Source organism: Nocardia sp. CNS-044, assembly GCF_059570515.1.
Genome location: NZ_JCANSX010000006.1, coordinates 1,281,807 through 1,336,509, shown reverse-complemented (window position 1 = coordinate 1,336,509; position 54,703 = coordinate 1,281,807). Strand labels below are relative to the sequence as shown.

Annotated in this window: 67 protein-coding genes (1 of these 67 running past the window's edge); 27 read left to right on the top strand and 40 right to left on the bottom strand. The window is 66.9% G+C overall.

What is annotated here, in order from left to right; all coding sequences use genetic code 11:
• The 3 genes in view from T333_RS14730 to T333_RS14720 are tightly spaced (at most 33 nt apart) and all read left to right on the top strand, a layout consistent with a single transcriptional unit that may run on beyond the window.
• A protein-coding gene (locus tag T333_RS14730) for a carboxylesterase/lipase family protein (protein WP_496424738.1) crosses the window boundary here: on the top strand, positions 1 to 1,053 show its 3' portion. Its footprint begins 273 nt before the window's first position; 1,053 of the gene's 1,326 nt are visible here — the last part of the coding sequence; the start codon falls outside the window, past its left edge; its stop codon occupies positions 1,051 to 1,053.
• A gap of 23 nt (positions 1,054 to 1,076) precedes the next feature.
• Positions 1,077 to 2,210: an FAD-dependent oxidoreductase gene (locus T333_RS14725; RefSeq protein ID WP_496424737.1), complete on the top strand. Its 1,134-nt coding sequence runs from the start codon at positions 1,077 to 1,079 to the stop codon at positions 2,208 to 2,210.
• A 33-nt stretch (positions 2,211 to 2,243) separates the two neighbouring features.
• Entirely contained in the window at positions 2,244 to 3,089 is an 846-nt protein-coding gene (locus tag T333_RS14720; RefSeq protein WP_496424736.1) for an alpha/beta fold hydrolase, read from the top strand.
• On the opposite strand, the gene T333_RS14715 is transcribed toward T333_RS14720, so the two are convergent.
• From T333_RS14715 to T333_RS14705, 3 genes are all read right to left on the bottom strand, one after another.
• Positions 3,060 to 3,503 carry a PIN domain-containing protein gene (locus T333_RS14715; RefSeq protein ID WP_354998810.1) on the bottom strand — a complete coding sequence of 148 codons (444 nt, stop codon included), beginning with the start codon at positions 3,501 to 3,503 and terminating at the stop codon, positions 3,060 to 3,062. The two genes, T333_RS14720 and T333_RS14715, sit on opposite strands and share 30 nt — an antisense overlap.
• Positions 3,500 to 3,730 carry a ribbon-helix-helix domain-containing protein gene (locus T333_RS14710; RefSeq protein ID WP_496424735.1) on the bottom strand — a complete coding sequence of 77 codons (231 nt, stop codon included), beginning with the start codon at positions 3,728 to 3,730 and terminating at the stop codon, positions 3,500 to 3,502. Before T333_RS14710 ends, T333_RS14715 begins: the two co-directional genes overlap by 4 nt.
• 99 nt (positions 3,731 to 3,829) lie before the next feature.
• Positions 3,830 to 4,609: a class I SAM-dependent methyltransferase gene (locus T333_RS14705; RefSeq protein ID WP_496424734.1), complete on the bottom strand. Its 780-nt coding sequence runs from the start codon at positions 4,607 to 4,609 to the stop codon at positions 3,830 to 3,832.
• A gap of 67 nt (positions 4,610 to 4,676) precedes the next feature.
• Between T333_RS14705 and lexA the strand changes: the two genes are divergently transcribed.
• Entirely contained in the window at positions 4,677 to 5,324 is a 648-nt protein-coding gene (lexA, locus tag T333_RS14700; RefSeq protein WP_357254289.1) for a transcriptional repressor LexA, read from the top strand.
• A gap of 73 nt (positions 5,325 to 5,397) precedes the next feature.
• On the opposite strand, the gene T333_RS14695 is transcribed toward lexA, so the two are convergent.
• From T333_RS14695 to T333_RS14670, 6 genes are all read right to left on the bottom strand, one after another.
• Positions 5,398 to 5,589 carry a hypothetical protein gene (locus T333_RS14695; protein WP_354998814.1) on the bottom strand — a complete coding sequence of 64 codons (192 nt, stop codon included), beginning with the start codon at positions 5,587 to 5,589 and terminating at the stop codon, positions 5,398 to 5,400.
• A gap of 37 nt (positions 5,590 to 5,626) precedes the next feature.
• Entirely contained in the window at positions 5,627 to 5,830 is a 204-nt protein-coding gene (locus T333_RS14690; RefSeq protein ID WP_496424733.1) for a hypothetical protein, read from the bottom strand.
• A 395-nt stretch (positions 5,831 to 6,225) separates the two neighbouring features.
• Positions 6,226 to 7,071, bottom strand: a complete 846-nt coding sequence (locus T333_RS14685) for a polyphosphate kinase 2 family protein (protein WP_496424732.1) — start codon at positions 7,069 to 7,071, stop codon at positions 6,226 to 6,228.
• 46 nt (positions 7,072 to 7,117) lie between these two features.
• Positions 7,118 to 7,846, bottom strand: coding sequence for an ESX secretion-associated protein EspG (locus T333_RS14680; protein WP_354998817.1), 729 nt, complete (start codon positions 7,844 to 7,846; stop codon positions 7,118 to 7,120).
• Positions 7,843 to 8,499, bottom strand: a complete 657-nt coding sequence (locus tag T333_RS14675) for a hypothetical protein (RefSeq protein WP_496424731.1) — start codon at positions 8,497 to 8,499, stop codon at positions 7,843 to 7,845. Before T333_RS14675 ends, T333_RS14680 begins: the two co-directional genes overlap by 4 nt.
• 25 nt (positions 8,500 to 8,524) lie before the next feature.
• Complete coding sequence (locus tag T333_RS14670; protein WP_354998819.1) at positions 8,525 to 8,914, bottom strand: hypothetical protein; 390 nt, start codon at positions 8,912 to 8,914, stop codon at positions 8,525 to 8,527.
• 311 nt (positions 8,915 to 9,225) lie between these two features.
• Between T333_RS14670 and T333_RS14665 the strand changes: the two genes are divergently transcribed.
• Entirely contained in the window at positions 9,226 to 9,972 is a 747-nt protein-coding gene (locus T333_RS14665; RefSeq protein WP_354998820.1) for a GntR family transcriptional regulator, read from the top strand.
• Positions 9,973 to 10,075: 103 nt separating this feature from the next.
• Positions 10,076 to 10,282, top strand: coding sequence for a hypothetical protein (locus tag T333_RS14660; protein WP_354998821.1), 207 nt, complete (start codon positions 10,076 to 10,078; stop codon positions 10,280 to 10,282).
• Positions 10,283 to 10,439: 157 nt separating this feature from the next.
• Here T333_RS14660 and T333_RS14655 read toward each other — a convergent pair whose 3' ends face one another.
• From T333_RS14655 to T333_RS14640, 4 genes are all read right to left on the bottom strand, one after another.
• Positions 10,440 to 11,090: a class I SAM-dependent methyltransferase gene (locus T333_RS14655; RefSeq protein WP_354998822.1), complete on the bottom strand. Its 651-nt coding sequence runs from the start codon at positions 11,088 to 11,090 to the stop codon at positions 10,440 to 10,442.
• A 52-nt stretch (positions 11,091 to 11,142) separates the two neighbouring features.
• Positions 11,143 to 12,393: a saccharopine dehydrogenase family protein gene (locus T333_RS14650; protein ID WP_496424730.1), complete on the bottom strand. Its 1,251-nt coding sequence runs from the start codon at positions 12,391 to 12,393 to the stop codon at positions 11,143 to 11,145.
• Positions 12,394 to 12,436: 43 nt separating this feature from the next.
• Positions 12,437 to 13,924: an ABC1 kinase family protein gene (locus tag T333_RS14645; RefSeq protein WP_354998824.1), complete on the bottom strand. Its 1,488-nt coding sequence runs from the start codon at positions 13,922 to 13,924 to the stop codon at positions 12,437 to 12,439.
• Between the two features lie 177 nt (positions 13,925 to 14,101).
• A complete protein-coding gene (locus T333_RS14640; protein ID WP_354998825.1) occupies positions 14,102 to 14,782 on the bottom strand; it encodes a TetR/AcrR family transcriptional regulator in 681 nt (226 codons plus the stop codon).
• A gap of 298 nt (positions 14,783 to 15,080) precedes the next feature.
• On the opposite strand from T333_RS14640, the gene T333_RS14635 reads away from it, so the two are divergent.
• From T333_RS14635 to T333_RS14615, 5 genes are all read left to right on the top strand, one after another.
• Complete coding sequence (locus tag T333_RS14635) at positions 15,081 to 16,373, top strand: DUF445 domain-containing protein (protein ID WP_496424803.1); 1,293 nt, start codon at positions 15,081 to 15,083, stop codon at positions 16,371 to 16,373.
• A 105-nt stretch (positions 16,374 to 16,478) separates the two neighbouring features.
• Complete coding sequence (locus T333_RS14630) at positions 16,479 to 16,982, top strand: helix-turn-helix domain-containing protein (protein ID WP_141808543.1); 504 nt, start codon at positions 16,479 to 16,481, stop codon at positions 16,980 to 16,982.
• A complete protein-coding gene (locus tag T333_RS14625) occupies positions 16,979 to 17,644 on the top strand; it encodes a heparin-binding hemagglutinin (RefSeq protein WP_496424729.1) in 666 nt (221 codons plus the stop codon). Before T333_RS14630 ends, T333_RS14625 begins: the two co-directional genes overlap by 4 nt.
• Before the next feature lie 95 nt (positions 17,645 to 17,739).
• On the top strand, positions 17,740 to 18,045 hold the full coding sequence (locus T333_RS14620; protein ID WP_354998827.1) for a DUF2516 family protein: 306 nt from the start codon (positions 17,740 to 17,742) through the stop codon (positions 18,043 to 18,045).
• A 203-nt stretch (positions 18,046 to 18,248) separates the two neighbouring features.
• On the top strand, positions 18,249 to 19,292 hold the full coding sequence (locus T333_RS14615; protein ID WP_496424728.1) for an alpha/beta fold hydrolase: 1,044 nt from the start codon (positions 18,249 to 18,251) through the stop codon (positions 19,290 to 19,292).
• 75 nt (positions 19,293 to 19,367) lie between these two features.
• Here T333_RS14615 and purU read toward each other — a convergent pair whose 3' ends face one another.
• Positions 19,368 to 20,258, bottom strand: coding sequence for a formyltetrahydrofolate deformylase (gene purU / locus T333_RS14610; RefSeq protein WP_354998829.1), 891 nt, complete (start codon positions 20,256 to 20,258; stop codon positions 19,368 to 19,370).
• Positions 20,259 to 20,554: 296 nt separating this feature from the next.
• Positions 20,555 to 21,106, bottom strand: coding sequence for a GNAT family N-acetyltransferase (locus tag T333_RS14605; RefSeq protein WP_496424727.1), 552 nt, complete (start codon positions 21,104 to 21,106; stop codon positions 20,555 to 20,557).
• 158 nt (positions 21,107 to 21,264) lie between these two features.
• On the opposite strand from T333_RS14605, the gene deoC reads away from it, so the two are divergent.
• Positions 21,265 to 21,933, top strand: a complete 669-nt coding sequence (gene deoC / locus T333_RS14600) for a deoxyribose-phosphate aldolase (RefSeq protein ID WP_354998831.1) — start codon at positions 21,265 to 21,267, stop codon at positions 21,931 to 21,933.
• Between the two features lie 61 nt (positions 21,934 to 21,994).
• Here deoC and T333_RS14595 read toward each other — a convergent pair whose 3' ends face one another.
• The gene (locus T333_RS14595) at positions 21,995 to 22,723 is read right to left on the bottom strand and encodes an LmeA family phospholipid-binding protein (RefSeq protein WP_496424726.1); all 729 of its coding nucleotides are present in this window, start codon (positions 22,721 to 22,723) and stop codon (positions 21,995 to 21,997) included.
• 99 nt (positions 22,724 to 22,822) lie between these two features.
• Between T333_RS14595 and T333_RS14590 the strand changes: the two genes are divergently transcribed.
• From T333_RS14590 to T333_RS14570, 5 genes are all read left to right on the top strand, one after another.
• On the top strand, positions 22,823 to 23,431 hold the full coding sequence (locus tag T333_RS14590) for a hypothetical protein (protein ID WP_357254267.1): 609 nt from the start codon (positions 22,823 to 22,825) through the stop codon (positions 23,429 to 23,431).
• Positions 23,432 to 23,511: 80 nt separating this feature from the next.
• Positions 23,512 to 24,993 (top strand): hypothetical protein, encoded by a 1,482-nt coding sequence (locus T333_RS14585; protein ID WP_496424725.1) that lies wholly within the window; start codon positions 23,512 to 23,514, stop codon positions 24,991 to 24,993.
• 279 nt (positions 24,994 to 25,272) lie between these two features.
• A complete protein-coding gene (locus tag T333_RS14580) occupies positions 25,273 to 26,043 on the top strand; it encodes an Rpn family recombination-promoting nuclease/putative transposase (protein ID WP_496424724.1) in 771 nt (256 codons plus the stop codon).
• Positions 26,040 to 26,273: a hypothetical protein gene (locus T333_RS14575; RefSeq protein WP_496424723.1), complete on the top strand. Its 234-nt coding sequence runs from the start codon at positions 26,040 to 26,042 to the stop codon at positions 26,271 to 26,273. The genes T333_RS14580 and T333_RS14575 overlap by 4 nt, the downstream gene beginning before the upstream one ends.
• 37 nt (positions 26,274 to 26,310) lie before the next feature.
• Positions 26,311 to 26,520 carry a hypothetical protein gene (locus T333_RS14570; protein ID WP_496424722.1) on the top strand — a complete coding sequence of 70 codons (210 nt, stop codon included), beginning with the start codon at positions 26,311 to 26,313 and terminating at the stop codon, positions 26,518 to 26,520.
• A 153-nt stretch (positions 26,521 to 26,673) separates the two neighbouring features.
• Here T333_RS14570 and T333_RS14565 read toward each other — a convergent pair whose 3' ends face one another.
• Both T333_RS14565 and T333_RS14560 read right to left on the bottom strand, forming a co-directional pair.
• Positions 26,674 to 26,886 carry a DUF397 domain-containing protein gene (locus T333_RS14565; protein WP_496424721.1) on the bottom strand — a complete coding sequence of 71 codons (213 nt, stop codon included), beginning with the start codon at positions 26,884 to 26,886 and terminating at the stop codon, positions 26,674 to 26,676.
• Positions 26,876 to 27,796, bottom strand: a complete 921-nt coding sequence (locus tag T333_RS14560; protein ID WP_496424720.1) for a helix-turn-helix domain-containing protein — start codon at positions 27,794 to 27,796, stop codon at positions 26,876 to 26,878. The genes T333_RS14565 and T333_RS14560 overlap by 11 nt, the downstream gene beginning before the upstream one ends.
• Positions 27,797 to 28,152: 356 nt before the next feature.
• On the opposite strand from T333_RS14560, the gene T333_RS14555 reads away from it, so the two are divergent.
• Positions 28,153 to 28,458 carry a hypothetical protein gene (locus tag T333_RS14555; protein WP_496424719.1) on the top strand — a complete coding sequence of 102 codons (306 nt, stop codon included), beginning with the start codon at positions 28,153 to 28,155 and terminating at the stop codon, positions 28,456 to 28,458.
• A 310-nt stretch (positions 28,459 to 28,768) separates the two neighbouring features.
• Here the strand turns inward: T333_RS14555 and T333_RS14550 are convergent, their stop codons facing one another.
• The 21 genes from T333_RS14550 to T333_RS14450 form a co-directional block, all read right to left on the bottom strand.
• A complete protein-coding gene (locus tag T333_RS14550) occupies positions 28,769 to 29,332 on the bottom strand; it encodes a hypothetical protein (protein ID WP_496424718.1) in 564 nt (187 codons plus the stop codon).
• A gap of 15 nt (positions 29,333 to 29,347) precedes the next feature.
• Positions 29,348 to 29,773, bottom strand: a complete 426-nt coding sequence (locus tag T333_RS14545) for a hypothetical protein (RefSeq protein WP_496424717.1) — start codon at positions 29,771 to 29,773, stop codon at positions 29,348 to 29,350.
• Positions 29,774 to 29,922: 149 nt separating this feature from the next.
• Entirely contained in the window at positions 29,923 to 30,573 is a 651-nt protein-coding gene (locus T333_RS14540) for a hypothetical protein (protein WP_496424716.1), read from the bottom strand.
• 4 nt (positions 30,574 to 30,577) lie between these two features.
• Positions 30,578 to 31,852, bottom strand: a complete 1,275-nt coding sequence (locus tag T333_RS14535; protein ID WP_496424715.1) for a hypothetical protein — start codon at positions 31,850 to 31,852, stop codon at positions 30,578 to 30,580.
• The gene (locus T333_RS14530) at positions 31,849 to 32,187 is read right to left on the bottom strand and encodes a hypothetical protein (protein WP_496424714.1); all 339 of its coding nucleotides are present in this window, start codon (positions 32,185 to 32,187) and stop codon (positions 31,849 to 31,851) included. The genes T333_RS14535 and T333_RS14530 overlap by 4 nt, the downstream gene beginning before the upstream one ends.
• 33 nt (positions 32,188 to 32,220) lie before the next feature.
• Positions 32,221 to 32,841, bottom strand: coding sequence for a DUF3558 domain-containing protein (locus tag T333_RS14525; protein ID WP_496424713.1), 621 nt, complete (start codon positions 32,839 to 32,841; stop codon positions 32,221 to 32,223).
• Positions 32,838 to 33,233, bottom strand: coding sequence for a hypothetical protein (locus T333_RS14520; RefSeq protein ID WP_496424712.1), 396 nt, complete (start codon positions 33,231 to 33,233; stop codon positions 32,838 to 32,840). Before T333_RS14520 ends, T333_RS14525 begins: the two co-directional genes overlap by 4 nt.
• On the bottom strand, positions 33,230 to 34,006 hold the full coding sequence (locus T333_RS14515) for an ESX secretion-associated protein EspG (protein ID WP_496424711.1): 777 nt from the start codon (positions 34,004 to 34,006) through the stop codon (positions 33,230 to 33,232). Before T333_RS14515 ends, T333_RS14520 begins: the two co-directional genes overlap by 4 nt.
• 5 nt (positions 34,007 to 34,011) lie before the next feature.
• Positions 34,012 to 35,658, bottom strand: a complete 1,647-nt coding sequence (locus T333_RS14510; protein WP_496424710.1) for a hypothetical protein — start codon at positions 35,656 to 35,658, stop codon at positions 34,012 to 34,014.
• 147 nt (positions 35,659 to 35,805) lie between these two features.
• Positions 35,806 to 37,104, bottom strand: a complete 1,299-nt coding sequence (locus T333_RS14505; protein ID WP_496424709.1) for a caspase, EACC1-associated type — start codon at positions 37,102 to 37,104, stop codon at positions 35,806 to 35,808.
• Positions 37,101 to 37,469: an effector-associated constant component EACC1 gene (locus T333_RS14500; protein WP_496424708.1), complete on the bottom strand. Its 369-nt coding sequence runs from the start codon at positions 37,467 to 37,469 to the stop codon at positions 37,101 to 37,103. The genes T333_RS14505 and T333_RS14500 overlap by 4 nt, the downstream gene beginning before the upstream one ends.
• Before the next feature lie 28 nt (positions 37,470 to 37,497).
• Positions 37,498 to 38,928, bottom strand: coding sequence for an SNIPE associated domain-containing protein (locus T333_RS14495; RefSeq protein ID WP_496424707.1), 1,431 nt, complete (start codon positions 38,926 to 38,928; stop codon positions 37,498 to 37,500).
• A gap of 41 nt (positions 38,929 to 38,969) precedes the next feature.
• Positions 38,970 to 39,809 carry a M48 family metalloprotease gene (locus T333_RS14490; protein ID WP_496424706.1) on the bottom strand — a complete coding sequence of 280 codons (840 nt, stop codon included), beginning with the start codon at positions 39,807 to 39,809 and terminating at the stop codon, positions 38,970 to 38,972.
• Between the two features lie 440 nt (positions 39,810 to 40,249).
• Positions 40,250 to 40,669, bottom strand: coding sequence for a hypothetical protein (locus T333_RS14485; RefSeq protein ID WP_496424802.1), 420 nt, complete (start codon positions 40,667 to 40,669; stop codon positions 40,250 to 40,252).
• The gene (locus tag T333_RS14480; protein WP_496424705.1) at positions 40,669 to 41,982 is read right to left on the bottom strand and encodes a hypothetical protein; all 1,314 of its coding nucleotides are present in this window, start codon (positions 41,980 to 41,982) and stop codon (positions 40,669 to 40,671) included. Before T333_RS14480 ends, T333_RS14485 begins: the two co-directional genes overlap by 1 nt.
• Positions 41,979 to 42,290 (bottom strand): WXG100 family type VII secretion target, encoded by a 312-nt coding sequence (locus T333_RS14475; RefSeq protein ID WP_496424704.1) that lies wholly within the window; start codon positions 42,288 to 42,290, stop codon positions 41,979 to 41,981. The genes T333_RS14480 and T333_RS14475 overlap by 4 nt, the downstream gene beginning before the upstream one ends.
• Positions 42,291 to 42,314: 24 nt before the next feature.
• Positions 42,315 to 42,638, bottom strand: coding sequence for a WXG100 family type VII secretion target (locus tag T333_RS14470; protein WP_496424703.1), 324 nt, complete (start codon positions 42,636 to 42,638; stop codon positions 42,315 to 42,317).
• Between the two features lie 29 nt (positions 42,639 to 42,667).
• Positions 42,668 to 42,853, bottom strand: a complete 186-nt coding sequence (locus T333_RS14465; protein ID WP_496424702.1) for a hypothetical protein — start codon at positions 42,851 to 42,853, stop codon at positions 42,668 to 42,670.
• A gap of 376 nt (positions 42,854 to 43,229) precedes the next feature.
• On the bottom strand, positions 43,230 to 44,030 hold the full coding sequence (locus T333_RS14460; protein ID WP_496424701.1) for a class I SAM-dependent methyltransferase: 801 nt from the start codon (positions 44,028 to 44,030) through the stop codon (positions 43,230 to 43,232).
• On the bottom strand, positions 44,000 to 44,521 hold the full coding sequence (locus tag T333_RS14455) for a DUF2505 domain-containing protein (protein WP_354998840.1): 522 nt from the start codon (positions 44,519 to 44,521) through the stop codon (positions 44,000 to 44,002). The genes T333_RS14460 and T333_RS14455 overlap by 31 nt, the downstream gene beginning before the upstream one ends.
• A gap of 38 nt (positions 44,522 to 44,559) precedes the next feature.
• Positions 44,560 to 45,045 carry a DUF2505 domain-containing protein gene (locus T333_RS14450; RefSeq protein WP_357254256.1) on the bottom strand — a complete coding sequence of 162 codons (486 nt, stop codon included), beginning with the start codon at positions 45,043 to 45,045 and terminating at the stop codon, positions 44,560 to 44,562.
• A 91-nt stretch (positions 45,046 to 45,136) separates the two neighbouring features.
• On the opposite strand from T333_RS14450, the gene T333_RS14445 reads away from it, so the two are divergent.
• Positions 45,137 to 46,177: a UDP-N-acetylmuramate dehydrogenase gene (locus tag T333_RS14445; RefSeq protein ID WP_496424801.1), complete on the top strand. Its 1,041-nt coding sequence runs from the start codon at positions 45,137 to 45,139 to the stop codon at positions 46,175 to 46,177.
• A 115-nt stretch (positions 46,178 to 46,292) separates the two neighbouring features.
• Positions 46,293 to 47,519: a L,D-transpeptidase gene (locus T333_RS14440; RefSeq protein ID WP_496424700.1), complete on the top strand. Its 1,227-nt coding sequence runs from the start codon at positions 46,293 to 46,295 to the stop codon at positions 47,517 to 47,519.
• Positions 47,520 to 47,544: 25 nt separating this feature from the next.
• On the opposite strand, the gene T333_RS14435 is transcribed toward T333_RS14440, so the two are convergent.
• Positions 47,545 to 48,366: an alpha/beta fold hydrolase gene (locus T333_RS14435; protein ID WP_496424699.1), complete on the bottom strand. Its 822-nt coding sequence runs from the start codon at positions 48,364 to 48,366 to the stop codon at positions 47,545 to 47,547.
• A 164-nt stretch (positions 48,367 to 48,530) separates the two neighbouring features.
• Here T333_RS14435 and T333_RS14430 point away from each other — a divergent pair, with 164 nt between their 5' ends.
• From T333_RS14430 to T333_RS14400, 7 genes are all read left to right on the top strand, one after another.
• A complete protein-coding gene (locus T333_RS14430; RefSeq protein ID WP_354998844.1) occupies positions 48,531 to 49,265 on the top strand; it encodes an SDR family NAD(P)-dependent oxidoreductase in 735 nt (244 codons plus the stop codon).
• Between the two features lie 227 nt (positions 49,266 to 49,492).
• A complete protein-coding gene (gene mscL / locus T333_RS14425) occupies positions 49,493 to 49,954 on the top strand; it encodes a large conductance mechanosensitive channel protein MscL (protein WP_354998845.1) in 462 nt (153 codons plus the stop codon).
• A gap of 218 nt (positions 49,955 to 50,172) precedes the next feature.
• On the top strand, positions 50,173 to 51,570 hold the full coding sequence (gene mshA, locus T333_RS14420) for a D-inositol-3-phosphate glycosyltransferase (RefSeq protein WP_496424698.1): 1,398 nt from the start codon (positions 50,173 to 50,175) through the stop codon (positions 51,568 to 51,570).
• Complete coding sequence (locus T333_RS14415) at positions 51,567 to 52,070, top strand: type III secretion system chaperone family protein (RefSeq protein ID WP_354998847.1); 504 nt, start codon at positions 51,567 to 51,569, stop codon at positions 52,068 to 52,070. Before mshA ends, T333_RS14415 begins: the two co-directional genes overlap by 4 nt.
• Positions 52,071 to 52,394: 324 nt before the next feature.
• Positions 52,395 to 52,751 (top strand): hypothetical protein, encoded by a 357-nt coding sequence (locus T333_RS14410; RefSeq protein ID WP_496424697.1) that lies wholly within the window; start codon positions 52,395 to 52,397, stop codon positions 52,749 to 52,751.
• Positions 52,748 to 53,641, top strand: a complete 894-nt coding sequence (locus T333_RS14405; protein WP_496424696.1) for an ROK family protein — start codon at positions 52,748 to 52,750, stop codon at positions 53,639 to 53,641. Before T333_RS14410 ends, T333_RS14405 begins: the two co-directional genes overlap by 4 nt.
• Positions 53,642 to 53,684: 43 nt before the next feature.
• Complete coding sequence (locus T333_RS14400) at positions 53,685 to 54,422, top strand: phosphoglyceromutase (protein ID WP_496424695.1); 738 nt, start codon at positions 53,685 to 53,687, stop codon at positions 54,420 to 54,422.
• Positions 54,423 to 54,703 lie beyond the last annotated feature (281 nt).

The following is a 54,703-nucleotide window of genomic DNA, read 5'->3' as shown; positions in this document are numbered from 1 at the left end:
TGTGCCGTGCTGGTCTGGTTGCACGGCGGTGCGTACCTGACCGGTGGCGGCGAATGGAATCTCTACGACGCGGACCGGCTGGTGCGCGAGACCGGAATCGTGGTCGTCTCCGTGTCCTATCGGCTCGGCGTGCTGGGTTACCTTCGCGCACCGGGGGTTTCGCCGGGCAACCTGGGCCTGCTGGATCAGCTGACGGCGCTCGAATGGGTCCGCGACAACATTCGCGCCTTCGGCGGTGATCCCGCGCGGGTGACCGTCGCCGGTCAGTCGGCGGGCGCGCAGTCGGTCGTCGCGCTGTTGGGCATCGGCCGGGCCGAGGGGTTGTTCGGGCGGGCGATCGTGCAGAGCGCGCCGTTCGGCGTCGGCTTCCATCGGCCCGCTGACGCCGAGCGGGTCGGTGCGGTGTTTCTCAGCGAGCTCGGCGGCGATCCACGGTCTGCGGCCGTTGCGGAAATTATTGCCGCACAGGGACGGACAGCGATGCGTCTGGCGGGACTGGGCGGCCTGAACTCGGCGCCGCCCTTCCTTCCGGTGTGCGAGACCGAGGTGCTGCCCGGTGACGAGGACTGGCGTCGGCTGGTCCGCGAGCGCGCGGCGCGGACGCCGGTGCTGGTCGGCAGTACGGCGGCGGAGATGCGCGCGTTCTACGGCGGGCCGCACCCGGTGTTCGGCAGGGTGCGGCGCATGCCGGTCGTCGGGGCGCGCCTGACGGCCGCTGCCGAGCGGATCGTCGGCCGAAAAATCTTCGAGGAAGGCGTATTACAGTTCGCGGACCTGCTGACCGAATCCGGTGGCACGGTCTTCTGCTACCGGTTCGGCGCGCTGCATCCGGACGGCCCGTTCGGTGCGTGTCACTGCGTCGAACTGCCGCTGCTGTTCGGCGCGGCCGACGACTGGCGCGCGGCGCCCATGGTGCGCCCGCTGGACCCGGCTCGTCTCGACGAGCTCGGCGCCCGAACCCGCCGCTACTGGGGCGAATTCGTGCGAACCGGAAGTCTCGGCGACCAGCCCCGTCATCGGCCCGGTTCGCCTGCCGTTCTGGAGCTCCCGTGAAAGGACGCGAGCGGAACCGGTCGGTGGGACGACATGCGGAAGTGATCGGCGGAGGCATCGGCGGGCTCACCGCGGCCACCGCGCTGGCCATGGACGGATGGACGGTGCGGCTGCACGAGCGGCAGTCCGCGATCCGCGCCGTCGGAGCCGGAATCTACGTGTGGGACAACGGTTTGTCCGCGCTGGAGGCGATCGGCGCCTATCGCGAAGCCACGTTCGGCGCGCACATCGGACCGGCCGTGCAGGCGCGCTCGCGGATCGGCCGCACGCTCTACCGGATCGGCATCAACGGGCCGGGTCAGCCACGGTGCTACACGCTGCTCCGGGACCGGCTGATCGAGGCTCTGGTGCACGCGGCCGAGCGTGCGGGCGTGGAACTGGTCACCGATTCCCGCGCGGTGTCGGCGGACCCGGACGGTACCGTCGCGTTCGACGACGGACGCACGGAGACAGCGGACCTCGTCATCGCCGCCGACGGTGTGCACTCCCGGCTGCGCGACCGGCTGGATATGGCGACCCGGCGGGTGCGGATGCGCCAAGGAGCGGCGCGGCTCATGGTGCCCGCGTCGGCGGACTACTTTCCCGCCGAGGACCTGCTCCAGCACCTCGAGTACTTCCAGGGGCGGCGCCGATTGCTCTACACGCCGTGCACCCCCGAACACGTCTATCTAGCACTGGTTTCCGATGTGGACGACCCGTCGACGCGCGGCTCGAGCATCGACTTCGAGTCCTGGGTGCGTAGCTTTCCCGGCCTGGAGAACCTGCTGCGGCGGGCCGAGGGCATTCCGATTCGCTGGGACACCTTCGAATACATTCGCCTCCGCTCGTGGTCGTGCGGCCGGGTCGCATTTCTCGGCGACGCCGCGCACGCCCAGCCGCCGTACCTCGGGCAGGGCGGCGGCACCGCGATGACCAACGCGGTCTCGCTGGCCGCGACGGTGAGCAGGTCGGGACTTGCCCTGGGTGACGCGCTGGCCGCCTGGGAGCGCGAGCAGCGACCGGATGTCGAACGCACACAGCGGACTTCGTACCGGATGCGACTGCTCAACACCGTGCCCGACGCGGTGCGCGACCCGTTGCTGAGCCTGGTCGGGCGCACCTCCGGGTTCACCGACAGTCAGCTGGCCGCGACCAAGCTGCGCCCGACCGCTTCGTGAGAACGCTCGCCGAACAAGAAACAGGAGAAGAGAATGCTCAACACCTATCGGATCAACGGCGTCGAGATCGGTTTCGACGACCAGGGTTACGCGCCGGGGCGGCCCGCGATCGTGCTGCTGCCCGGCTGGGGCCACGACCATCGCGCCTTCGACCGGCTGCTGCCGTACCTGCGCCCGCACCACCGGGTGGTGCGGGTGTGCTGGCGCGGCCACGGCGTCGACCGCACGCTCGTCGGTGATTTCGGCGTGGCCGAACAGGTTTCCGACACCATCGGCCTGCTCGACGCGCTGGAGGTGGAGTCCTTCATCCCCCTCTCGCACGCGCACGGCGGTTGGGCGGCGATGGACATCGCCGAAAAGCTCGGTGCCGAACGGGTTCCCGCGCTACTGCTGCTCGACCTCATCATGTCCCCGCCGCCACCGGAGTTCGCCGCCGGACTCCAGGCGCTCCAGCGCAAGGAGACCTGGCGGGCCGCCCAGCAGGCGCTGGTGGACAGCTGGCTGGCGGGCAGCGTCGACCAGTCGGTGCTGGATCACGTGCGCTACGAGGCGGGCGGCCACGGTTTCGACATGTGGGCGCGCTCGGGGCGCGTCATCGAAAACGCCTACGCCACATGGGGTTCGCCGATGGGGCGCCTCGACAAGCTCACCGAGCCGCGCCCGGTGCGCCACGTCTTCTCGCACCCGAAGTCCCTGGACTACGACGCCGTGCACGAGGAATTCCGCCGCACCCACCCGTGGTTCGGCTATACCCGCCTCGACGGTCACACCCACTTCCCGGGCATCGAACTCCCGGACCGCGTGGCGGCGGAACTCTTCGACTTGATCGGCACCGAGCGCGCGGCAGACTCAGCTGTCCTGGAGGAGCAATCGAAATGAGACGTGGGCAGGCGTGAGGGGCCTGATGGCACGAAAATCCTTCTCGTCCAACGTCAGGATGTCGTTGGTGAGATAGCGCTCGGCGAGCACGACGTTGACCGCGTCGGCGAGATCGAGTCGCAGTCCGCGGTACTGCTCGATGAGTTTTTGCGACACGCGGAGATCGTCGCGGTCGATCGCCGGGATCAGTACCGCGCCTTCCTCAGCGGAGGCGAGGAGGTCGTCGAGGACGAGATCGGCGACGCGACGGTCTTTGCCGAATCGGGCGATCAACAGGTGATCGATCTCATCGAGCACCAGCGGCGAGACAACGGCCACCGAGGTGGCAAGGAAGTCGCGGGCACGCTCTCGCATTTCGGCGGCGCGGTCGTAGGCCGCGAGGATCGCCGAGGTGTCGGCGATGAAGAAGCTCACAGCCCGTAGGCCTCGCCGAGCGATTCCTCACTATCGGCGGCGAAACTCGGATCGCCGGAGTCGAACGACGGCCACGGTCGAGTTCGGCGGACCTTCTGTGTGCGGAGCAGTACGAGGTCGATCCCTTCTCGGATGAGATCGGCTTCCGATCGGCCCGATTCCTCCGCGACCTGCTTGAGACGGGCCGCCTGCTGGGATTCGAGGTACACGCTCGTCTTGGTCTTCATGCAATGTAGGGTACTACGTAGGGCATCAACTCGCCACGGCTCGCTCGCTACGGTTCCGCTCTGTCCGGTCGACTGTCGTGCGGACGAACTCGGCGGACCTCAGGCCGGTCCCGAGCGGTGTGCGGTGAGCACCGGCTGGAAGAAGCCGGTTTCCTCGGGGGTGTGCCAGGTCGGCTCGACGAAGCCCGCCTCCGTGACGAACTCCGTGAGTTGTGCCCTGGTCAGCGCCCAATAGCGCGCGCCGCCGACCCGGACGGCCCAGCCGTCGCCGCCCTCGGTGAGCCGGAACATCTCGAAGTCGTACCGCTCGCCGTCCTCGTGCCAGCTCCAGAGCTGGAAGGTGACGGTGCGTCCCGCGCTGGAATGGATCGACTTCGGCGGCATCCCAGCGGGTTTCGCGGCGCGCAGCGCGTCGTAGTCGCGGGTCGTCAGCACCAGCAGACCGCCTGGTCGCAGCACCCGCCACATTTCCCCGAGCGCGGTGCCCACCTCGACGGCGGTGAGCAGATGCGGCAGCGCGTTGTCGGCGCACACCACCGCGTCGGCCCACCCGCCCGCGAAGGGCAGCGCCCGCATATCGCCCGCCACGGTCGGCAAGCGCAAACCCCTGGTCCGCGCCTCCTCGGCCGCCCGCGCCGCCGCCACCGGACTCAGATCCATCCCCACCACGGTGTGTCCGCACGCCGCCAACCCGATCGCCTGCGTGCCGATCCCGCACGCCGCGTCGAGCACCGTCGACGGACCCGCCCCCAACCGCCCCCGCAATACCCGATCCAACGCCCGCCCCTGCCCCGCGACCGCCGCGGGCCAGTCTTGATAGAGCAGGTGATACTCGCCGGCCAAGTGGTCGTAGAAGTCCCGCGCCGCATCTCCGGACATAGTCCAACCGTAGAGGGCGACCGAGTCGCGAGCCGAATTGTCCGAGCGCGCCTCTAGCATTCCCGAGGTGACCGGATACGACTTCGAGCATCTCGATACTTCGACGCTGCCGCCGCGCCAGCAGCGGATCCTGGCCGTGATTCGGGACTGGGTGGTCGAGTACGGGTATCCGCCGAACGGCAGGCAGATCGGTGACGCGGTCGGGCTGTCGGCGTCGACGGTCTCCAAGCACATGAAGAGCCTCGAGGAGCGGGGATTCCTGCGGCGCGGCTCCGGGATGGCGCGTCCGATCGACGTGCGGTTGTTCCTCCAGGGCACGTCGCGGGCGGAGACCTCCGATGCCTCGGTGACCGTGCCGGTGGTCGGCGACATCGCGGCGGGCACGCCCATCCTCGCCGACCAGCACGCCGACGACACCTTGACGCTGCCGCGCGAGTTGGTCGGTCGAGGAACGGTTTTCGCGCTCCGCGTGCGCGGCGATTCGATGGTCGACGCCGCCATCTGCGACGGCGACACGGTGGTGGTGCGCCAGCAGAACGAGGCGCACTCCGGCGACATCGTCGCCGCCATGATCGGTGATGAGGCGACCGTGAAGGTGTACCGCCGCCGCAACGGTCACGTCTACCTCGAACCGCGCAACCCGGCTTACGACGTCATCGACGGCGACGAGGCCGTGATCCTCGGCAAAGTCGTCTCGGTGATGCGCCGGATCTGACGCGCGCGGGTCCCCGCGCGGGGATCGACCCGCGCAGAGGTCGTTCCCGCGCGCAGCCGTGCTGCGGGTACGACTACGCCGACTGGCTGATCAAGCACCACAGCCCGATAGCGGGGTGGGCGTCACAAAGCCCGCCCGCGACGGACTCGGTCGCCGCCGGAGTGAACGGTTCGAGCGGAAGCGGTTCGGCCGTAGCGGCGCCGCTGCCGACAAGTGTCGCGGCACCGATCAGCGCGCCGACGAAGATTCCACGCAGTGCGGACATTCGAAACTCCTGAAATGTTGGGGGGGGGGTGATTCCGTCAGAACGAGCAGTCGGCGGGACGACCCGCCCAGCCGCCCTTCAGGAACTTCAGAACGGCGCAGAACACATCCGCCGACGAGGAACCCACCGGAGACGCGGCCGACGTCGTAGCGGCAGGCGCGGCAACGGATTCCGCGGCGGCCGAACCCGCGGGCGCTACGAGCCCTGCGAGCACGGCGGCGACAATTACGAACTTCTTCATCAGGTGTCCTGTTCTGTGGTTGTGCATGGCGGCCCGAAGTGTTCCATATTTGACCGATCGGTCGCAATAGCTCCGCTGTTACGAAAAAGTGCGCACACCAAAGAATCTCGACAGGCGCCGTCGACGCGCGAGTCGCGGCGGACCTGGACCGGCGCTGCCCGCGATCAGCGGACCGCCCGACCGATTCGTGAACGCCTCGACCCGCACCCACACAGAGGCGACCCCCGCCGGGAGGGGACCGACGGGGGCCGCGTTGGGCACCGAGGTGAAGCGTTACGGGCGGCCCGATTCGACCTCGGCTGCTCTGTTATCTCCGCGGACGCCGATTTCGCAGCAGTGTGCTCGAATCGGCGACCCGCAAGCTCCCGCTGCGCGAGCGGGATCGGGTCCGAACTTCAGGACTCGTCCAACCGGCGAAGTTGTTCGGCTACATCGAAATTCGCCGGTGGCCAGTCCAGATTCAACTTCTCCAGCGCGTCGATGAGCAGCTCGGTGACCGCGAGCCGGGCGTACCACTTGTGGTCGGCGGGCAGGACGTACCAGGGCGCGTCGGCGGTCGACGTGCGGTCGAGCATCGCCTGATACGCGTCCAGATAGGCGGGCCAGTAGGCGCGCTCATCGATGTCGGACGGGTTGAACTTCCAGTACTTGTCCTGCCGCTCCAGCCGCTGGCGCAGCCGCTTCTTCTGCTCGTCCAGCGAGACGAACATGGCGACCTTCACCAGCGTGATGTCCTCGCGCATCAGCTCGCGCTCGAACTCGTTGATCTCGTCGTAGCGCGGCTCCCACTCGGCGCGCGGCACGAGTTCGTGCACCCGCACCACGAGCACGTCCTCGTAGTGCGAGCGGTCGAACACGCCGAGCTGCCCGCCGCGCGGCAGCTCCTTGCGGATGCGCCACAGGTAGTGGTGGCGCCGCTCCTCCTCGGTGGGGACGCCGAACGCGGCGTGGTCGACGCCCTGCGGGTCCACCGACCCGATGACGTGCCGGACGATGCCGCCCTTGCCCGCGGTGTCCATGCCCTGCAACACCAGCAGCACGCTGCGCTTGTCGCCGGAGCGTCCGTTGGCGTAGAGCTTCTCCTGGAGCACGGACAGCGCCCTGCCGCGCTGGATCAGCAACTCCTGAGCGAGCTGCTTGTCCCCGGTGAATCCGGGCGTCGACGAGGTCGCCAGCTCCGCGATCCGCAGACCGTCCGCTTTCAGGGCCTCGGTGACCGGGACGGACCAGTGCTTCGCCATCGACCAGACTTACCACGTCCGCGGGCGCACGGAAGGTAGTTCGGCGTCACCGGATCTGCGCGAGCCGCAGCAACTGCACGGCGAAGTCGTCGTCGGAGACCGGCGTGAGGATCAGGTCGTGCGAGGTGGTCAGCAGGTAGCGGCCGTCGCCGGTGAAATCGAGCCAGGTGCGGTGGCGCGTCGGCGGTGACATCGGATTGTCCGGGTCCACGGTCACGGTGATGAATCCGCGGCAGTCCACCGGTTTGCGCAACGTCTGCCGGAAGCGGGCGGCGCCGCGCTGGCCGTTGGCCGAGGGCGTATCGGCCGTCTCCATGGTGAGCACCGCGTCCTGCGGCTCGCGCATCGCGCCGAGCCGTCCCGGCTGCGCCGAGCCGATCACCTGCACAAGGCGCTGGCCGAGGTTGCGCGCGTGGCACATCTGCACGGTCACCTTGTCCGGCGTCGCGACGAGCACGCCCGCGTGATTGTGCACCACCGCGGCGAACGCCAGGACGCGGTCACCTTCGGGGGAGCTGCCGTTGCGCCCGGGCGTGCTGCGCTCACCCGAGATGGTGATGGTGGTGGCGTCGGTGCGCGCGCACAGCATCAGCGCCGCGGCCAGGTCCGGGTCGGCCTGTCTGGCGAAGCGCTGCGGCAAACGCAGTGCGGCGTACTCGGTTTCGGTGCGCACGGTGGACGACGGCATCATGTTGATCGGATACGGTCGCCTGTCCAGGTTCGTTTCGCTTTCCCAGACATGCGTGAATTCGTCCGGGGTGAGTACCCATCTCACCGTGCGCTGCCCCCGCTGTCGGAGGGTGCGCGCGGTGGTGTGAATCGGGGCACGCTGTCGCCCGAGGCGGGCATGGTCGGTGTGTAGACGTAGGTCATGGTGTCCTGGACGTCGGCTTGCGCCGCCGCGGCGGCCAAGTCGTGTTCCATCCTGCGGCGCCCGCCGTAAACGGCTTCCGCCGCAGGGTCGTCCAGCGGCACGTAGCGCTGCGGCTCCGGAATCGCGGCGCGAATGGTCTGCGCCGCATCGCGATTGAGCTCCATGAGGCGCTGCACCGCGCGGCACACGTCGTGCGCCTCGGCGCCGGCCCGGATGAACTCCCGCGTCGCCCGCTGCGCCGCCTCGCCGGATCGGCCTGACCAGCGGGCGAATTCGCGATTGGCGGCATCGGCGAAGTGCTGGAAGGCGTCGGCGACCGCGTCGGCATTGGCCTGCCACGCCGCGGCCGTCTCGCCGAGCGCGCCGGGATCGAGCGCCTCGTGCACCCGGTCCCAGATCTCCACGTGGGTATACGCGCCGAACCGCTCCCGCTCCGGTGCGTAGGCCGGATCCGTTCCACCGCTGGATGTTCCGGCCGAGGCGGCGAGCGCGCGCTGTTGCACCCTGATCTCGTCGGCGGCGGCGCGCGCCGCGGCGTCCACCACGGTCACCACCTCCGCATCTCGGATACGCGCGCGGTCATCGCGGATCCAGATACTCGGTGACCAGTTCGAGCGCGGCCCGATTCGCGGCCTCCGCGTCCGCGAGTTTACGGCCCGCCGCGAGGTAGGCCGCTTTGAAGAGCAGCGCGGTCTCCTGGAACGCGGCGACGGTATCGAGGAACTGCCTGCCCTTGTCGCCGAACCCCGCGGCGAGGCCGTGGCCGGAAGGCAACTCCGGAAATCCGCTCACCTCGGTCACCAAATGTCCTGTGGCCATGGCCTTTCGCAGGTCGTCGACCAATCGGTCGCACGCCGCGGCGAGATTCTCGGCCACATCCTCGGCCAGCTCGAAACGTTCACCCTCCGCGCCGACGGCCGCCGCGTACAACCCCCTGGCCAGCCCCTGTCCGGTATCCGGCACCGCCATCCGGTCGCCCCTTCTGTTCGGTCCACACCCACCGCCCGAAGTCCGTCCACAACCCGCGCGTGGCCGCGGCGGCGGCGGAGGTACGCGGAACAGGCACTGCCGGACGCAGTCCGTCCCTGGACCGCGCATGACCGGAGCGGATGCGGAGGTACGCGTACTGGTCGGCACTCTACCGCCCGGTAACCACCGCCGTTGCCCGCTTGACCTCGCCCGCGTGCTGTGATGTGGCGCACGGTCGGCGGCGGGGCGGAGTTCGCGGGCTGGTTACACTGGCCCGAAGTATTGGCAGATCCCGGAGCGGAAGGCGTTCGGTGCCCGACATCGAAGAAGTACTCCCGAAATATCAGCAGATTTCGGGGTACATCCGCGACCAGATCGAGCGCGGCGAACTCGCACCGGGCGCCGAGGTGCCCTCCGAGCGCGAGCTCGCCGCGGCGTGGAAGGTCGCGCGGCCGACGGCGGCCAAGGCGCTGAACACGTTGCGCCAGCAAGGATTGGTGGAATCCCGACGCGGTTCGGGCACCTTCGTGCGCGGGCCGGACGCGGTACCGCTGGTGCGCGAATCCGCCGGGCGGGCACGGCAGTACGGCGGGATGTACGCCGAGCGCGAGCCGATGGACATCTTGGCCGCGGAACTCGTCGACGGTCCGGAGTACGTGACCTCCGCGCTCGGCCTGGAGCTCGGTAGCGAGGTGATCGCTCGCAGACGCTTGCTCATCGGCGAGAACGGCGATGCCGAACTCTCGACGTCCTGGTTCGCCGGCGACCTCGCCGATGTCGCGGATCGCCTGCTGAATACCCAGCGGCTGCCCGGCGGTACCGCCACCTACCTCGAGGCGGTGACCGGTCGCCGGGTGGCGTCGGTGTCCGATCAGGTCAGCGCGCGCATGGCGACAACGGAGGAGCGCAAGCGGCTGCGGTTGGCTCGCACGTCGGCGGTGCTGGTGTACCAGCTCACCGCGATCGACGCCGATGGCGCGGTGCTCCAGTTCGACGAGGGCGTCTATCCGCCCGAATCGTGGTTATTCCGCCAGGAATATTCCGTTCCAGGCGTGTGACACGCGCTCGATGACGCGCCGCGAATCCGTTGACAAGGCGGCATCGCGCCTGGAATAGTCCGGCGCGCGAGGGAATGGCCTAGTCCGCAGGGTGGGAGGTGCGATGCTCGACCAGTTGACCATCGGTGGCTGGGTAGTCGTCGGAGAGCACTGCTCGGTCCGGCGTGCCGCATTGCGCTGCGACGACTACCTGACCTACGTCTTCGAAAACGGCGGCACCGAACTCGATTTCGCGATCGCGCCCGCAGTGCTGCGCCGGATGGTCGAGCTGAGCGAAGCTCGGCCGTCCGGCGACGAGTCGTCCGACTGATCGGGTCCGGTTCCGAGCACCGCTCAGAACGCGCGCCGGGCGCTGCGGTGTGCCGGGCGGGGTGCGTTTCAGCGGACTCGGCTCGGCTGAAACGACCTTTCCCTCAGTGAGAACCGTCGCAGAGGAGCCGAAAACCGCAGGCCGCCCGCCCTTTCGCTCACGCCGGGCGGGTGGCGCTGACGTACTGCAAAAGCCGGTGCACCCGCTGATCGATCTCCACGAGCCCGAGTTCGCGGAACAGGTCGGGGAACGTCGAATCGTCGAACACCCGCAGACCGCTCAGGCCGCCCACGAATCGGCTCGCGCGCCCGAACGGCGTATCGGCGCGGTGACTCGTGGTGATGGCGATGCGGCCGCCGGGAGCGAGCACCCGCACCATCTCCCTGGTGGCGGTCAGCGGATCCGGGATCAGATAGAGCGCGCCGAAACAGCACACCGCGTCGAAGGCTCCGTCGGCGAACGGCAGCGTTCGGGCGTCCCCGCGCAGGTAGCCGACCCGCGGTCCGGCGTTGTCGGCCACCGCGCGGGCCAGCATCGGCTCGGAATAGTCCACGCCGACCGCGTAGCCGCCCTCGGACAGCGATTCGCTCAGGTACTTGGTGAAATTGCCCGGGCCGCAAGCGATGTCGAGCACCTTCTGATCTCCGCCGAGCCGCAGCGCGGTGACCGCGTCGCGGCGATCGGACGCGGTGCTGCGGCCGCTGGCGAGGTAGAACAGCGTCGGCCGCCACGCGCGTTCGTAGACGGCGGCCAGCGCGGGGTGATTCATGGTGCGGCGCGCCAGGTTCAACGCGCCGCCCTCACGCACTCGTGCAACAGCAAAGCTCCTAGACGTGGAAATCGTGGTGCGGCAGCCCGATTCAGGACCGTTCGACCTCGATCGTCATGCCCGCGGCGCGCAGCCGATCGGTCAGCGCGTCACCCATGGCCGCGGCCGGGGTGAGGATGCCCGCCAGTTCGGGCTGCTTGTCGGTGTCGAAGGCGAGGCACAGCCCGGCCTCGCCGAGCATGACCGCCGTGGCCTGGTACCCGGGATCGCCCTGACCGGCGAACGTCGCGACGTACTTCGCGCCGGAAGTGGTGCGCGCGTAGGTCTTCATGGTGAACCAGCCGCTGCGCCGGGCCTCTTCGCTCGGTCCCGTGCCGGGCTTGGGCAGCACCCGGTCGAGCAGCTTGCGTCCCGCCGAGACCCGCGACAGCAGCGCGCCGGTGGCCATGGTGGCCACGATGCCGCCCGCCATGCCCGCCGCGACCAGCGGCGCCGCCGCCGACTTACCCGCGTTCATCACCTCGCGGTAGCGGAAGTTCTTGCCGTACACCCAGCCGAGCAGGCCGTTGCTGCGGCGCACGATCTTGGTGTTGTGCGCGGCCATCACGAAGGTGGCCACCCAGCCGTCCAGGCTCGGGTCGATGCTGCTCGCCCGCTGCAGAGCCTGATCGCTCTGGCGGCCGACGTCGGGATCCATCGACTTGTCGGGGCTGAGCGAGTACGGGTGCGAGAGCACCGAGGCCTTGCTGGAATCGGCGGCGATGGCCTCCATCATGGCTCGGCCCGAATCGATGGTGCCGCCGCTGACGCCGCCCTTGAGCGAGGCGATCAGCGTGGTGTCGCTCAGCTCGCCGGTGTTGTCCGCGACCGTGCTGCGGTACAGCTGGTACACGCTCAGATCGGACGGAATCGAGTCGTAGCCACAGGAATTGACGATCTTCGCGCCGGTGCGCGCGGCCTCGTCGTGGTAGGTGTCGATGGCCTCGCGGATGAACAGCGGCTCACCGGTGAGGTCGGCGTAGTGGGTGCCCGCCTTGGCGCAGGCGGCGACCAGCGGCAGGCCGTAGCGCAAGTACGGGCCGACCGTGGTGACCACGACCTTGGTGCGCGCGGCCAGCGCGTCGAGTGCGGACTGGTCGGTCGAGTCGGCCACCACCAGATCCCACGCCGCGGCCTTCGGGCCCAGCTCGGCGCGCACCTTGGTCAGCTTGTCCAGCGAGCGGCCCGCCAGCGCGATGCGGGCGTCCGAGGGCGCCGCGTCGAGCAGGTACTCCGCGGTGAGTTTGCCTACGAAACCCGTCGCGCCGAACAGGGCGATGTCGAATTCGCGGTTGTCTGCCATGTGTCTGTTCACTCCTGATAGATGCCGTGGCGTGCGGTGCGGCTCAGGCTTTGCGCCCGGCCCTCGGCTGCCGCGCCTTCTTCGCCGCGGTCTTCTTGGGTGTGGTCGTTGTCGCGGATGCGGCCGAGCGCGGCCGCGCGGTCTTGGTCGGCGCGGGCGGCGGGTTCTCCGCCAGCCATTGCTGGTGCGCCTTGCCCAGTTCGGTGACCGGTGGTTCGTCGTAGAGCCACTCGCGGGAGATCCGATGCCAGTTCGCGGTGGCGTTGAGCTGGCCGAGCATGCCGAAGGTGAGGAAATCGGCGCGACGGGAGAACAGGTGTTCCGGCGGCAGGTTCTGCTGCTTCATGCCCGCGAACTCGCTGGCCCTCGGGTCCACCGCGAGCAGGAACGCGCCGCTGGCCAGCTCGGGTGTGATGGTCAGTTCCTCGTCGACCAGACACCATTCCGAGGCCGCCAGCACGTATTCCAAGCATTCCTCGGCGCCGATCTCCTCCGGCGAGTCGATTACGCCGCGCTGAATCATCAACTCGCGCAGGTCCTCCGCGCGGTCCTCGGCGGCCGCGCGCAGGCAGATGGTCTCGAACCGCACGTGCTCGGGATCCATCCGGTTGAACAGTCCGAAGTCGAGGAAGCCCACGCGGCCGTCGTCGACGAGCAGCACGTTGCCGGGGTGCGGGTCGCCGCAGAACTCGTTGAAGGTGAACAGCGAACCGACGTAGAACCGGTAGATGATCTCGCCGATCCGGTTGCGCTCGTCCTCGGGGAACTGGCGTAGCTCCTCGAAACCCTTGCCGGGCAGGTATTCGCTCACCAGCACCCGAGTCGTGCTGAGTTCGGGCAGCGAGCGCGGCACCGCGATGAACGGGTGTCCCGCGTAGAGTTCCGCGATCTGCAGCTGGGTGACGGCCTCGGTCTGGTAGTCGAGCTCGCCCTCCATGTTCAGTCGCAGCTCGTCGAGGACAGCGGGGGTGACCCACGGCATGGCGGAGGTGAGCACCTTGCGGAACATGTTGAGGTTCTTCAGATCCGCGCGCACCGCGGCGTCGATACCCGGGTACTGCACCTTCACCGCGACGACCCGGCCGTCGCGCAGCTCGGCCCGGTACACCTGGCCGATCGAGGCGGCCGCGATCGGCTCCGGGTCGAACTCCGCGAAGATCGCCGTGAGCGGCTGCCCGAAATCCTCCTCGACGACCTGCCGCATGGCGTCGAAGGAGACGGTCGGCGCGGCGTTGCGCAGCACGGCGAGCCGCTTCTGGAAGCGTTCGCGATGATCCTCGGGCACCAGGTCCAGATCGAGCACCGACATCATCTGTCCCAGTTTCATGGCCACACCCTTCATGGTGCCCAGCACCATGACCACCTGCTCGGTGGTGCGGATCATGGATTCCTCGGCCATCTTGGCGCGCACGGCCTCGGATCTACCCCGCATGGAAAGCCTCGTGCGCTGCGTCCGCAAGACCGAACTGGCGGCTACGGCACCCAGCTTGGTGCCACGAGCAAGCCGGGAAGTCGGTACTTGCTTCGCCATCGAGGTACCTCCATTGGTGCCGCGGTCGTAGCCGACGTGACGCGCAGGCGCGGGCTCGCGTGACCACGTTGGGGGCGGTGACCAACCCCGCTGTGGCACCGCTCGCGTTCAGAGTAACCAACCGCGCGGCATTGTCGAACCGACCGTCACAGACAGGCGTACGGTCGGCGGAGGTTCTTACTTGGAGGCGTCGGCGTCCCGGGTGGGCAGCACGTGCGGCTGCTCGTTGAACTTCTCCCTGGAGCCGCCCGCCTTCGCCATGCCCTCGATGGCACTCCAGGCCATCATCGTCAGGTAGTCGATGACCTCTTCGCGCGACATCGTCTTGTCGGTGGTCCACCAGTGGGTTGCCAGCTGGATGCCGCCGACCAGGACGTAGGACCACAGCATCGCGCCCGTGGTGTCGAGGCCGAGCGCGTCCGCCTTGTCCGCGATGACGGCGGACACCACCTCGGCGAACAGCTTCTCGAACTCGGCGAGCGAGGACGCGTCCGAGCCGCTGCCCATGATGAAGCGGTACACCTCGGGGTCCTCGTCGACCGTGCCGACGTAGGCGGCCAGCGCGGTGCGCACCAGCTCGAACTCGTCGGCGTCGAGGCTGATCGCGCCGTACACGCGGGGCATCAGCGTGGTCTCGATGAACCGCTGCATGGTCGCGTGGACCAGGTCGTTCTTGTCGGAGAAGTACCGGTAGAGCACGGTCTTGGAGACGCCGATCTCCGCGGCGATCTCGTCCATGCCCGCGTTGCTGCCGCGGGTGCGGACAGCGGCAAGGGTGCCGTCGACGAGCTCCTCGCGGCGGTCGATCTTGTGCTGCCGCCATCGGCGCTTGCGGCCGTCCATCCGGCCGGTGCGCACCGCAGCCGGTCGCTCGGCGCGCTCACCGATGTCGACAAGGTCTTCGGTGGACAGCGTGGGCTCCCTCGTTCGTAATGGTCGTGGACTTTCAGCTTAGGTGCAGGCCACCCAGCGTAGGTCCGTTTGGGTGCCGGATGCGGCAGGAACCACACATCGGTGCCCCCCGCCCGCGGCACAGCAGAATGGAGACATGGAGAAAGCTCCCGGCAACACAGCGGCGCGAGCGACGGGCCCGGAGGCGGCAGCGGAGCGTGACCGCACAGGGACCCGCGAACTCCGCCGGTCCGACACGGCGGTCATGGCCCCGCCGACCCCGTCGGGGCCGACCGGGTTCTTCGTCGACGAGGCCGCCAAACGACGCGACCTGTGGAAGATGAAAGCCGTCGCCACCGGCTTCCTCGCCTTCGCGACGGTGGTCTACCTGTTCTGTCGCTGGCTGGAATCGCGCGGCGGGGGCGGCGACTGGGTCGGGTACGTGCGCGCCGCGTCGGAGGCGGGCATGGTCGGCGCGCTCGCCGACTGGTTCGCGGTGACGGCGCTGTTCCGGCATCCGCTCGGCCTGCCGATTCCGCACACCGCGATCATCCGCAAGAAGAAGGATCAGCTCGGCGCCAGCCTCGGCAGCTTCGTCAGCACGAACTTCCTCGCGCCGGAGGTGGTCTCGGCCAAGGTGAACTCGGCCCAGATCTCGCTGCGCGTCGGGCGCTGGATGGCCGACCCGCAACATGCCGCGCGGGTGGCCCAGGAGAGTTCGACGATTCTGCGCGCGGTGGTCGGGGTGTTGCGCGACAAGGACGTCGAGCAGGTCATCGACAACACGATCGTCAAGCGGATCGCCGAACCGCTGTGGGGTCCGCCGATCGGCCGGGTGCTCGCCGAGCTGCTCGCCGACAACCGGCAGCTGCCCCTGCTGGACATGCTCGCCGAGCGCGCGCACCAGTGGGCACTCGGTAGCCAGGAGACCATCGACCGGATTGTTTTGCGCGACGCGCCGCAATGGGCTCCGAAATTCGTGAACATTCTTCTTTCAGAAAAGATCTACCGCGAGCTCGTCGAGTTCACCTGGAAGGTGCGGTCGAATCCCGAGCACGAGGTGCGCTTGGCCGCGAATCGCTTCCTCGAGGATTTCGCGCACGACCTGCAGTACGACGACGCGATGATCAAGAAGGCCGAGCGGATCAAATCGCAGATCATGGGTCGCGAGGAAATCACCGGTATGGCCGAGGCGACCTGGCGCGCGGCCAAGCGGCTCATCCTGGAATCCGCGGACGATCCGAACAGTACGTTGCGCCGCAAAGTGGGGGAGAATGTGCAGCAACTCGGTGAGCGGCTGCGTGACGACGCCGAGATGCGAGCGAAGGTGGACGGCTGGATCGATCGAGGGTCGCGCTACCTCGTGTCGAACTACGCGAGCGAGATCACCACGCTGGTCACCGACACGGTTGCCAGGTGGGACGCCGAAGAGGCGAGCAAGAAGATCGAATTGCAGGTCGGGCGCGATCTGCAATTCATCAGGATCAACGGAACGGTCGTCGGATCGCTGGCCGGGCTGGCGATCTACACGGTTTCGCACCTGTTGTTCCAAGGTTGAGAAAACGGCACGCCGGCGGTTTGCCGGAGGCGTGCTAACAGCGTGCTTGCAAGAGTTAGCACCCTGCCCTAGAATTGAATCCGTACAACCGCCAGAAGGTGAGTGATGGCAGACCATCCCGAGGTTTCCGCCGAGTACACCGACGGTCCGTCCGAGCAATCGGCGGGCGTCGGCGAACGAGGGGGTCGCGTCGCGAACGCGGCGCACGACATCGGAGGTTTCATCAGGGCGCAGCGCGAGGCGGCGCAAGTCTCCCTGCGTCAGCTCGCCGCACTGGCGGGGGTGAGCAATCCGTACCTCAGTCAGATCGAGCGCGGGTTGCGCAATCCCTCCGCCGAGGTACTCGCGCAGATCGCGAAGGCGCTGCGAGTGTCCTCGGAGGTGCTGTACGTACGGGCTGGCTATCTCGAGCAGCGGCCGCACAGTCCGGTCCGGGATGCCCTGCTTGCCGACACGGAGATCAGTGAACGGCAGAAGCAGGTGCTCCTGGAGATCTATGAATCGTTTCGCCGGGAAAACGGAGGGAACGAGCCAGGGGGGGAATGGGACAGCGACGTTCCGCGCACGACAACCGATACTCCGCCACGCCAGGAGAACGAGAAAATATGACCGAGAAGACCGCAACAGTCAGCAACAAGCCTCTGTTCGCCGCCGTCGGCGCCGGGGATGCCGTCTACACCGCCGCCGTGGATGTCGTCACCCAGGTGCGTGAGCGCGCGGCCTCCGCCGACGTGCCGGGCCGGGTGGAAGAGGCCCGCGAGCGCTTCGCGAACGTGCCCGCCGACGTGCAGGCCCAGTTCGAGACGCTGCGCGAGCGGCTGTCCGGCCTCCCCGCCGAGCTGCCGGACGACCTCGCCGAGCTGCGTGAGAAGTTCACCTCCGAGGAACTGCGCAGGCTGGCCGAGGAGTACTACAACAAGGTGCTCGATCTGTACGCCGACCTGGCCGTCCGCGGCGAGGAGACCGTCGAGCGGCTGCGCGCCAACCAGCTGGTCGAGGACCAGATCGACCGCGTCGAGACCCTGTACAAGGACGCGGCCGGCCGCGCCGAAGAGGTTCTGGAGCGCGTCAACGGCCTGATCGGCCGCGGCGGCAAGGCCGAAGAGGAGCCCGTCGCCGAGCCGGTCGTCGAGGCCGAGGTCGTCGCGGTGACCACCGAGACCACGCCGCCTGTCGCCGAGAACGGCGCGCCGAAGAAGGCTCCGGCCAAGAAGGCTCCCGCCGCGAAGAAGGCCCCGGCCGCGAAGAAGGTCGCGCCGAAGAAGGTCTAGTGGGGTGATGGCCGGACGTAGTCCGTGGACACGCGCCGGTCGGACACGCCTCGACGCCCCCGCACAGCCTGCTGTGTGGGGGCGTCGCTCGTATCATGGGTCAGGTGAATACCGTGCACGGGTTGACCGGACTGATTTTGCTGGTGTTGTGGCTCGTTGCGCTGGGCGCGACGATCTTCGCCCTGATTCACGCCATCCGCCAGCGGCCGGACGCCTTCACCGCGGTGGACAAGCAGACCAAGCCGATCTGGCTGGCGATCCTGGGGGTGTCGCTGCTGCTTCTGCTGCTCTCGCCCGCGGGGCTGGGTCTGCTGGCTTTCGTGGCCATCATCGCCACGGGTATCTATCTGGCCGATGTGCGGCCCAAGGTGGACGAGGTCCAGCGCGGTCCGCGTTGGTGAGCCGCTGATCGCGAGCCCGTCTACGGGCTGCCGTAGCGAAATTTCCAGTGCTTGCCACAGCAAGCGGACTTGGCGTTCGCGCTGGTAGTGCCATCTGTGCGCCGCTGCCCCGTACCGGGCAGCGGCGCCTTTTTTGTGCTTGCACTAGCTAGCAGACGGTACTTCGGGTTACTGTAATTATCAGTAACACAAAGGAGTGTCCGATGCGTGCACAGTTGCAGACCGCGTTGGGCGAGCTGCCGGGAAAGGCTCGGGGCCTGCTCGACGTACATCGCGCCAATCTCCGGGCGCGTACCTACTCGACCCCTGCGCTGAACCCGCCCACCGTTCCACCCGACGTCATCCCGGTGACCGCGCCCGACGGCACGAAGCTGCGGGTGCACGCGTACGGTCCGGCCGACGCTCCCGCCATGGTGCTCGTACACGGCTGGACCTGCGCCATCGAGTATTGGAATGCCCAGATCAACGCCTTCGCGGGCGAATACCGGGTGATCGCGTACGACGTGCGCGGACACGGTGAGAGCGAGCGCGGCTCCTCGAAGCTGACCATGGAACTGCTGGCCGACGACCTCGCCGCGGTGCTGAAAGCGGCGCTGCCCGCGGGCCGCAAGGCCGTGCTCGTCGGGCACAGCCTCGGCGGCATGACGCTGCAAGCATGGGCCGGGCGCTACCCCGAGGAGGTCACCCGGCGCGCGGAGGCCGTCCTGCTGACCAACACCGCGCCGCACGGCCTCGTCGCCACGACCACCGTGGTGCCGTTCTTCAACCGGCCGCTGCCGTGGAAGCGCACCGGCGTCTCGCTGCCGCACGTCGTCGGCAAGCTCGGTCTCGGCACGCCGATCGTGTTTCCGCCGATCAAGCTCGTCAAATGGGTGTTCGCCCGCCAGATCATGAGCCTGGAATCCACCGGCGACCTGGTCGACTACAGCATGGCCGTGGTGCGCTCCTGCCCCGCGGTGGTGCGCGCCGAATTCGGCAAGCTGCTCGCGATCATGGACCTCGGCGAGTCCGCGAAGAACCTGGTGGTGCCGACCACCATCCTGGCCGGCTCCGCCGACGACATGACGCCGCCGCTGCACTCCGAACTCATCGCCGAGATGCTCGAATCGGTGGGCAGCCTGGTGCGCTACGAGGTGCTGAACACCGGCCACCTCGGCAACGTCGAGATGTACGAGCGGTTCAACGAGGAACTCGCCGGCGTGCTCGACTCGGTGTACGCGCCCGCGCGCACCGAAGCGGTCGGCTGATCCGAGCCGATCGCCCGCTTACCCCGACCGGAGCCGACGTTGTCTCCGATCGGGGTCGCGGCGTGGGTACGGCGGTCAGTTGAAGACGACCGTGCGGCGGCCATGCACCAGCACCCGGCCTTCCAGGTGCCAGCGCAGTCCTCGGGCCAAGACCACGCGTTCGATGTCGCGGCCCTGGCGCACCATGTCACGGACCTCGTCGGCGTGATCGATGCGGATCACGTCCTGCTCGATGATCGGGCCCGCGTCCAGTTCGGCGGTCACGTAGTGGCAGGTGGCGCCGATCAGCTTGACGCCGCGGGCGAACGCCTGGTGGTACGGGCGGGCGCCGACGAACGAGGGCAGGAAGCTGTGGTGGATGTTGATCGCCCGGCCCGCCCAGTGCTCGCAGAGTTCGGCGGGCAGCACCTGCATGAATCGGGCGAGCACCACCGCGTGCGGGTCGTGCGCGTCGACCAGGTTGCGCACCTCTTCGAAGGCGGGGCCGCGTTCGGCCGGATCCTTCGGGAACGGCACGTGGTGGAACTTCACGCCGTGCGCCTCGGTCATTCCGGCCAGATCCGGGTGATTGCCGATGACGGCTTCGATGGTCGCGGGCAGCTCGCCCGAGGCGGCGCGGCCGAGCAGGTCGTGCAGGCAGTGACCGTCCTTGCTGACCAGCAGCACCGCGCGGCGCCGCTCGCCGGTGTCGTGCAGCTGCCATTCCGTCGCCGCGCCGAGCCGGGCGGCGACTTCGGAGAAGCGCTCACGCAGTTCCGCGATGCCGAAGGGCACGGTCGAGGCCTTGATCGCCTGCCGGGTGAAGAACCAGCCCGTTTCGGTGTCCGAGTGGTAACCGGCCTCCACGATCGACCCGCCGAACTCGGCGATGAACGAGGTGATCCCCGCGATGATGCCGGGTCGGTCCTGGCAGCCCAACGTCAACACGAAACGGCGATCGTCCGAGGCGGATGGAGCGGAACTCATCGGCCCATCCTCCCAGGTGATGCTTCGCGCACCGCACCAGGACCGGATGTTCCGGGGTGGAGGTTCTCGGATGCCCGCCGTTCGCCCAGCGCACATCCATCCGGCTGCGCCTGTCGCAGCTGACGACCGCCGTGACCGTCAGCCGCCCAGCACGACCGGAGGCCGCCTCTGGTCGGCGCCCGCCCGCGGGCGTGTCCCGATCGAAGGTGACATTCGGTCGGTGTGACTCGTTCGGGGGCGCCTTCGGTCGGCCATCACGGTCCGCGCGGGTGCGCGCCGCGACCGACAGGAACCGATCACAGGTCGTAAAACGGTTCGGCGTAATGGAATTCGCCGGTGATCTGCGCTTCGTAGGTGGTGAGCGGGCGGACCTGGAAGTGCGAGGACCAGTCCGGTTCGTCCGGGGCGATGCCGAGGCGGGCCGCGGGTACGAAGCCGAACCTGGGGTAGTAGTCGAGGCTGCCGAGCAGGCCGATCAGGGGTTCGTCGAGCGCGTCGGCGGCGCCGAGCGCGGCGTGCATCAACGCGGAGCCGACACCGGTGCCCTGGTGCTCGACGTGTACACCGAGCGGCCCGAGGCCGAGCGCGGGGAACGGGCCGACGGCGGCGCGGGTCAGACAGACGTGCCCGATCACGGTGTCGAACTCCACCGCGACCAGCGAGAGGGTGGGAATCCATCCGGCGTCGCTGCGCAACCGCGCGACGAGATCGACCTCGGGCGGTTCGGTGGGTGGCGCGGCGGCGAGTCCGGCCGCGGCGGTCTCGCGGGCGTACAGCGCGCCGAACGCACTGCGATGCACCGACGCGACGGCGGGGGCGTCCTCGGCGCGTTCGCGACGGATCAGCACGATGTCGTCTCCTCCCGAACGAGTTGGGCCATCCGCACAACGCTCGTCAGGTGGCCGAGCTTCCCGAAGCTTGCGGATCCACCGACAGATACGAGTGTGCGGTACGCGTCGTCAGGCACGCAACGGAATTCGCCTCGCGTGTGCCAGACTCTCGAAACATGGCAGATTCCGCGTCGCTGAGCAGGGCCGAAGTGGCCGCCGTCATCGATCACACCTTGCTGGCGCCGGAAGCGACGCCCGCCGAGATCGCCGCGCTGGTCGACGAGGCGCGTGCGCTCGGCGTCTACGCGATCTGTGTCTCGCCGTCCATGCTTCCGGTGCGCGCGCCGGGTCTCGTGGTCGCCACGGTCGCCGGATTCCCCTCGGGCAAACACCATTCGCTGGTGAAGGGCGCCGAGGCGAGGCTCGCGGTGGATCAGGGCGCGGCCGAAGTCGACATGGTCATCGATGTGGGCGCCGCGCTCGACGGCGAATACAACGCCGTGCTCGCCGATATCGTCACGGTGCGCGAGGCCGTCGGAGATCGCGCGGTACTCAAGGTCATCATCGAATCGGCCGCGCTGCCGGACGAGGCGATCGTCGAGGTGTGCCGCGTCGCCGAGCGCGCGGGCGCCGATTTCGTGAAGACCTCCACCGGATTCCATCCCGCGGGCGGGGCCAGTGTGCACGCGGTGCGGTTGATGGCCGAGACGGTCGGCGGGCGGCTCGGGATCAAGGCCAGCGGCGGCATCCGCACGGCGGAGGCGGCGGCCGAGTTGGTCGCGGCGGGCGCGACGCGCCTCGGGCTGTCGAAATCGCGTGCGGTGCTGGAGGGTTTCCCCGCCTGAGCCCCCGCCGAGTGGAAAACGGCAGGGCCCGAGACTTTTTCGCGAACGCATCGCGCGGGGATCAGCAGCGCACTTCGGCGTTGTTCTCGGCGGCGGGCAGTTCCGTGCGACCACCCGCGAGCTGCGCGACGACGCCGTCGTCGGTCACCTTGATCTCGGTGGCCTTCAGGCCCATCGGGTAGCTCTGCAGACTCTCGGTCATGATGTCGACGATGCCCTCGACCAGATCGGTCGGCAGACCGATGCCGAGCAGCTCGGCCGACTTGGTCTGCACTTCGACGACGCCGTTGCGCACCTCGGGGTGCACCTGGAGCTGAGCGAGGCCGCCGAGCACGTCCAGCGTGATCATGCCGGTCGCCGACGACGAGCGGACCCCGCTGACCATGCCGCCGAGCGACTCCTGGATGCCCTCGTTGCTCCAGGTGACGTGCGCGGAGGAGCTGCCGACGACACCGCCGCCGTTGCCGCTGTTCACGCCCTCGAGATCGTTGAACTCGGCGTGCACCACCATGCCGACGGCGGGACCGAACTTGTTGTCCTGGCTGTCCACGGTGACCGAGGAAACCTTCCCGTCCAGCCAGGTGATCAGCATCGGCTTGGCGCCGAAGCCGACATCGATCCGAGATCCCATCTCTTTCTCGAACTGGCTGCTGATGCAACGGGAGACGACGTGGCGCGCGTACGCCTCGCCGCCGACCAGGACGGCGGCCAGCAACGTGGCGACCACGACCAGGGCGATCACCAGCGTGCGCCTGCTGACGGACAACTTGGTGGGCGGCTTCGTAGTCATGCGGACGATTCTTCCCGACGTTTCTGTGCGGGTTCTGTGGGCGCGTTGAGGGTCTCGAATGTGACATGTGACACAGAATTCGAGCGTAGCCTGGTCTGCATGGCTGGCGATGCGGCGGGCCGCGCACCCGAATCCGTCGATCAAGGGTGGCGTGTGCTGCGCAGGCTGGCCGGTCGGCACGCCGGATTCTTCACCACCCGCCAGGTGCTGCGCACGGGATGTGAGGCCAAGGTTCGCGCCGGGCTGGGGGATGGATCGGTGACCAGGGCCGGAGTCGGGATGCTGCGGCTGACCGAATGGCCCGATGGACCGCTGGACGAATACGCGATGTGGGCGGCCTGGTTCGACGGCGCCGCCGCTGTCTCACACCACAGCGCCGCCGAGTTGCACGGCTTGGGCCGGTTGCGCCCACGCTTCCTGCACCTGTCGGTCGGCGCGGGACGCCCGCCGGTGACCCCGCGACTCGTGGTGCTGCGCCGACCACTGATCGGCTCGGACGTGGAATCGGCGGGCGCGTTCCTGGTGACAACGCCGGTGCGCACCGTGCTCGACCTGGCCGAGGCCGATATCGGGCAGGTGGCGCTGAACGAGGTGGTCGGCGACGCGGTCGCCATCAATCGGTGCGCGGGCGCGGAAATCCGTTCGGCCAGCGTGCGTCTGCCGCCGCGAGCCGCCGCCAGGGTGCACCGCGCGCTCAAAGGTCTGTGAGGCGCGGTGATCCGTTCCGGCTATGAATTCGAGGTCCGTCCGGTTTTGCCGGGCGCGTAATCGTGGCAGGGTGACTGATCATGGGGTCGGTAGGTGCGGGTAGGTGGGATCTCGTCTTTCCGTCCGGGGCGCCCGACCGGGTCGGCGACATGTTCGCGACCGCCGTGGTCGCCGATGCCGTGCGCCGCTACGACGCCGATCTCGCGCAATGGGTGGAGACCTGCCGCGACTGGTCGCGTCAATACCGCCCGGTGTTCCGCGGGATGACCGCGCTGGCGACCAGCTCGCCCGACGCGTCGGTGGGCAGCGCGCGCGAAGGACTGCGCGCCGCGCGGAATCTGCTGCGCTTCGTCACCGGATACACGGTGGAACCGTTGCGCGGTGTGGAGATCGGCTCGGTCGCCGCCGACGGGCCGGACACGGGAACCGCGCGCGGCACCGGAAAACCCGCACGGCGCCTGGAGGTTCCGTTCCGTGGCGCCGTGCTCGCCGAGGAGACGTTGCAACGCGAGCTGACCGATTGGCGGCAGCGCGGCATCGTGGAGCCGGGTTTCGCGGCCGCGGTGGAGCGGGTGATCGATCATCCGGAGTGGTTGGCGCTGCCAGGGTTTCGGGTCGTCCTCGCCGGCGCGGGTGAGCTGACGCCATTGCGCCCGCTGCTGCGCTGGGGCGCCGACGTGCTCGCGGTGGCGCGGCCGGGGCCCGCCCGCTGGCGCGAGTTGGTGGGGGAGGCCGAAGCGGGCGGGGGCGTCCTGCGCTATCCGCTGATCGACGGGCAGCCGGGCGCCGACGTCACCACCCAGTTCCCCGCCCTCGTGCCCTGGATTCGAGAACACCTCGGCGGGGACACTTTTCCGGTGTTCGGCGGGTACGTCACGCGACGCGGGCCGGGCGGTGTCCGGCTCGCCGTCGCCCTCGACCTGCTCGCCGCCGATCTGCTCGGCGCGCGCCCCGACACCGCGCTGGCCGGAGTCGGATCACCGACGGACTGCTACGCCGTACCGGAATCCATAGTCGCCCAGGCGCATTCGCGGCTACACGGTCGCGGGCCGCGTGGCCTCGCCCAAGACGCGCTGCGCACGCTCACCCGATCCGCGCTCTATCGGCCCAACTACCGGACCCGAGTCACCGACGGCGAGGGCGCGTGCTGGTCGGTCGCCGACGCGCTCTTCCCGGCCCAAGGACCGAATCACGCTCTCGCCCAGCGGATTCTGCGCTGGCGCGCGATCGCCGCACACGATGCGGGACACACGGTCTCCTATACCGTCGCGCCGCCGACCTGGACACGCGCTGTGTCGTCCCAGCGCTCGTTGGCCGCCGCGTATCGCGGCGCGCATCGCTTCGGCATCGAGATCTTCGAACCCGACACCGCACGCACCTTGCTCGCCGCCAAACTGGTCGCCGACCTCAACGATCCGGCCCCGGCCGATCCGAACCCGGAATCGCTGTTCGCGGGCGGCGCCGCGCATGGCGGGCTCTGGTCGCTGCCGTTCGAGCCGCGCTCCATCCTGCCGATCGCCATGGCGACCGGGCAGCTACGCGGGCTGCTCGGCCGCGAGTGAACGGCGGGCTTGCCGTTCGCCGCGCTCCGTACAGCTGGGACCATCCAGGCTGGTGCGCCGCCTGTTCGGGGCGACCGACCTATGCGGGGCACCGTGCCCTGACGGTGGACACACCGCCAGAGTTGTGTGCCGATGTCGGCTCCGCTGCCCGGACCGGACTCGGCAGCGGAGCGTGACTACGGAGAGCTTCCTCGACGTGGATCGACCTGGACAGCCGACCTCCCAAGTGTCGCTGCGATTTCCGGTCGGCGGGACCGTTCGGGCGGTAGTTTCGCTGCCATGCCCGCCGTCCCGTCGAACCCACACGATGCCTACTTCCGGCATGTCTTGTCCCGCCCCGCGGACGCTGCCGGTGAGATCCGCGCGGCACTGCCGGAAGGCATTGCCACCCGCCTCGATTGGGATCGGCTGGAACTACAACCGGGCAGCTTCGTCTCCCCGGAGTTGCGTTCCCGCTACACCGACATCCTCTACCGCACCCGTCTCGACGACCACGACGCATACATCTACATCCTCGTCGAACATCAGAGCAGGCCCGACCAATTCATGGCGTTGCGGATGATGGACTACCTCGTCAAAGTCTGGAATCACCATCTGGACACGCACCACAAGCCCAGCACCCTGCCCGCGGTGATTCCACTGGTGGTCCACAGCAACGGCACCGGTCGCGTCTGGAACACCCCGACCGAACTGGCCGACCTCATCGATCTCGACCCGGCAGCCCGCGCGGCGCTCGACCCGTATCTGCCGCGCCTGCGTTTCCTGCTCGATGATCTCGCCGCGCTGGATTTGCGGGCCCTGCGAAATCGCGACCTCACTCCCGCGACCCGGGTCATGCTGATCCTGCACAAGATCACCCCCGGCAATACTCGGCTCGGTGTCGACCTGCTGGCGTTGACAGATGACCTGCAAGCGATCCTCGACGGCCCCGCGGTGAGGACGAATTTCACTGCGTCACGAGGTACCTGTTCCTCGTCGGAGATATGGCTACAATCGACTTCGACCCTCTCATCGACCGACTCGGTCCCCGAGCGAAGGAGGCCATCGTGACCACCGCCGAACGCCTCCGCGCCGAAGGACGTGCTGAAGGGCGCGCCGAAGGATGGGCCGAAGGGCGCGCCGAGGAACGGGCCAATACCCTGGTCGAGTTGCTGACCTTGAAGTTCGGTCCGGTATCAACGGGGGTTGTCGACACGGTCCGGGCTGCGGATCCGGCGCAGGTGCGAGTCTGGATCGGCCGGGTCCTGGCTGCCGCCTCTGTCGAGGATGTCTTCGCCTGACCGGCACCGACTCGGTCCCTGAGCGAAGGAGGCCATCGTGACCACCGCCGAACGCCTCCGCGCCGAAGGGCGTGCCGAAGGGCGCGCCGAGGAACGGGCCAATACCCTGGTCGAGTTGCTGACCTTGAAGTTCGGTCCGGTATCAACGGCGGTTGTCGACACGGTCCGCGCTGCGGATCCGGCCGAGGTGCGAGTCTGGATCGGCCGGGTCTTGGCTGCCGCTTCTGTCGAGGACGTCTTCGCCTGAACGGTACCGACTCGGTACCTGAGCGAGGAAGGGGCATCTCCAGACGCCTCCGTAATCACCGTCACCGAACGGCCATGTCATCACTGGATTCCCGAAGGCAAACTCGGTACGAATTGCGCTCGGTCCGAACAGACCGTTCGGTGCCCGTTTGCCTCAGCTGTCGAAGCGGTTGAACTCCCCGTCTCGGGCGCCCGCGGTGAAGGCGTCCCATTCGGCGGGGGTGAAGACCAAGGCCGGACCATTCGGGTTCTTGGAGTCGCGGACGCCGATCATGCCGCTGTCGAGGTAGGCGACTTCCACACACGCCGCCTGACTCTCGCTATAGCTGCTCTTGAACCAGCGGGCTCCGGTTAGATCACCGTTCACGGTCGTACTCCCTTGCTACCTGCCGAAGCAGGTCACGTGTACTCGTCTCGTCCAGCGCAGTGCGCCGGATAGCGCCAGCCAGTTCATAGTAACGATCAACGATCTCCTGTTTCTCGATGTACAGATCGCCGCTCATCGCACCCTCGAGATAGATGACCGGTGGCTCAACGAGATTGCCTCGGTTGTCGGTGCCGAAGTCCAAGATGACGAATCCACCGGGGAGCTTGCCCCAAGTGCAACCCGCTTTGAATGGCTGTATGCGCAGGGTGACGTTCGGCAGCTTGCTGATCTCGGCCAACTCCCTCATCTGTGCGGCCATGGTCTGAGAGAATCCGACGACTCGGTGCAGGGCGGACTCGTGTAGCAGAACCTCGAGTTGCAACGGGCTGTACTTGCGCCTGACGATCAACTGACGTTTCATCCTGGCGCTGACACGAGGCTCGATCTCTTCGGGTTTCCGGTCGAGGAATCCGGCGCTGATAATGCCTCGGGCGTAGTCGGCGGTCTGGAGGAGACCGGGCACCAGCTCCTGGAAGGTGGTCATTTTGCGAGCCGACCGTTCCATGCCCGCGTACATATTGAAGGCTTCGCTAAACATACCGCCCAGCGTGACAACCCCGCCATCGTCCTTGGCCGCCGCTTTGATGGCCAGGTCTACGGCCTTTTCGGTCTCTTCCGGGCTGACCTCGTAGAGCGTGCACAGCTCTCGAACGTCTTGCTTGCGAGGGTTTTTGGAGCGCCCCGCTTCGAGACGCTGAAGGGCGGCGGAACTCAACTGAACTTGCGTCGCGGCGATGGCAATGGTCATTCCGGTCGCATCGCGTCGGTCGCGGAGGAATCGTCCAAGCTGGCGGCGCAGCAGGGTCGGGGGCTCGGCCATGGGAAGCTCCTGAGCGGTGAATGCGGTCACGCCCTGTTCGTGAAGCTGATCGGGCTCACTGTCTGAACGCATTTGTAGCGCAACTTCGCACCAGGTCATGGGGTTTCGCACGGATTGCCTCGAGTATTCGCGCCGCTGTTCCCGAACGGTCGAGTTCGGTGGTGTCCTGAGTCCGCGCCCGGTGTGGCCAGTCCACTCTCCGCCGGTCAGCCCGACATCGGGCGCACCCGAACTTCCACGATGCCATCGAGATTGGACGAACGATGTATCCGGTATCCGCCATGCGTGCATTCCGCCGACCGACCGCGATCGGCTTCCTCCGCGCCGACATCTCTTCCTACCGCGAATCCTCCCACGGCCACGACATTCGGAGATTGGCGAAACGGATGGGCTACGAACTGCTGTTCGTCGTGCGGTTCGAGCAGGACTCCGACGCAGTACCGGACCCGCTCGAACCCGTCCTCGGGTTGGTGCGCGCAATCCACGCCGACGCCGTGATCGTGCCGGACCTGGCGCACGTCGAGGACCAGCCCCGCCCGATCTGCGATGTCTGCGATCTGATCACCGTTTATCCCGAACAGACTTGGACAGCAGTCGCTTCCGCGTTCGAAGGCAACCCATCGCTCGGCCCCGATCCGGGGAAGATCATCTCAAAGGTGCGGGACGCCCTGAGTCGTGAAGCGGAAAGTTGAGCGCCCACAGCACGCACGGCGACCGCTCACCGATTCCGTCCGAGGACGATGTTCGCGTGAGCGTGGTCGTGCACGGTGCGCGGATGGACTACCGCGCATGCGCCACCGCCGCCTCGGCATTCGCCCGAGCGTGGCGAGAACGGCACGCCCCAGAAACGATTTCGCTGTTCACGGACGGATGCGAGGGATTGCGGCGCCTGCCGTGCGAAACCCTCTACATTGAGCGATGACTCACGAATTCACGGCAAAGCCAAGGCCAACCCACGCCCTACGCGACCACAAGCTCCACGCCGCCCGAGATGAAAACGGCTCACTGGTTCCCGCGTGCGGAATCGTGCAATCCAGCAAGTCGGGCTTCGGCTCGCCTCAGCAGCCTCGATGTCTGCGCTGCCGCTAAAGGCTGGTCTGCCAACCACATCGCCGAGGTCAGCTGTTGTGGGTGCTGGCCGACTGTCCTGGCGCGAAAGGGGAACGATTGCGGAGATGAACAAAGGCCTAGGGCGGTCTTCCGATCCAGGGACGGGGGATGGGTGAACCACGCTCGGTTCTTCCGATCAAGGACGTCCCGGCAGACTCCGGCGACATCAGGGTTGCCTGCGAACAGCACGATGCCGAACGAGCCCAGCCAGGGCGCTGGCGCCAATTCCGCGATCGAATCCCCGGTTTCGCGACTGATCAACTGCATCGGAACATCGCCCGATTCGGCCCACCGGAAGAGTTCACCGGTGCGCAGAGAACGCCAGCGCCGGGGCTTGCGAACCCATGCTCGGTGCTTGAAGTTGAACGCCTGCCATGGGTGATGGGCAAGTATGTTCTCCATGCAACGCAATTCGTCGGCGTCGCCGACGAGAATGGGATGGCGTCCTGGTGTCATGGGTGATCGATCCAGTCAGTAGGGGACATCGGCGATCCATGGCCTCAGCTGTTCCTCGGACGCCGGGGTATTGGTGGAGGTAGCACGGGGCCGATTGCCCTTGACCTGATACCGCGCTCTGCGGCGGGAGGTCCACGGCTCGATCAGCCGATGTTCGACGACGAATCGGAAGTCGTCGGAGAAGCCTCCGCCGGGAGTAAGTATGTGTGCCTCGGCAAGTGCCGTCGATCGCGCCACCTTGTTCAGGCACACGAGTCGCCGTTGGTCCGATCCGTCGTTCGTTTCCAGGACTCCGAGCGCGGTCGGGTCACCCGCGAACCGCACCATCCCGGAGTAGCGGGCCAGGCCGTACCCGAATCCGAACCGCTGCGGTGCCGCGAACTCCGCGAACGCTGTTCCATCAACCGGGTCGAAAAGTTGAAAGGTGTACAGTGACCGCATCCATATCTTCTTCTCGGAGATGTTATCCGCGAGGATGGACCACAAGGTGATCCGATTGTAGTAGTTCCATCGACCGAATTTGTACTGATACTCCCGCCATGGCCAGCGGTCGAGGATCGATTCGACGGCGTTTCGTTCTCTTGATCTAATCATAGATGAAGACTCGTTTTCGTCGAGGCTTTATTCACGAAATCCAGAGTAGTAGCCATGCTCAACAGCATCTGGCGAAATTGAGGTCCATTTTCGACGGAAATCGTAGATAATTCGATGACCGCAATGTTGGTGCCATCGTCGGATGGGATAATGGCCTCCATTTGAAAGACCTCCACCCCGTCACTGCTATATTCTGCTTCAGTTAACTCGGGAGCGGGGTAGAGCTGTACTGATTCGGATAATAGAATTGGCCGACCCGTAATGTCTACGGGCGCCAGATCGCCTGAGAAGTTGCTCGATAGTTTGTCCGCACTGAGTTCGTGCACAACCAGGCGGGGATTCCTCGACTCGCCATACTCGAGGATTGAGACGGTCAACCACGAGGTCACCGGCTCGCCGTTGAGAGAGGCATGTTGACCTATTCCGCAATAGACCACATTCTTGATTGCCAGAGTTTTGAGAAAGAAGTCCAGTGTACCGAGCACGCGCGGAACCGTTTCCAATGCGACGCCGGATGCGGCACTCAAGGCGTCCACCACGGGACTGCCGATCAGGCGATCGATTCCGTCGAGAGGTAGTTCATGATATCCAGGGGGGAGATTCGCTGCGACGGAATATGTGCCGCGAAGTTTCATTGGGCCGGTCACCGATCTATCCTCCGAATATTTGGCTCAGGGCCAGGCCGCCAATGCTACCGAGGGTGTTCTCTGCTCTCTTGACCACATTCAGGGCAACTGCCGGGTCGGGAGTGCTGTGAGAACCTTCGGCTCCCGTGAACTGAAGTAATTTGTGCACACCTTGCGTTGTTCCCGTGTTGTTGAGTTGATCGGTGACACCGAACACATTCTTGTCCGTCATGTACTTGTTTACTATTCCTGGATTGCTTGCCCCTTCAGTCCATGCTCGGGCCATTCCTTCGAGTCTGCCGACATCTGCCACCTCGTCTCCGAGCAGAGCAACCTTGCCAACCTTACCCAGCGCTCCGGCACCAGGAATCAACCCGAGCGCGTCACCGCTGATCGTGCTCGCCGCGCTCAATTTTTCCTGCCAGCTGCCATGTAGCAGATCGTCACGCATCTCGGCGTCGGTCAGATCGAGGCCCAGTGCACCGACTCCGGCCACCAACGAGACTCCCAGTGCGATCGCATTGATGGGTGGCGGTGTCACTACCGCCAACAACCCAGCGATTGCTGCCGTGGTGGATAAGACGTCGTGGATGCCTTTGCGGTGTTCGTCAATCCAATCTCCGACGGCTTTTACAGCGTCGACGATGTTGTCCCATATGCTCTTGTCGGGCGGGCTGGGCGCGCAGTTCTTTGCGGCTGCGTCGAGGTCGGCGGCGATGCGGGCGGCGACTGAGTTGTGGGTGGTTTCGAGATCGCGGGCGCGGGCGATGATCGAGTCGACCCGGGACTTGATGTCGTTGACCGCGGTGGCAGCCGAGCTGAGTTGGGCGGTTGCGGCGTCGAGGCGGGCTTGGGCGGACTGTAGTGCTGCTGGGTCGCTGAATGTCTGTCGGGCGAGGCCGAGATCGGGGTTCTTGCGGGCCTGATCGAGGGTGGCGAGGGCCTGAGTGTGTTCGGTGCGTGCGGCGGCCGCTTCGGTTTCGAGGCCCCGGGCGGTCTCCTGGAAGCTGACGAGGTTGGTATGCCAGTCCTGGATGAGGCGTACGGCGTTCTGTAAGGAGGTCTGTGCGCTGGCGAGGTCCAGGGCGAGGGTGGTGTCGAAGCTCTCCCGGAAAGCGTTGCCCGCGTCTCCTTTCCACACGTTGTCGTTGCTGTTGCGCAGCCTCATCAGCAACGTGTTGGTTTCGAAGATCGCGTCGGACGCAGTGCTGATCTTGGTTTGCAGGGCGGCGACATCGGTGACAGCGCCGGGGACCGGGTTGAAGCCGAGGTTCGGGTACGGGTTCTGCGGTTGGGTCATGCGGGTGCCTGAGCGGGTTGTCCGGCGCCGCCGGGGAGGGCGTCCTCGGTCTTGTTGATGGCGCTGGCGACGGTCCGATCGAGTTCCTGATAGGCAACGCGGCACCTGTCGACACCGTCCGCGGTGACCTTGGCGGCCTCACCGATGCGTTCGATGCCGTATTTCCAGCGCCGCTGGAAGCTTTCGGCGGCGTCGTTGAGTTGCGTGGTGCCGATATCGCCGCGGCCGTCCTTGGCCATGGCGCTCATGGCGTCGGTGAGGGTTTGTTCGGCGGCGCGTAACGACGTGACGGTTTTGGTGAGGACGTCGATGTCGACATCGAGGTATCCGGCCATGTGAGGTCTCCAGATTTGGCTGCTTTGGGGCGGTTATTTCTCGTCGGGGAGGACGGCCTCTACGGCTTCGGCGGCTTCTTGGATGTGGTCACAGGCGACCCAATCGGTTTCGGGTGAGTCGGAGAGGCGCACGTCGACGGATCCGTCGGGGCCAGTCATTACGATGTCGCATTCCCGTTCAGGGTTGTCGGAGTAGAACATTGCACTCCGGCCGTTGACTACGGTGTCGCGAGCATTCTTGAATCCGCGCTGTCGAAGTTCATCGAGTGTGATGTTGGACGAGTACACCCACAAGCCGCCTACGCGACCCATCCGGTCGCTGAAACGGCTCTTCTCCTTGCGGTCGAAGTCGCATCCGATGAGGGCATAGTCGTCGGAAACCCAGTCCCTGCGTTCGCGAGTGGTCGGATCGAAGCCAAGGCTTGCCACAACCTGGTCCGGCAGGGTGAAGCAGGGATCGTACTCGACGGCTGTCCTGGCGCGTTCCGGTTGGTGTGGTGCGGGTTCGACGGTTTTTGTCATTGCAATAGTGACGGTCGATGAGGGTGCGGAATTTGGTAGTTGCTCTTCAGGAGCGTCCGGACCACAAGAGGTCAAGGTGGCGACGATGCCGCATACGGCGATCGTGATTCGCAGTTTTTCAACACAGTTCACGACGCATCTCCCAACATCTCGGTCGTGTGCGTGAGCCGCCGCTGGTTGATCACATCTGCATCTTCGATTTGGTTGGCGGCCAGCAGGTAGGCTTCCTGAATTCGATAGATTCCGTCGATCAGTTGGTCGAGTACATGCTTCCCTTCCTTGGCTTTCCAGCTGAAACCTTCACGAAGTTCCTGCGCAGAGGGGAAGCCGCCGAAATTGCAGCCGCGAACCACCACGTCCAGCGAGTTGCTGACCTCCATGATCTCCTCGATGAACATGCCGTACGCTTCGACGATTTGCCGTATCCCATCGGCGTCGTATTTGAAATCTCCGCCTCGCGCCATGTCCGCGAACGCATTGATTTCGGCTTTACCGTAGTCGATTGCGGGTAGCTCTTGGGTCATCGTCCAATCCTTTGGCTGCCCGCCGAGCTGCCGAGCCCGGCGCGGGTGCGGAGTTCGTGAGCGATGTGGTCGGCGGAGGCGGGCGTGACGATCGTTTCGGTGTTGACCACGTCGATGAGGTAACGGCCGGAAGCGAATTGGCCGGGTGGGATGTCGATCCAGGAGAGGTACTGGACGGGGTGCGGTCGGGTGGTGAGGCCGCGTTCGATGATCAACTGGCCTTCGGCGCTGCGCCGCAGTCGGGTGAGTTTTCGGATTCGTTCGTCGGTGGGGAGGCGCCCGTCGGCAGCTTTACCCCAACTGAGCGGTGGTTCCTCGCCGCGCACGCGAGGTGTGTAACCGAGCATCGCGCCCGCGCCGCCAGGTTCGGCGGGCGGCATGGTGGCGGCGAGGTGGAGCGGAGCTTCGCCGGGTTCGGTGACGACCAGCCGGACGGGTCCGCCGTGCTGGGGAAGTACCGGTTGTTGGGTGAGGACGACCGCGAGGTCCTCGATTATCGCGGCATGGGTGCGGATTTCGCGACCGTCGGCGAGTGTCCCATAGCAGCGCAGGCGGATATCGGGAGACGCGAGTGTGGCGAAGATCGGGGCGAGTGTCTTGGTCTCCGTCACGGGGAATCGTTGCTCGAATCCGATCAGCTGGCGAGCGTATTCGTCACTGGTGGTGGCGGTTTCGTAGATGCGCAGCGGGTCGGGGCGGTAGAGATCATCGAGGTCGGTAAGCGTTCGCCATAGCCAGGCGAACTCGTCGGGGCTCACCGTGAGTGATGTCATGACGGTCACTGAGGGTTGCGCTCCGATCCAGGAGCATCGGTGCCGGACGCGGGAGAGGACGCGGATTCGCCGGGATCCCAGGCGTATTCGGCGAGCAGAGCCGCGGCCTCCGGCGACATCGTGGGCGATTGGGGCGTCATCGCGGGTGTGACGGCGGATGGATCGGCAGCGCCCGGCGCGGGTTGCGCCGATGCGGCGCCGCCATTGGTTGGGAAGGGAGGGATGTGGTTCGGTAGCTCGGGCTGGGGTTCCGGTGAACTCGGGAACCGCTCGGTGGCCACACCGGCCATATCCGCGACGTTTGCGGAGGCAGGGATGAGATCGTCCGCGTCGGAGGCGTCCGGGTCGGCGCCGATGACTCCCGGCGCGGCCTCGATGCCTTCGAGCCAGTCGGGCTGCACCTGCCGAAGATAGTCCGGGATGGAGTGATCGGAATCATCGTCGCCTCGGCGTTGCCCCGCCGCGCCGGGAGCCATGGATCCCATCGGACCGTGCGCGCCTAGTCGAGTGTTGGCACCGCCTGCCGGGGCCGCCGGTGCCGTGGTCGGTGCGGAACCACCTGTGCCGGGCACCGATGCCCCAGGGCCGGGTGTTGCCGCATGCGGGGTGCCCGGCATCGCAGGGGTACCCGCTCCCGGCGTACCGAGCGTGGGCTGGGCCGTCGTCGGAGTGGCCGATGCCGGGGTGGTGCTCGCCGGGGTCGTCGACGCCGGGTCTGTAGGTTGATCCGTGCTCGTCGGGCTTGCTGGTTGATCCGGCTGCTTGTCTTCGGGTTGCTCGGGAGCCGTCGGGGGGGTTTCTTGCTCGGTGGCTGTGGGTTCGCCTTCCTGCGGCGAGCTGGGAGAGGTGGGTTTTCCCGCTGCCGGACCGGTGTTCGGTGTGCCTGGGGTGCCAGGCGTGCCGCCGTTGTCCAGAGCGTCCGGAACGAAAACATACGAGGGCACACCCGATCCGGCCGGAGGGTAGCCGGGCTTGTAGATCGTGTTCATGGCGGCGATGTTGGCGAGGCGGGTCTGCTCCTCGGCCGCGCGGGTGGTGGTGATGGTCGCCGGATTCGGGATGCCCGGGATGATCGACTGTTGCGGGTCGTCCGGATCGGAGGGCACGGCACTCACAACTGGAGGCTGTACGGCGGCGCGGAGGGCTTCCGCGGTGTAGTAGAGCTGCTCGGTGCGGGTACGCATGGCGGAGAACACTTGAGCGATCAAGTTGGTGGTTTGTCCCAGCCGCGTCGACGCGCTGCGTGCGGCATCGCCTGCTTGTCCGGCCAGCGCGCCGTCGCTCAATAGCGTGTTGATTCGCGCTTGCATCGTGAACGCCACAACGCCCAGTTGGCTCGCCGCGTCGTTCCAAACCTTTCGGGCAGTTGCCAGTCCGGCGACGTCCATGCCGCCCGGACCGTGCACGGCGTTGTACAGATCCTGCTGGGACCAGCCCTCGAACCGTTCATTGGATTGCGCGAAGTCCGGGTCGGTGTCGGCGCCCTTGCTGGAGAGTTCGGCGGAATCGGTTCGGACGTGCTCCTGAGTTTTGCCGAGATTCTCGGTGGCCGCTCTACTCCGACTCTCCGCGTTCACGGCGGCGATCGCGGCCGGGTCGAGTATCACCGATAGTCCGTTGCCGCCCGGTGTCGTCGGATTCTGCTCAACCACCGGCTTTCCCCCCTTGTTCATCCCAATGTGTTATCCGCCCTGAGCGGACATAGCCGCGACTTCCTGTGCGCCACAGGCAACTCCGTTCAGCGCTACCCAATCCTACTTTGGGCCACCGTCCGAGGTCCTTCGGGCGCCGCAGCTGCACTACCGTGACTTCTTTCGTGACGCCAGTCCACGCAGCTTCTCGTTGGCGCGTTGTGCGCGTTGGTGTCCGGCGCGGTGCCACCAGGTGATGGCCTCGGATGCTCGACCGCGGTAGCGGAGCCGGATCGCTAGGTTGTGCATCGCGTCGCGGTGGTCGGCTTCGGCGGCTTGCCGGTACCAGACGAGGGCGTCGTCGAAGCGCAATGATTTGTCGAGCATGACGGCGAGGTTGTACATGGCGTCGGGGTTCCCCGCCTCCGCGGCTCGGCGCCACCAATCTTGGGCGTCGCTGAATCGCTTGATCTCGTGCAGGAGGCTGCCCAGATTCCCCATGGCGTCGACATCGCCCTGCTCGGCGGCCTTGCGGTACCAGTCATGCGCTTCGCGGGGCTTCCCTTGTGTGCGAAGCAGATTCGCCAGGTTGTTCATCGCGCCGGTGTGTCCCTGTAACGCTGCGCTGCGCCATAGGATCTCCGCCTGCGGAAGGTCGTCCTGGTCGGCGAAGCGCTGGCCACGCGCGAACAGCGTCGCGGGAGTGTCAGCAGGCGAGACGATCGGCGCGGTCGAGCTGTCTTCGGGTGGGAGGGAAGATGTGGTGAACAGCCGCAGTTCGCCCGCGACGTTGACGCTTCGACGTTGCGGACGGGGGTGGCCGTTGCGGAGCAGGATCTGGTCGACCTTCCGGTACAGCTCGTCCAAGGTGATGGCGGGGTCGGTGGCAGCGCTCAGTAGTGCGGCGGTGAACGCGGTGTGGCGGTGGCCATCTGGTGCCACCGAAGGTTCGGTCCGGGAGGAGGAAGCGATGGTGTAGGTGCCCTGGACGTCGATTTGGCCTTGCACCAGCGTGGATGGCGCGCTCATGGCCTCGAACGCTCGTCCCGAGAAACAGCAGTCCAGGATGAGAACACGGGTGCGGGCTCGGCTTGCCATGAGGTCGTCGCGCAGCGTGGAGAACGGTACGGAGCTCCATTTCGGGTGCTCCTTGCTGCTACCGGGCAGCGCCAGATACAGCTGTCCGCGTCGGTCGACGATGCCGTGTCCGGTGTAGTACACCAGCAGGACGTCGTCGGCTTCCCGCGCGGCGGACCCGACCGTGGAACCCACTCGAGGACTGTCCGGATTCGTGAGGACGCTGCAATGGCTTTCGGCGAGCCCGCCACCGTCAGGCGCGGTCAGGAGCTGCGCAAGGGCCGCGACATTGTTCAGGGCGGCCGGAATGTCGGGGAACTCGACATCGTCGTACTGGCTCACACCGACGAGAACGGCACGCCAGCCGCTGCGCGTGGACGTTGGGCTCACTGGGGTTTGTCGGCGCGCTCGAGCATGCTCTGCAATGCTTGGGCGACTTCCGGGGTTTTGATTCGTTTGGCGTCGAGGGTGAGCGCGGTGTGCTCATCGATCTCGAGTGTGAGGGCGATATCGGATCGGCGGGTCGTGAACCAAGTGGTCAGCGAGTAGGTCAACGCGGGAACGATTCCTCCCGCACCAACGGCGACGACGAGCACGTCATAGAGATCGCCCATCTGTCCCGGGCGAATCCGGTTCGAAGGCATCTCCACTCGACCTCGCAGGTCGTCATCGTCGTTGAACCACTCGAGGAGTTCGATGAGGTCGTCAGCGCTACCGCTGGTACGGATGGTCAACTGTCCCTTGGCTTCTGGCATATCATCCATCCTTCCGTGTTCGGGTTCGTCAGTTGTGCGGAACCGGCGAGATCACACGGCTGCCTCGGCTATTCCGGACATCGTTGTGGGCGGTGCGACTTTGTCGGAATTCCACGGCCTCGGCGAGTTCTTTGAAGTCGATGAGTTCACCGGTCAGGCTTTCCAGGTGTTCGCGTACTTCCGCGGGCGTGGCGTAGAAGAATTCGCGGCGGTGGTTAACCTTGTTGACACGTTTCTCGGCCAGGCGGCGATGCATCTCCTCTTCGATTCCGGCTGCATCGTCGGCGAAGAACATGGCGTGGATGTCGTAGCGGAACGGCACTGCCGTGTTACCGAGTTCGCGGATCCGCTCGTCCGGATCGAATCGGCGAGTCAACCCGATCTGGACGACGCCTTCGCCGAACGCGCCGATGTTGGAGATGACATACACGTAACCCGCGCGGATATTGGACGCCCGGTAGTCGATGCTGCTGATGGCCTGTTCCAAGGCCGCCAGCCTTTCTTGCAGGTCATCCGCATCAGAGCTGTCGCCGCTACCTGCGGCCTGGAGTGCGGTGAGGGCGTTGCTGCATTGCCGCTGTTCCTTCTCGTATTTCGCCCGCTCGCGTGCGAGTTCTTCCTGGGCTCGGCGTTCCTCGCGGAGCTTGTCTCGCTCGGCGCGTTCGCGATCTTTCTGCCGTGCGACGAGCTCGAGATGATCGGCGGTCATTTCCAGCTCGCGGCGGCGAAGCTGGTGGTAGTCGGGCGCCACACGCAGTTTCATCGTCTTGCCCAGCCGTTCGAAGGCGGCGGCGATCTTGTCGAGGCGGTCCAGCGCGTTGTCCAGTTTGTGTGGCTTGAGACTTCGGACGAGGTTGTCCGCCTCGGCGTTATAGGCGCGCAGCATCAGCGTCGAGTATTCGCGGATCATCTTGCGCCCATCGGTGACCGAGTTGTTGACGACCCAAGGGGCCAGCGACTCGATCGCGCCGCCGTCGCGTCGCGCCAAGTCCTTGATCTCACCTCGCAGGCGCTCGAGCTGTTCCCGGTAGGCAACCGCGTCCGATAGGGGGTGACGGTATTCATAGATACCGATCTCCTGGAGAATCATCTCCTCGCGGGTGTTGACGATCTGCATGCGCAGGTTGTCCAGCTGCGCCTGCTGCTCGGTGACCTGTGCTGCGCACTGATCACGCAGCCGTTGCAGTTCGGCGAGCTCGAGGCCGCCGGTGCTAGTCAACTGCGCTCGTAGTCGCTGGATTTCGGCGAGTGCTTCGGCCAGCTCTTGTGATTGCTTCTTCGCGAACCCACGGGCGCCGAACAACGGGACACTCGAGGTGGTCGACGCGCGACGTTGGCCGGGCTCCGTGCCAGCCGCAGAACCGACTGGTGCGCGGTCACCGGTCCACTCCGTGCCGTTCCAATACCTCAGAAAGCCTGCTTGCTCAGGGTCCGGGTACCAGTTCGGTGGAACAGTCATTCGTGATCCCCCTTGTCGCAGTCGATGTTTCGAGAATGTCGCTACGGGCGGTGCTGGATGTTCAGGTACTTCTCCAGGGCGTGAATCCGCGATGCGCAAGAGGGGTGGCTGGCGAACATGTTGGCGCGCAGTCCGTTCCGTCGCCGAGCGTCGTCGTACCCGGCGTGCAGCCACCCGTACAGAACTTCGAGCAGAGCTGGGCCGTAGCCGAGCTGTGCGGCGACTCGGTCGGCGTCTGTTTCCTGGTATCGGCTGAACCAGGCCAGCGCGAACGGAACGGCCCACAGCAGCACCATCAACGGGTGGATCGAATAGAAGAACAGCGTGATCAAACCCAGCCAAAGCAGCGGGAACAGGCGGACGATGGGACCGATGAGACAACCGGCCGCCTCGCTTCCTGCACGCCCGCCCAAGGCGCCACCTGCTGCACCCAGCGTGATTCCGGTGACCAGCGCGAATGCCAACTGCGTCGACCAGTGCAGGGCTCGCATGAGCAGCCGGCCGGGCAGGGAGTACCAATACGTGAGGAGTGTGGCCCATGAATGCCCGCCGAGGTGGTGCCCGAGTTCGTGCGCCAACAGCGCTTCGAGCTGATGCGGTGGAAGTGTGAGCGCGCCGCGTGTGACTGCCACGATGTGTCCGGCCGCAGCGGAGGCGTTGAGGTCGTTGGAGTCCTCGACCCAGAGCCGGTACTGGTCCGCTCGGACTCCGGCGCTGTTGGTGACCAGACCCCAGGCGTGGTCTAGGCGCTGCTGTTCGGGGAGGGTCGGCTGCCGATAGCGGAAGAACGCCCGGGCGATCACGTATTCGGTGGGCCTGAAGAACACGGCGGTCCCCGACGCGACGAACACGATCAGCGCCGTCCAGACCGCTGCGTTCATGGAAGAGATGAGAGCCGACGCCGTTCCGACGACGATCAGGCTGAGCGCGAATCCTGGCAGGCCAGCGATGAGCGTCCCAGCGGTCGACGGATGGATGCCGCGCCGAAGCCGTGGAGTGCTGACCGCGTTCAGCGGGTGCGCTTCCGAGTAGTGTTGGAAGACAGCTGATTTCGATCGATCGTGCTGTTCGTCACCAACCGCCATCTTGCCCCCATCGATGTCGCGCTATAGCGGGTCAGCTTAGCGCGATCGCTCCCCGGGCATGAACTGACGGAGGAATCCTCCCGGGCGCTTCTGCCCGCGAGCTGTGAGCTAGTGTGTCGCGCCAGGTGAGCGAATCAGCAGCGGAGACAGGGCGGGGCAGTTCAGTTCGGCAAGTGCTGAACGGACACGCGACATGAGCTGTGCGGGGGTTCGACAGCCGCCGGTTGTGACGCCAGCTACTCCGTTCCGGGCAGTGGCTGCCCGACGCGATTGGTCGAATCGGAGTACAACTCGAATGTTGGAGCCTGACTGCTTCGGAAGTGGACCTGCCCCCAGTCGCCTTCGACTTGGAAGACGCCATCCTCGTTCGTGAGCGAGTCGATGTTGCCCAGGTCTTCTTCTCCAGAAGCGTCGGTGTAGGTTGCGTGGGACCGTGACACCCATTCGACATCGGAGATGTCGTCGAAGGTCAATAGACCGCGCGCATAGCAGTACTGCTCACCTTCGATCGGATCGTGGTAGGCCGGATGGCCTTGGAGCAGGACTGCCTCCAAGTCGAAGGCGAGCCTCGCACTGTCCTCGATGATTTCGAGTACGTAGCTGTCTTCGAGATACAGGCGCGACAGCTCGGGGTAGTCCGTGTAATCACGTTCCATCACAAGTCCCAATCTATCGGAGTGTGATTGCCAGTGCTTTTCCGCGTCACGGGCGCGCCGAACGGGTCAGTGCGCTGGCCGTTTGCGTCCCGAATCTCGACGTGGGGGTTTGCACTTCCTGGCGCTCTGCTGCTTCCCTGCTTGATGGTGAGCCGCACAACCCCATTCGAGTCGGTATATTTTAGTGGTCCGTTCGGAGTCTGAGACGGCGTCCACCCCTGACTCTCCGCATAAGCTTTGAGTTCACTTGCCTTCGGGGTTCGGCCATTCGCAAACAGGTCTGTGAAATTTTTTCGCGAGGTGAAGGCTGCTTTTGCTCTTTCCAAGAGTTTAGTGGCCAAGTCTTTGATGCGCTCGACCGCTGCTTTCCGTGCGGCGGTGATCTTCTCGACCACGACGACAGCCTTGAGCTTGCTAGCTTTGACGACGGCGCGAATGATATCGATAAAATTGTCGATGGCTTTCGCGGTCCGTGCAGCGACGACGGTTGCGGCGGCCCCGAAGGTGATGCTCGAGGCGAACAGGCCGACCGCGAGGGAAATCCCAATCTCCAATAGAATCTGTTCGGCGAGATCGTCTAATGTCGCGTAGAGGTCCTTGCGGAGGTCTTCGAGAGCATTCTTCTGGTCGCGGCAAGCCTGGGCGAGTTCGCCGTAGGCGCCAGCGAGATCGGAAGCGGCGCTTTTGAGTTCACGTAGGTCCTCATCGATGAAGTTCGCGTCAGGGGAGGTGACCGTTTCGAAGAGAGCTGCGGCACGTTCTAGTTGATCTGGGATGGCCGTCACAGAGGCGCTGGTAGCTAACGCATTCCAAACATCGGCTGATTTATTGAGTTTTTCGGTGTTCCCATCTGGAACAGGGATTCCGATCTTGGCCATCAAGTCGAGGCCGTAATCCTCGATCCCGCGTCCCGGCCCGCCCGCGGAGGGCGGGACGAGCAGGTCGGCGAGTTCCTGCGGTGAAAGGCTGAACGATGGTGTGGTGTTGGGAGCGGTAGGTTCGGGCGTACCGCTGCTTGGATCATGGTCGGCCAGGGCGTGGTTGTAACCCGCCTGTTTGAGAACCTGGGCGTAGCCATCCAGGGCCAGCACCAGGTCGATCGACATGGAATAAACGTCTGCGGCCTGTTGGTCGTAGGATTCGCCCCATAGCTTGCCGTCGCCGACGCTACCGGCCATCAAGGTCGTGTCACCAAAAGAACGCATTCCGGTCTTGAACGCGGTGAACATGTCGGAAGCGGCTTTCGCGCAGATGTTCGCCGCGTCGTAGTAGTTCTGTGTGGGGACATCGAGAAAGGTCGCGGATTCGGTCACGACCGGCTGCCCGTGCTGCGTCCGAGCATCTGAAGATTCGCGGCAACGGCAGCGTTGTAACGATCGCGCGCAGCGACCGCGGATTGCCGCATGGTCGTGATGCCCTCCGAGACTTCCTGCGCCCCGGCGAGCCATTGCGTGAATGCCTCGTTCGCGGCAGTAGCTGACGGGCCGGTCCAGCTGGACTGCACGGCGGTGATGCGTTGCTGGATACCATCGAGGCTCTGTTCGAGGAATCCGACGAAGCCAGCAACTCGGTCCGTAACGTTCTCGAGTTCGTTCAAATCGACGCGATAAGAATCACTCATGGATTTGGTTCCCTATCAACAGCTTTAAGGCAAATCGAGCGAGCTGGCGCCCGCAGCGCGTGTGGTGTCGAGGTCGGTGTGGGTGGTGGCAACTACTCCCAAGAGCTTGGCCAGTGTCGCGAGTGAGTCCAAGACGTTTTCCGCGCCCTGGCGGGTTTCCTCCCATCCCGCGCGGTAGGCGGTGGCGGAGTTCCCGGTCCAGGTCTCGAGAAGTCTGCTTATTTCGACGTCGAGGGAACGGAACCCGCTGACCAGTTCCTCTGCCGTCAACTGGATATACCGGCCAGCGTCAGTGACCTCGGCGGGAACGACATCGAACGTCCCGTCATCGGCTCCCGGTTGCGCCACTTCATCCCCCTGACTATTGCATCTGGAGGCTACACGATCACGACCAAGCCTTGACGGTGGTGTTTATCGGTGCGATTCCGGCGGATGGCCAGGCAGCGGTAGCGGTGCGGCAGGGCAAGGATCTGTTCGATGATCCAACGTTCGGCGGTCACCTTGTCGCCGGTACCGCCGAGCATATAGCCGGTGATACGTCGTTGCCGCAGTTCGTCATACACGCACGGGCAGTCATAGCGAGTCAGCGTTGCGCGAGGGAAATTATGGCAGCTCGAACGGCAGGACTCGACCTTGGCTGGCCCGGGTACGTCGGAAAGGTGGCGCCGACGGTCGGTGACGGGGCTCGACCAGGGAACGACGGCACGCAGTCGCGCGCCGAGCGATGCTCCGCACCGAAAAGCCTGCGCATAGCTGCTCCTCGGGAGCGCGCAAGCGGACGCGGGGCTCGCGATGGAGGCGGTCGGTGGCCGGGGTGTGACGATCGACCACGGGACGGACAGCCTCGCCGCGAATCGGTCGGCGGTACTCGCGCACCGGAAACCTTTGTGCGCGTGGTTGTTCCACGGTGCTAGCAGAGGCAGACCCGCGACGACGATTTCACTGACGGGGGGCGACGACCGACCACGGAACCGACAGCACGCAGTCGCGCATCCGTCGGCGATACTCCCGCACCGGGAACCCTTGCGCACGTAGCTGTTCCGCGGCGGAACGCCAGCGGACCCGAGGTCCGAACGGAGCGAGCGGCGCGGCGTGCGAGTACGCGCGGTCGGCGGCGGTGAGCAAGGTGTGGATCGGTTCGCCGGGCACATTCCGGTGGATGAGCGCCTTCGGCAGTCGCTCGGCGATGTCGGAGGGGCGCTCGACGGTGAACGGATCCCACGCCAGCGTCAGCGAGAGCGGGCCGGTGCGGTCCAGCAGCACCCAGGCGCTGCGGCGGCCCAGTTCGTCACAGGTGCCGTCGACGAGCAGGCCGTCGGGCGCCATGGCGGAGAGGATGGTCGACCAGGCGTCCGGCACGGCCGACTCGGGGTACTGGCGCAGCACGTTGAACGCGCGCACCAGCACGGGACGCAGACCGGCCAGCTCGAAACCGCCCCTGGCGAAGGTGACGCCGTCGCGACCGGGTACCACCCGCTCCGGATCGATTTCGAGACCCACCATCCGCACGTCCGGCCGCACCCTGCGCAGCCTGCCCGCCAGCTCGAAGGTGGTCCACGGACTCGCGCCGTAACCGAGGTCGACCACCAGCGGATCGGGCGCCGCCGACAGGCGCGCGGTGACCAGCTCGTCGTGCATCAGCCAACGGTCGCTGCGCCGCAGCCGGTTGACGCCGGTGGTCCCCCTGGTGATCGTGCCGATAGGTCTGCTCAGCTGGTCGGGTTTCGCTCTTCCAGCCACTTCACCGTTTCCTCGGCCTCGCCACGGAACAGATCGACGAGGTTCACCAGAATCAACTGCTCGAGGCGCGGGCCGACCATCGGGATGAACACCTTCGCCTCCGAGGAGAAGCGCACGGTGCAGCCGGTTTCGGTGGGGAAGAGCTTGATGGTGCCGCTCAGGCTGCCCGGCCCGGCCGGAATCGACGCCGAGAACTTGCCGACGGTCTCCTCGCCGTTGTACGGGCCCCAGCTCTCCTTGCGGGTGATGACCATGTCCTTGCGCATCACGGTCTGCGCGATCTCCGGCAGCATCTCGCGCGGCAGGGTGTGATGCAGCACCACGTCGATCCCGGAATCGCTCACCTCGTGGCTGACCACCTCGTTGGCCGGCGTGTACTTTCGCATCTCGGCGACCCGCGCCTCCCAGTACTCGCGGGTCGACAGCGCCTCGTACAGCTCCTTGGTGGTGTGCAGCGGGTAGCGGGCGGAGTAGTCCAGTCGGCGTGCCATTCGAAAAAGGTTACTGGGTGACGGTCAGCACACGATCCTCAGTGCTGGGACAGCCAGGTGTTGGTGAACTCCTCTTCCGACTGGAGGAGTTCGGTGAGGCGTTCCTGGATGGCGGCTTCGATCTTGCTGCCGAAGAGCGGGACCTTCACCTCGATGCTGCCGTCGAGGGTGGCGGTGGCGGCGGTGTCGTCGCCGGTCAGGGTGATGGTGCCGCGCATGGTGGCAGGAGCGCCCTCGACGCGGACGTCGAAGGCGGCGGTGTCGCCGGTCCAGTTCTCGGTGCGCGGGATGATCAGGTCACCGGGGCGCACCGCGGTGATGGCGGGTGGCAGCAGTTCGGCGGCGATGGCCTGCACCATCTCGACGCGGACCTGATCGCCCTCCACGGTGACCGACTCGAGGCGAGCGTTCGGTCCGCCGACCTCGGCGATGCGGTCCTTCCAGTACTGCTCGTCGGCGAAGGCCGCGCGCACGGCGGCGACCGGGTGGGAGTAGCGGGCCGTGTACGCCAAGGGTGTAGCCATGGTTGGACACGCTACCGTCTGGAGCGTGCGAACTTCACGTGTGGTGGCGACCGATCAGGCGCGCGACGTGCTGGCCGACACCGGTGCGCTGGTGCGCGACGAGGTGCGGCTTGCCGAGCTGACCACGCTACGGGTCGGCGGCCCCGCGCTGGTCGCCGAGTGCGCCTCGACGCAGTCCGTGGTGGCGACGGTGCGCGCCCTGGACGCGGCGAATATCCCCGTGCTGCTGCTCGCGGGCGGCTCGAACCTGCTCATCGGCGACGACGGGTTCGACGGCGTCGTGGTGCGCATCGCGACCGCGGGCGTCGAGATCGGCGCGGACGGCGTCGTCGCTGAGGCGGGCGCGAACTGGGACGCGGTGGTCGCCGCGACCGTGGCGGCCGGTCTCGGCGGTCTCGAATGTCTTTCCGGCATACCGGGTTCCGCGGGCGCGACGCCGGTGCAGAACGTGGGCGCCTACGGCGTCGAGGTGGCCGATCTGCTGCGCCGGGTGCGGCTGCTCGACCGCGCGAGCGGCGAGATTCGCTGGGTGGAGCCCGCCGAACTCGGCTTCGGCTACCGCACCAGTGTGCTCAAGCACCGCGACGACGCGGTGGTGCTCGACGTGGATTTCGCGCTGAACGCGGGCGCGGCGAGCGCACCACTGCGCTATGGCGAACTGACCAGAGTCCTGGACGCCACCGAGGGCGAGACCAGACCCGCCGCGGACGTGCGGGACGCGGTGCTTCGCCTGCGCGGGGGCAAGGGCATGGTGCTCGACGCCGCCGATCACGACACCTGGAGCGCGGGCTCGTTCTTCACCAACCCGGTGGTCCCGCACGCGCGCGTGCCCGAGGTACGGGACGCGATCACGGCGCACGTGGGTGATGTCACGATTCCCACCTACCCGGCCGTGGACGGCGTGAAGTTCTCCGCGGGCTGGTTGATCGAACGCGCGGGCTTCGCCAAGGGCTTCCCCGGCCCGGACGCCGCGGCCCGGCTCTCCACGAAACACACGCTGGCACTGACGAATCGGGGCGCCGCCACCGCCGAGGACCTGGTCGCGCTGGCCCGCACCGTGCGCGACGGCGTGGCCGAGCGTTTCGGCATTCGGCTCGAGCCCGAGCCCGTCACCGTCGGCGTCACGCTCTGACGTGTCGGACGATCGAACCGCACAGCCGAGGCGGAGATACGCCTGACCGCACGAAATGGGCGGTGCGCCAGGCAACGGGCCGGTCGGGTCGTTCGCCAGGCGTAAATTCGATGCGGTGAGCAAGCGTCCCGTGATCCGCCGACCGGTGGCCGCCGTGTCGGCTGTTCTGTTCGTCGTGGTCGCCCTGGTGGCCGGTTGTTCCAGCGACGACAAGTCCGGCGAAGCGTCCGGTCCGGTGGCCGAAGTGACCATGAGCCCCGGCGACGCCGACGAGAACGTCAACCCCGTCGCGCCCGTCACCGTGACGGTCGCCGACGGGACCATCGCCCAGGTCGCGCTGACCAACGCGGCGGGCAAACAGGTGCAGGGTGAGCTCAGCCCCGACAAGCGCACCTTCCGCATCACCGAACCGCTCGGCTACGACGCCACCTACACATGGTCGGGCACCGCCGTCGGCGCCGACGGCAAGCCGGTCCCGATCGACGGCTCGTTCCGTACGCTGGCGCCGAAGAGCACCGTCCCGGCGACGGTCAACATCGGCGACGGCCAAGAGGTCGGTGTCGCCGCGCCGATCATCCTCCAGTTCAAGTCCCCGGTGACCGACAAGGCCGAGGTGGAGAAGGCGCTGACCGTCACCACCGATCCGCCCACCGAGGGCGCGTGGGCCTGGTTCCCTGACGACAACGGCGGTTCGCGTGTGCACTGGCGGCCCAAGCAGTACTGGACGCCGGGCACCACCGTGCACGTCGCCGCCGACCTCTACGGACTGGACCTGGGCGGCGGGAACTACGGCTACTCCGACCTCACCTCGGACTTCCGCATCGGCCGCAGCCAGATCGTGCAGGCCGACGCGCCGAGCCACCGCATGCGAGTGGTGCGGGACGGTCGGACCGTCTTCGATTTCGCCGTGAGCTACGGCCAGGGCAACGAGCCGCGCAACGTGACGCGCTCGGGCATCCACGTGGTCACCGAGAAGTACGAGGATTTCCTGATGTCGAATCCGCCGTACTACACCAACGTCAGGGAACGCTGGGCGGTGCGCATCTCCAACAACGGCGAATTCATCCACGCCAACCCGGAATCCCTTGCGGCGCAAGGCTCGGCGAACGTCACCAACGGCTGCATCAACCTCTCGCCCGCCGACGCCCAGGCGTACTTCCCGACCGCGCGCTACGGCGACCCGGTCGAGGTCACCGGCACCTCGATCCCGCTGTCCGCGGCCGACGGCGACCTCTACGACTGGACCATCGACTGGGCGACCTGGAAGAAGATGTCGGCGCTGGACGGGTCCGCGTCCCCGGTCGTCTCGGCCACCCCGGTCTCGCCGGGGCCGCCCCGGTAGGGCCCGGTCGCGCTCACGCCGGTCGCTACAGACTGTCGATGAACTCGGTGACCTCGGTGACGAAGCGCGGGCGGTCCTCGATGAACAACCCGTGCTGCGCACCGGGCCAGAACGAGGTACGCGCCCGCGGGGTGTTCTCGGCGATGTAGCGGCCGTTGTCGATGGGGACGACGGGGTCCGCGTCGCCGTGCAGCACGAGGACCGGAATGTCGAGGGCGCGAAGGGTTTCGGTGTTGTCGACAGAGCGGTAGAAAAGCGCCTTGCGCACCGCGGGCGGGGTGGCCAGGCTGATGCCGAACAGCCGCTGGGCGTCCACGCCTTTGTCCGGGCCCGGGCCGGTGTTGGCGTTGCCGAACGCGGCGAAGGCCCTGGTGGCGCGACCCGCGCTCGCCTCGAAGACGCCGGGGATGGCCTCCTGCATCGCGGGTCCGGTCGCGGCGCCGGGTACGTCGCGCCCGATATTGGCCATCGAGCCGGTGAATACGACGCCCGACACCGCGCCCGCGCCGTAGGCGGTGAGGTAGTCGCTGATCACGATGCCGCCGTAGGACCAGCCGAGCAGTACAGCGTCGGACTCGATGCCCTCGGCCGCGAGGACCGCGGCGAGGTCGGCGGCCCAGTTCTTGGGATCGTCGTAACCGTTCTCCGGGACGCCGGAATAGCCGTGACCGCGCAGATCCATCGCGATCACCCGGAACCGGCCGGCCAGATCGTCGGCCGCGCCGCCCCAACAGCGCAGGCTCGCCGACCAGCCGTGCACCAGGACGAGTGGCCGTCCGTCGGCGGGTCCGTCGATTCGATAGACGATGCTGGTGCCATCCGCGCTGACCGCTTCCCGAAGTGCCATGCCACCCAGCGTAAGGCCGGGCGCCGATGCTCCGCGCGGGTGATCCGTGCGGTAGCGCGTGACACCGGCAAACACCCCGCACTCGAGCGGCGCTGCCGGGCGAAGCCCGTCGACAGACCCCGCACGGCCGGAGCGACGGCGCAGGCACGCCCTAAACTCGCCCCATGAGCAATCGCACCGCCGTCGTCACGGGAGCCAGTTCCGGCATCGGGGAAGCCACCGCGCGGGAACTCGCCGCGCAGGGCTATCACGTATACGTCGGCGCGCGCAGGCTCGACCGGCTGCGCGCGCTGGCCGACGAGATCGGCGGCACCGCACTGGAACTCGACGTCACCTCGGAGGAGTCGGTCGCGGCCTTCACCGACGCCGTGCCGTCGGTCGATGTGCTGGTCAACAACGCCGGTGGCGCGAAAGGCCTTGCGCCCGTGAGCGAAGCCGACCTCGACGACTGGCGCTGGATGTGGGAGACCAACGTGCTCGGCACGCTGCGCGTCACGAAGGCGTTGCTGCCCAAGCTGATCGCCTCCGGCGACGGCCTGATCGTCACCATCACCTCGGTCGCCGCGTTCCACGCCTACGACAACGGTTCCGGTTACACCTCGGCCAAGCACGCCCAGGCTGTGCTGCACCGCACGCTGCGTGGCGAACTGCTCGGCAAGCCGGTGCGGCTCACCGAGATCGCGCCAGGCGCGGTGGAGACCGAGTTCTCTCTGGTGCGTTTCGAGGGCGACGCGGAGCGGGCGGCGAAGGTATACGAGGGGATCGATCCGCTGGTCGCGGCGGACATCGCCGAGATCGTCGGTTTCGTGGCCTCGCGACCGCCGCACGTCAACCTGGATCAAATCATCGTCAAGCCGCGAGACCAGGCCGACCCCGGACGCTTCGCACGCCGTTCCTGAGCCGTGCTCTGCGGTCTGGTCGGCCGTGCCACATACTTTCCGCACGCGACACATAGGCGGTGGCTGTGTGGGGCGTGTGGTGGGGGTGTGGGAGCGGGGGATTCCGGTGTTGTGGGTGTGAGGTTCCGCTGGAGCGTTTGCTGGGGATTCGCTGAGTTGCGGAGTCGCGGTTAGCATCGGATCGTTTTTCTGAAACTTTGCTACACCGGATTGGAGTTGTTCGACTCATGCTCAAGGGCTTCAAAGAGTTCCTGATGCGCGGCAATGTCATCGACCTCGCCGTGGCTGTGGTGATGGGCACCGCGTTCACGGCGGTGGTTACCGCGGTGACGAAGGGCGTGGTCAATCCGTTGCTCGCCGTTTTCGGCAACGCCAACGAGCTCGGCCTCGGCTTCCACCTGGTGCCGAGCAAGCCCGCGACATTCATCGCCGTCGGCCCGATCGTCACCGCCTTCATCGATTTCGTGATGATCGCGGCGGTCCTCTACTTCGTGCTCATCATGCCGATGAAGACCCTGAAGAACCGGTTCGGCACCACCAAGGCGGCCGAGCCCACCGAGACCGAACTGCTCATCGAGATCCGCGACCTGCTCGCCAAGCAGAGCGCCGACGCCCGCGCCGCCCACAACGCGGAGACGCTGGCGAAGCTCGACCGGCTCGATCCGACGCTCGGGAGCTCGCACCAGTAGTCGCGGGCGCGCGAGACCTCGCCAACCGCGCACGGCCGACGCGCGTACTGCGGGTGGCGACCCGCCCTTGGGCCGCGCATGGCCGGAATGGATGCGAACGTACGCACATACATTCGAATCGCAGGTCAGCGCGGTTCGTGAGCCCTCTCACCTTTTGCTGTGTGATGACTCTCACTTGCCCGGTAGGCGGCGTCGGCGGCGGTTATCCACCGTGCACTATGGATGTTGTGAGTCAACGTGCGGACCAACGGCCGAACCGGATCGCCGTGCTGTCGGTGCACACGTCGCCACTCGCGCAACCGGGCACCGGTGACGCGGGCGGCATGAACGTCTATGTGCTGCAAACGGCTCTCCAGCTGGCGCGACGCGGGACCGAAGTCGAAATCTTCACCCGCGCCACCTCGTCGAACGTCCCTCCGGTTCAGGAGGCGGCGCCCGGGGTGCTGGTGCGCAACGTGGTCGCCGGACCGTTCGAGGGGCTCGACAAGCACGATCTCCCCACCCAGCTGTGTCCGTTCACCGCGGAGGTGCTGCGCCAAGAGGCGCGTCATCAGCCGGGTCACTACGACTTGGTGCACTCGCACTACTGGTTGTCCGGCCAGGTCGGCTGGCTGGCCAGGGATCGCTGGCGGGTGCCGCTGATCCACACCGCGCACACCCTCGCCGCGGTGAAGAACGCCGCGTTGGCCGATGGCGACTGCCCTGAGCCCGTCACCCGCGAGATCGGCGAGAAGCAGGTCATCGCGGAGGCCGACCGGATGGTCGCCAACACCGCGGAAGAGGCGCGTCAGCTCGTCGAGCTCTACGGCGCCGACGCCGAGCGCATCGATGTGGTGCCGCCGGGCGCCGACCTGGCCCGCTACCGTCCCGGTGACAAGGCCGCGGCCCGCGCCGAGCTCGGCCTTGCCGCCCATGAGCGGATCGTCGCTTTCGTCGGCCGCATCCAACCACTCAAAGCCCCCGACGTGCTCGTCCGCGCGGCCGCCGAATTGCTGCGCACCGATCCGGACCGCAATCTGCGGGTGCTGATCGTCGGCGGCGCGTCCGGCAGCGGACTGAAGCGCCCCGACGCGCTGATCGAGCTGGCGTCCGAACTCGGCATCACCGACCGCGTGACGTTCCTGCCGCCGCAGCCGCCGGACCGTCTCGTGCAGGTCTACCGTGCCGCGGACCTGGTCGCGGTGCCCAGCTACAACGAATCCTTCGGCTTGGTCGCCATCGAGGCGCAGGCCAGCGGCACCCCGGTCCTCGCCGCCGACGTCGGCGGACTCGGCACCGCCGTCCGGCACGGCGAGACCGGACTGCTCGTCCCCGGCCACCGCACTCCCGACTGGGCCGCCGCGCTCGGCGCGCTGTTGGACGCGCCGGGGCGTTTGGATGAGATGGCCCACCGCGCGGTCGCGCATGCCACGAACTTCTCCTGGGAGCACACCGCCGACGGGCTGCTCGCCAGCTACGCCGCGGCGCTCGCCGGATTCCCCGAGACCGAACTGGGCGGTGGACCGGTGGCGACGGGCGCGGAACGCACTAACCTGTCCGGTGCCGCGCTCCTCGGCGAGGGCGGTCAGGCCAGATCGCGGGCGCTGTGGCGGCGCCGGATGGGAGTGCACCGATGACGGAGATCCAGTCGACCGTGCGGCTGATCGACGAGACGCTGCGTGATCGGGAGATCGAGTACACCCGCCCGGGCGAGGACGTCTTCGTCGTCGTGCTGCCCGGTGAGCGCAAGCTGAAGACGACGCTGATGCTCACCGTCGGCAAACACGGCGTGCGCATCGAATCCTTCGTCTGCCGCAAGCCCGACGAGAACTTCGAGGGCGTCTACAAGTTCCTGCTCCGCCGCAACCGCCGCCTCTACGGCGTGGCCTACACGCTGGACCGGGTCGGCGACATCTACCTCGTCGGCCGCATCGCCACGCACGCCGTCACCGAGGACGAGCTCGACCGCATCTTCGGCCAGGTGCTGGAGGCGGTGGACGCCGACTTCAACGTGCTGCTGGAACTCGGCTTCGCGGAATCCATTCGGAAGGAATGGAAGTGGCGGGTCTCGCGCGGGGAGTCGTTGAAGAATCTGCTCCCGTTCGAGCATCTGGTCGAGTCTTCCGAGAACTCCTGACTTTCGCACCCGATGGTGCGCGTTCGGCCCAGCGATCCCGAGGCGCTCCGGCTGACTCGAAGACTCGGGTCGCGGTGTCGAGCGGCTGGAGTGTGTGCTCGATCCGGAGATTCCCGGCGGCCACGGCTGCTGCACTCGATGGTGCCGAGCGGCCATCGAGCGGACGGTCCGAAGGTGCGGGGCAACCGACTGGCCTTCCGTCCGGAGTCCGAACGGATGCCGCGTGTCCGAGGCGGTGCGAACGGGTCGCCGGTCGATGAGCCCGACGTGCGGAGCGGCCGACTGTTGCCGACGAACTCGATTGCTGCAAGTGGCTCCCGCCTGATGGGTCTGGAGGTGTCGAGCGGCCGCCAGGTGCCCGGCTCGAGGATGCCCGGCGACTTAGAGGCTGAGCCAGTGGGGTCGAGCGGCGGCCGGGCGTTGATGCTGAAGATGCCGAGCAGCCGCCGGGTGCTGATGCTGGTGATGCCGAGCGGCCGCCGGGCACTTGCTCTGATGGTGCTCGGCTGCCGCTGGGCGCTTGCCGTGATGGTGCTTGGCTGCCGCCGGGCGCTTGCCCTGATGGTGCTCGGCTGCCGCCGGGCAACTACCGTTGGCGACCGCACAGCAAGATCATTCGGCACCGGACCGTCGCGCGAACGCGGCGGTCCGGTGGCGTTGGGAAGTGGGGGTTTCGAATGACCGTTCTCGCTCTGGACATCGGCGCGACCAAGATCGCGGTCGGCTTGGTGGGGGCCGACGGAATGACGCACGAGGTAGGCCGCATCCAGGTGCCGCCGACCGGCGTGTGGGAGGCGGTGCGCGGGCTGTTGCTCGCCGCGGCCAACGGATCCGAGGTGGACCTGGTCGGCATCGGCTCGTGCGGTCCGGTGGACGCACCCGCGGGGATCACCACCCCGCTCAATATCCCGGAGTGGCGCGACGGATTCGCGCTGGTGCCCGCGGTGCAGGAACTGTTTCCTGGCGCCACGGTGCGCTTCGCCATCGACGGGGTGTGCCTGGCGCTGGCCGAGCGGCATTTCGGCGCGGCGCGGGAGACGCCGGACGCGCTGGCCATGACGGTGTCCTCGGGGATCGGCGGCGGTGTGATCGTCGGCGGGATGGTCGCGGTCGGGCACACCGGCAACGCGGGGCACATCGGTCACATGATCGTGCCGGGGTCGACCGACCCGTGCGCCTGCGGCGGGGTCGGCTGCGTGGAGGCGGTGGCCAGCGGCCCGTCCTCGGTGCGGTGGGCGCGCGAGCGCGGCTGGCACGGAACCACCGGCATCGAGCTGGCCGCCGACGCCGAAGCGGGGGACCGGATCGCCAAGGCGGCGCTGCGGCGCGCGGGAATCGCGCTGGGCCAGGTGATCTCGTCGGCGGCCGCGCTGCTCGACGTGGATCTGGTGGTGATCGGCGGCGGCTTCGCGCAGTCCGGTGAGCCACTGTGGCGACCATTACAGGAGGCCCTCGGCGCGCACGCCCGCATCGAGTTCCTGCGCGACCTGCACGTAGTCCCTTCGGAATTGGGCGATCAGGCCACCCTGGTCGGCGCCGGACTGCTCACCGCGCTCGCTCCGGCATCCTGACCAGGGCTCCGGCGCGCGGTCCGCGCGTGGCAGGATGGCCGTCATGACGTACACCCTCGTGTTGCTGCGCCACGGCGAGAGCGAATGGAATGCCCTGAACCTGTTCACCGGCTGGGTGGACGTGCACCTGACCGACAAGGGCATCGCCGAGGGTAAGCGCGCGGGCGAGCTGCTCGCCGAGCACGGCATCCTGCCCGACATCGTCTACACCTCGCTGCTGCGCCGGGCCATCTCCACCGCGAACATCGCGCTGGACGCGGCCGACCGGCACTGGATCCCGGTGATCCGCGACTGGCGGCTCAACGAGCGGCACTACGGCGAGCTGCAGGGCAAGAACAAGGCGCAGATCCGCGACAAGTACGGCGACGAGCAGTTCATGTTGTGGCGGCGCAGCTACGACACCCCGCCGCCGCCGATCGACCCGGCCAACGAGTACAGCCAGGAAGGCGACGCGCGGTACGCGGGCATCGAGGTGCCCAAGACCGAGTGCCTGCTCGACGTGGTGAACCGGATGGTCCCGTACTGGGAGTCGACCATCTCCAAGGAGCTGCTCACCGGCAAGGCCGTGCTGGTCGCCGCGCACGGCAACTCGCTGCGCGCGCTGGTCAAACACTTGGACAACATCTCCGACGAAGACATCGCGGGCCTGAACATCCCGACCGGCATCCCGCTGCGCTACGAACTGGACGAGAACCTGCGCCCGGTGCGTCCGCGGGAGTACCTGGACCCGGAGGCGGCCGCCGCCGGAGCGGCCGCGGTCGCGAGCCAGGGCGGTAAGTAGTACGTAGTTCGATGCGCCGCGGCCGGTTGATCGGCCGCGGCGCATCGCCGTTTTCGGGCGGCCTCGGCGTCACCCAGTTGAAGCGCGGTTCCGCCGAGTGCCCCAGGCCTGGAGCGCTGCGGGTGGTCCGATGCGTCGGCCGAGTGCGCACCTGCAGCGCCGTTAGGTGGCCGACCTATCCGACTGAGTCGAAACCCCGAGTGCCGCGAGGTTGTCCCGACCCGCCCGGCCGATGACAATGCGTCCTGGGCCGCTGGGCCGCTGGGCCGCTGGGCCGCTGG

Coding starts and splice junctions, on each gene's coding strand:
- T333_RS14670 (WP_354998819.1), bottom strand. CDS start 8,914: ATGGCGGTGCCGGATACCGGACAGGGGCTGGCCAGGGGGTTGTACGCG.
- T333_RS14400 (WP_496424695.1), top strand. CDS start 53,685: ATGACGTACACCCTCGTGTTGCTGCGCCACGGCGAGAGCGAATGGAAT.
- T333_RS14430 (WP_354998844.1), top strand. CDS start 48,531: ATGAGCAATCGCACCGCCGTCGTCACGGGAGCCAGTTCCGGCATCGGG.
- T333_RS14650 (WP_496424730.1), bottom strand. CDS start 12,393: ATGGCAGACAACCGCGAATTCGACATCGCCCTGTTCGGCGCGACGGGT.
- T333_RS14720 (WP_496424736.1), top strand. CDS start 2,244: ATGCTCAACACCTATCGGATCAACGGCGTCGAGATCGGTTTCGACGAC.
- T333_RS14585 (WP_496424725.1), top strand. CDS start 23,512: ATGGGGTCGGTAGGTGCGGGTAGGTGGGATCTCGTCTTTCCGTCCGGG.
- T333_RS14450 (WP_357254256.1), bottom strand. CDS start 45,045: ATGGCTACACCCTTGGCGTACACGGCCCGCTACTCCCACCCGGTCGCC.
- T333_RS14490 (WP_496424706.1), bottom strand. CDS start 39,809: ATGAACGCAGCGGTCTGGACGGCGCTGATCGTGTTCGTCGCGTCGGGG.
- T333_RS14705 (WP_496424734.1), bottom strand. CDS start 4,609: ATGTCCGGAGATGCGGCGCGGGACTTCTACGACCACTTGGCCGGCGAG.
- T333_RS14635 (WP_496424803.1), top strand. CDS start 15,081: ATGGCCCCGCCGACCCCGTCGGGGCCGACCGGGTTCTTCGTCGACGAG.
- mshA (WP_496424698.1), top strand. CDS start 50,173: ATGGATGTTGTGAGTCAACGTGCGGACCAACGGCCGAACCGGATCGCC.
- T333_RS14580 (WP_496424724.1), top strand. CDS start 25,273: ATGCCCGCCGTCCCGTCGAACCCACACGATGCCTACTTCCGGCATGTC.
- T333_RS14410 (WP_496424697.1), top strand. CDS start 52,395: ATGGGTCTGGAGGTGTCGAGCGGCCGCCAGGTGCCCGGCTCGAGGATG.
- T333_RS14475 (WP_496424704.1), bottom strand. CDS start 42,290: ATGAGTGATTCTTATCGCGTCGATTTGAACGAACTCGAGAACGTTACG.
- T333_RS14625 (WP_496424729.1), top strand. CDS start 16,979: ATGACCGAGAAGACCGCAACAGTCAGCAACAAGCCTCTGTTCGCCGCC.
- T333_RS14405 (WP_496424696.1), top strand. CDS start 52,748: ATGACCGTTCTCGCTCTGGACATCGGCGCGACCAAGATCGCGGTCGGC.
- T333_RS14520 (WP_496424712.1), bottom strand. CDS start 33,233: ATGACCCAAGAGCTACCCGCAATCGACTACGGTAAAGCCGAAATCAAT.
- T333_RS14690 (WP_496424733.1), bottom strand. CDS start 5,830: ATGAAGAAGTTCGTAATTGTCGCCGCCGTGCTCGCAGGGCTCGTAGCG.
- T333_RS14530 (WP_496424714.1), bottom strand. CDS start 32,187: ATGGCCGGATACCTCGATGTCGACATCGACGTCCTCACCAAAACCGTC.
- T333_RS14555 (WP_496424719.1), top strand. CDS start 28,153: ATGGGCTACGAACTGCTGTTCGTCGTGCGGTTCGAGCAGGACTCCGAC.
- T333_RS14550 (WP_496424718.1), bottom strand. CDS start 29,332: ATGACACCAGGACGCCATCCCATTCTCGTCGGCGACGCCGACGAATTG.
- T333_RS14485 (WP_496424802.1), bottom strand. CDS start 40,669: ATGGAACGTGATTACACGGACTACCCCGAGCTGTCGCGCCTGTATCTC.
- T333_RS14415 (WP_354998847.1), top strand. CDS start 51,567: ATGACGGAGATCCAGTCGACCGTGCGGCTGATCGACGAGACGCTGCGT.
- T333_RS14710 (WP_496424735.1), bottom strand. CDS start 3,730: ATGAAGACCAAGACGAGCGTGTACCTCGAATCCCAGCAGGCGGCCCGT.
- deoC (WP_354998831.1), top strand. CDS start 21,265: ATGGCAGATTCCGCGTCGCTGAGCAGGGCCGAAGTGGCCGCCGTCATC.
- T333_RS14660 (WP_354998821.1), top strand. CDS start 10,076: ATGCTCGACCAGTTGACCATCGGTGGCTGGGTAGTCGTCGGAGAGCAC.
- purU (WP_354998829.1), bottom strand. CDS start 20,258: ATGAGTTCCGCTCCATCCGCCTCGGACGATCGCCGTTTCGTGTTGACG.
- T333_RS14615 (WP_496424728.1), top strand. CDS start 18,249: ATGCGTGCACAGTTGCAGACCGCGTTGGGCGAGCTGCCGGGAAAGGCT.
- T333_RS14645 (WP_354998824.1), bottom strand. CDS start 13,924: ATGGCGAAGCAAGTACCGACTTCCCGGCTTGCTCGTGGCACCAAGCTG.
- T333_RS14620 (WP_354998827.1), top strand. CDS start 17,740: ATGGGTCAGGTGAATACCGTGCACGGGTTGACCGGACTGATTTTGCTG.
- T333_RS14495 (WP_496424707.1), bottom strand. CDS start 38,928: ATGACTGTTCCACCGAACTGGTACCCGGACCCTGAGCAAGCAGGCTTT.
- T333_RS14595 (WP_496424726.1), bottom strand. CDS start 22,723: ATGACTACGAAGCCGCCCACCAAGTTGTCCGTCAGCAGGCGCACGCTG.
- T333_RS14545 (WP_496424717.1), bottom strand. CDS start 29,773: ATGCGGTCACTGTACACCTTTCAACTTTTCGACCCGGTTGATGGAACA.
- T333_RS14695 (WP_354998814.1), bottom strand. CDS start 5,589: ATGTCCGCACTGCGTGGAATCTTCGTCGGCGCGCTGATCGGTGCCGCG.
- mscL (WP_354998845.1), top strand. CDS start 49,493: ATGCTCAAGGGCTTCAAAGAGTTCCTGATGCGCGGCAATGTCATCGAC.
- T333_RS14630 (WP_141808543.1), top strand. CDS start 16,479: ATGGCAGACCATCCCGAGGTTTCCGCCGAGTACACCGACGGTCCGTCC.
- T333_RS14515 (WP_496424711.1), bottom strand. CDS start 34,006: ATGACATCACTCACGGTGAGCCCCGACGAGTTCGCCTGGCTATGGCGA.
- T333_RS14535 (WP_496424715.1), bottom strand. CDS start 31,852: ATGACCCAACCGCAGAACCCGTACCCGAACCTCGGCTTCAACCCGGTC.
- T333_RS14685 (WP_496424732.1), bottom strand. CDS start 7,071: ATGGCGAAGCACTGGTCCGTCCCGGTCACCGAGGCCCTGAAAGCGGAC.
- T333_RS14435 (WP_496424699.1), bottom strand. CDS start 48,366: ATGGCACTTCGGGAAGCGGTCAGCGCGGATGGCACCAGCATCGTCTAT.
- T333_RS14455 (WP_354998840.1), bottom strand. CDS start 44,521: ATGGCACGCCGACTGGACTACTCCGCCCGCTACCCGCTGCACACCACC.
- T333_RS14500 (WP_496424708.1), bottom strand. CDS start 37,469: ATGCCAGAAGCCAAGGGACAGTTGACCATCCGTACCAGCGGTAGCGCT.
- T333_RS14590 (WP_357254267.1), top strand. CDS start 22,823: ATGGCTGGCGATGCGGCGGGCCGCGCACCCGAATCCGTCGATCAAGGG.